Annotated in this window: 46 protein-coding genes, 2 pseudogenes and 1 other annotated feature (2 of these 49 running past the window's edge); of the genes and pseudogenes, 20 read left to right on the forward strand and 28 right to left on the reverse strand. The window is 65.2% G+C overall.

Annotated elements, in window-relative coordinates; genetic code table 11:
* Positions 1-3,474, forward strand: the end of a protein-coding gene (locus DFO45_RS21070) for an autotransporter domain-containing protein (RefSeq protein ID WP_245518216.1). It extends 4,008 nt beyond the left edge of the window; only the last 3,474 of its 7,482 coding nucleotides appear in the window; the start codon falls outside the window, past its left edge; it ends in the stop codon at positions 3,472-3,474.
* Between the two features lie 351 nt (positions 3,475-3,825).
* Here DFO45_RS21070 and ssb read toward each other — a convergent pair whose 3' ends face one another.
* Entirely contained in the window at positions 3,826-4,461 is a 636-nt protein-coding gene (ssb, locus tag DFO45_RS21075; RefSeq protein ID WP_133866402.1) for a single-stranded DNA-binding protein, read from the reverse strand.
* A gap of 509 nt (positions 4,462-4,970) precedes the next feature.
* Here ssb and uvrA point away from each other — a divergent pair.
* The 4 genes from uvrA (at position 4,971) to DFO45_RS21095 (ending at position 11,680) form a co-directional block, all read left to right on the forward strand.
* A complete protein-coding gene (gene uvrA / locus DFO45_RS21080; RefSeq protein WP_133866403.1) occupies positions 4,971-7,910 on the forward strand; it encodes an excinuclease ABC subunit UvrA in 2,940 nt (979 codons plus the stop codon).
* A gap of 801 nt (positions 7,911-8,711) precedes the next feature.
* Positions 8,712-8,876 (forward strand): DUF1127 domain-containing protein, encoded by a 165-nt coding sequence (locus tag DFO45_RS21085; RefSeq protein ID WP_012171412.1) that lies wholly within the window; start codon positions 8,712-8,714, stop codon positions 8,874-8,876.
* Positions 8,877-9,152: 276 nt separating this feature from the next.
* Positions 9,153-10,568 carry a methylenetetrahydrofolate--tRNA-(uracil(54)-C(5))-methyltransferase (FADH(2)-oxidizing) TrmFO gene (trmFO, locus tag DFO45_RS21090; protein WP_133866404.1) on the forward strand — a complete coding sequence of 472 codons (1,416 nt, stop codon included), beginning with the start codon at positions 9,153-9,155 and terminating at the stop codon, positions 10,566-10,568.
* Positions 10,569-10,576: 8 nt separating this feature from the next.
* Complete coding sequence (locus DFO45_RS21095; RefSeq protein WP_133866405.1) at positions 10,577-11,680, forward strand: serine/threonine protein kinase; 1,104 nt, start codon at positions 10,577-10,579, stop codon at positions 11,678-11,680.
* Positions 11,681-11,695: 15 nt separating this feature from the next.
* Here DFO45_RS21095 and DFO45_RS21100 read toward each other — a convergent pair whose 3' ends face one another.
* From DFO45_RS21100 to yajC, 5 genes are read right to left on the reverse strand one after another with little or no spacing between them, the layout of a single operon-like run.
* The gene (locus DFO45_RS21100) at positions 11,696-12,589 is read right to left on the reverse strand and encodes a phytoene/squalene synthase family protein (protein ID WP_133866406.1); all 894 of its coding nucleotides are present in this window, start codon (positions 12,587-12,589) and stop codon (positions 11,696-11,698) included.
* Between the two features lie 15 nt (positions 12,590-12,604).
* The gene (locus tag DFO45_RS21105; protein WP_133866407.1) at positions 12,605-12,985 is read right to left on the reverse strand and encodes an Mth938-like domain-containing protein; all 381 of its coding nucleotides are present in this window, start codon (positions 12,983-12,985) and stop codon (positions 12,605-12,607) included.
* A gap of 13 nt (positions 12,986-12,998) precedes the next feature.
* The gene (secF, locus tag DFO45_RS21110) at positions 12,999-13,964 is read right to left on the reverse strand and encodes a protein translocase subunit SecF (protein WP_133866408.1); all 966 of its coding nucleotides are present in this window, start codon (positions 13,962-13,964) and stop codon (positions 12,999-13,001) included.
* 13 nt (positions 13,965-13,977) lie between these two features.
* Positions 13,978-15,585 (reverse strand): protein translocase subunit SecD, encoded by a 1,608-nt coding sequence (secD, locus tag DFO45_RS21115; protein ID WP_012171418.1) that lies wholly within the window; start codon positions 15,583-15,585, stop codon positions 13,978-13,980.
* 34 nt (positions 15,586-15,619) lie between these two features.
* On the reverse strand, positions 15,620-15,964 hold the full coding sequence (gene yajC, locus DFO45_RS21120) for a preprotein translocase subunit YajC (protein WP_012171419.1): 345 nt from the start codon (positions 15,962-15,964) through the stop codon (positions 15,620-15,622).
* A gap of 203 nt (positions 15,965-16,167) precedes the next feature.
* Here yajC and cobS point away from each other — a divergent pair, with 203 nt between their 5' ends.
* Genes cobS through DFO45_RS21140 form a run of 4 tightly spaced genes read left to right on the forward strand, consistent with a single transcriptional unit; the run spans position 16,168 to position 18,863 of the window.
* Positions 16,168-16,962 carry an adenosylcobinamide-GDP ribazoletransferase gene (gene cobS, locus DFO45_RS21125; protein ID WP_133866409.1) on the forward strand — a complete coding sequence of 265 codons (795 nt, stop codon included), beginning with the start codon at positions 16,168-16,170 and terminating at the stop codon, positions 16,960-16,962.
* 9 nt (positions 16,963-16,971) lie between these two features.
* Positions 16,972-17,184, forward strand: coding sequence for a DUF1289 domain-containing protein (locus tag DFO45_RS21130; RefSeq protein ID WP_133866410.1), 213 nt, complete (start codon positions 16,972-16,974; stop codon positions 17,182-17,184).
* 3 nt (positions 17,185-17,187) lie between these two features.
* Positions 17,188-17,916: a TIGR02281 family clan AA aspartic protease gene (locus tag DFO45_RS21135; RefSeq protein ID WP_133866411.1), complete on the forward strand. Its 729-nt coding sequence runs from the start codon at positions 17,188-17,190 to the stop codon at positions 17,914-17,916.
* Positions 17,913-18,863, forward strand: coding sequence for a cation transporter (locus DFO45_RS21140; RefSeq protein WP_133866412.1), 951 nt, complete (start codon positions 17,913-17,915; stop codon positions 18,861-18,863). Before DFO45_RS21135 ends, DFO45_RS21140 begins: the two co-directional genes overlap by 4 nt.
* Here the strand turns inward: DFO45_RS21140 and DFO45_RS21145 are convergent.
* Together DFO45_RS21145 and DFO45_RS21150 are read right to left on the reverse strand one after the other, a co-directional pair.
* Positions 18,860-19,696, reverse strand: a complete 837-nt coding sequence (locus DFO45_RS21145; protein WP_133866413.1) for an aldo/keto reductase — start codon at positions 19,694-19,696, stop codon at positions 18,860-18,862. The two genes, DFO45_RS21140 and DFO45_RS21145, sit on opposite strands and share 4 nt — an antisense overlap.
* Positions 19,697-19,823: 127 nt before the next feature.
* The gene (locus DFO45_RS21150; protein ID WP_245518213.1) at positions 19,824-22,043 is read right to left on the reverse strand and encodes a fibronectin type III domain-containing protein; all 2,220 of its coding nucleotides are present in this window, start codon (positions 22,041-22,043) and stop codon (positions 19,824-19,826) included.
* Between the two features lie 172 nt (positions 22,044-22,215).
* On the opposite strand from DFO45_RS21150, the gene DFO45_RS21155 reads away from it, so the two are divergent.
* Positions 22,216-23,127, forward strand: coding sequence for a LysR family transcriptional regulator (locus tag DFO45_RS21155; RefSeq protein WP_166657204.1), 912 nt, complete (start codon positions 22,216-22,218; stop codon positions 23,125-23,127).
* A 68-nt stretch (positions 23,128-23,195) separates the two neighbouring features.
* Here the strand turns inward: DFO45_RS21155 and DFO45_RS21160 are convergent, their stop codons facing one another.
* The 3 genes from DFO45_RS21160 to DFO45_RS21170 form a co-directional block, all read right to left on the reverse strand.
* Complete coding sequence (locus DFO45_RS21160) at positions 23,196-24,533, reverse strand: DUF3100 domain-containing protein (protein WP_043879422.1); 1,338 nt, start codon at positions 24,531-24,533, stop codon at positions 23,196-23,198.
* Between the two features lie 133 nt (positions 24,534-24,666).
* On the reverse strand, positions 24,667-26,202 hold the full coding sequence (locus DFO45_RS21165; protein ID WP_133866415.1) for an aldehyde dehydrogenase family protein: 1,536 nt from the start codon (positions 26,200-26,202) through the stop codon (positions 24,667-24,669).
* Entirely contained in the window at positions 26,202-27,080 is an 879-nt protein-coding gene (locus DFO45_RS21170; RefSeq protein WP_133866416.1) for an NAD(P)-dependent oxidoreductase, read from the reverse strand. Before DFO45_RS21170 ends, DFO45_RS21165 begins: the two co-directional genes overlap by 1 nt.
* A gap of 108 nt (positions 27,081-27,188) precedes the next feature.
* Between DFO45_RS21170 and DFO45_RS21175 the strand changes: the two genes are divergently transcribed.
* Together DFO45_RS21175 and DFO45_RS25455 are read left to right on the forward strand one after the other, a co-directional pair.
* Entirely contained in the window at positions 27,189-28,112 is a 924-nt protein-coding gene (locus DFO45_RS21175; protein ID WP_133866417.1) for a LysR family transcriptional regulator, read from the forward strand.
* A gap of 327 nt (positions 28,113-28,439) precedes the next feature.
* On the forward strand, positions 28,440-28,571 hold the full coding sequence (locus tag DFO45_RS25455) for a hypothetical protein (protein WP_274532289.1): 132 nt from the start codon (positions 28,440-28,442) through the stop codon (positions 28,569-28,571).
* A 48-nt stretch (positions 28,572-28,619) separates the two neighbouring features.
* Here the strand turns inward: DFO45_RS25455 and DFO45_RS21180 are convergent, their stop codons facing one another.
* The 5 genes from DFO45_RS21180 to DFO45_RS21200 are packed head-to-tail and all read right to left on the reverse strand — an operon-like array spanning position 28,620 to position 33,155.
* Positions 28,620-29,633: an oligopeptide/dipeptide ABC transporter ATP-binding protein gene (locus DFO45_RS21180; protein WP_133866418.1), complete on the reverse strand. Its 1,014-nt coding sequence runs from the start codon at positions 29,631-29,633 to the stop codon at positions 28,620-28,622.
* Positions 29,630-30,601: an ABC transporter ATP-binding protein gene (locus tag DFO45_RS21185; RefSeq protein WP_133866419.1), complete on the reverse strand. Its 972-nt coding sequence runs from the start codon at positions 30,599-30,601 to the stop codon at positions 29,630-29,632. Before DFO45_RS21185 ends, DFO45_RS21180 begins: the two co-directional genes overlap by 4 nt.
* Complete coding sequence (locus DFO45_RS21190) at positions 30,598-31,476, reverse strand: ABC transporter permease (protein WP_133866420.1); 879 nt, start codon at positions 31,474-31,476, stop codon at positions 30,598-30,600. Before DFO45_RS21190 ends, DFO45_RS21185 begins: the two co-directional genes overlap by 4 nt.
* The gene (locus DFO45_RS21195; protein ID WP_012171434.1) at positions 31,476-32,447 is read right to left on the reverse strand and encodes an ABC transporter permease; all 972 of its coding nucleotides are present in this window, start codon (positions 32,445-32,447) and stop codon (positions 31,476-31,478) included. The genes DFO45_RS21190 and DFO45_RS21195 overlap by 1 nt, the downstream gene beginning before the upstream one ends.
* A 6-nt stretch (positions 32,448-32,453) precedes the next feature.
* Positions 32,454-33,155, reverse strand: a complete 702-nt coding sequence (locus DFO45_RS21200) for a creatininase family protein (protein WP_133866421.1) — start codon at positions 33,153-33,155, stop codon at positions 32,454-32,456.
* A gap of 173 nt (positions 33,156-33,328) precedes the next feature.
* On the opposite strand from DFO45_RS21200, the gene DFO45_RS21205 reads away from it, so the two are divergent.
* Together DFO45_RS21205 and DFO45_RS21210 are read left to right on the forward strand one after the other, a co-directional pair.
* Positions 33,329-33,871 (forward strand): MarR family winged helix-turn-helix transcriptional regulator, encoded by a 543-nt coding sequence (locus DFO45_RS21205; RefSeq protein WP_133866422.1) that lies wholly within the window; start codon positions 33,329-33,331, stop codon positions 33,869-33,871.
* Complete coding sequence (locus DFO45_RS21210; protein ID WP_133866423.1) at positions 33,868-35,460, forward strand: ABC transporter substrate-binding protein; 1,593 nt, start codon at positions 33,868-33,870, stop codon at positions 35,458-35,460. Before DFO45_RS21205 ends, DFO45_RS21210 begins: the two co-directional genes overlap by 4 nt.
* Before the next feature lie 80 nt (positions 35,461-35,540).
* On the opposite strand, the gene DFO45_RS21215 is transcribed toward DFO45_RS21210, so the two are convergent.
* The 4 genes from DFO45_RS21215 to DFO45_RS21230 form a co-directional block, all read right to left on the reverse strand.
* Positions 35,541-37,724, reverse strand: coding sequence for a M48 family metallopeptidase (locus DFO45_RS21215; RefSeq protein ID WP_133866424.1), 2,184 nt, complete (start codon positions 37,722-37,724; stop codon positions 35,541-35,543).
* Positions 37,725-38,397: 673 nt separating this feature from the next.
* Positions 38,398-39,846 (reverse strand): glycosyltransferase, encoded by a 1,449-nt coding sequence (locus tag DFO45_RS21220; protein WP_133866425.1) that lies wholly within the window; start codon positions 39,844-39,846, stop codon positions 38,398-38,400.
* Positions 39,831-42,215 carry a glycosyltransferase gene (locus tag DFO45_RS21225; RefSeq protein ID WP_133866426.1) on the reverse strand — a complete coding sequence of 795 codons (2,385 nt, stop codon included), beginning with the start codon at positions 42,213-42,215 and terminating at the stop codon, positions 39,831-39,833. Before DFO45_RS21225 ends, DFO45_RS21220 begins: the two co-directional genes overlap by 16 nt.
* A complete protein-coding gene (locus DFO45_RS21230) occupies positions 42,212-43,075 on the reverse strand; it encodes a tetratricopeptide repeat protein (protein WP_133866427.1) in 864 nt (287 codons plus the stop codon). The genes DFO45_RS21225 and DFO45_RS21230 overlap by 4 nt, the downstream gene beginning before the upstream one ends.
* A 721-nt stretch (positions 43,076-43,796) precedes the next feature.
* On the opposite strand from DFO45_RS21230, the gene DFO45_RS21235 reads away from it, so the two are divergent.
* Both DFO45_RS21235 and DFO45_RS21240 read left to right on the forward strand, forming a co-directional pair.
* Complete coding sequence (locus tag DFO45_RS21235) at positions 43,797-44,438, forward strand: FkbM family methyltransferase (RefSeq protein WP_166657205.1); 642 nt, start codon at positions 43,797-43,799, stop codon at positions 44,436-44,438.
* Between the two features lie 88 nt (positions 44,439-44,526).
* A pseudogene (locus DFO45_RS21240) lies at positions 44,527-44,731 on the forward strand (transposase); the annotation flags it as partial.
* Here DFO45_RS21240 and DFO45_RS21245 read toward each other — a convergent pair.
* The 6 genes and pseudogenes from DFO45_RS21245 to DFO45_RS21270 form a co-directional block, all read right to left on the reverse strand.
* Positions 44,730-45,140, reverse strand: a pseudogene (locus tag DFO45_RS21245) (IS3 family transposase); the annotation flags it as partial. The pseudogenes DFO45_RS21240 and DFO45_RS21245 overlap by 2 nt on opposite strands.
* Positions 44,894-45,009 (reverse strand) — a sequence feature (AL1L pseudoknot). (Overlaps the previous pseudogene by 116 nt.)
* An 80-nt stretch (positions 45,141-45,220) precedes the next feature.
* Complete coding sequence (locus DFO45_RS21250) at positions 45,221-45,730, reverse strand: acetone carboxylase subunit gamma (protein ID WP_133866429.1); 510 nt, start codon at positions 45,728-45,730, stop codon at positions 45,221-45,223.
* 84 nt (positions 45,731-45,814) lie between these two features.
* Entirely contained in the window at positions 45,815-48,145 is a 2,331-nt protein-coding gene (locus DFO45_RS21255; RefSeq protein WP_133866430.1) for a hydantoinase B/oxoprolinase family protein, read from the reverse strand.
* Between the two features lie 39 nt (positions 48,146-48,184).
* A complete protein-coding gene (locus DFO45_RS21260; RefSeq protein ID WP_133866431.1) occupies positions 48,185-50,338 on the reverse strand; it encodes a hydantoinase/oxoprolinase family protein in 2,154 nt (717 codons plus the stop codon).
* A gap of 209 nt (positions 50,339-50,547) precedes the next feature.
* Positions 50,548-52,491, reverse strand: coding sequence for a sigma-54-dependent Fis family transcriptional regulator (locus tag DFO45_RS21265; protein WP_133866432.1), 1,944 nt, complete (start codon positions 52,489-52,491; stop codon positions 50,548-50,550).
* A 202-nt stretch (positions 52,492-52,693) separates the two neighbouring features.
* Positions 52,694-53,011: a hypothetical protein gene (locus tag DFO45_RS21270; RefSeq protein ID WP_133866433.1), complete on the reverse strand. Its 318-nt coding sequence runs from the start codon at positions 53,009-53,011 to the stop codon at positions 52,694-52,696.
* Positions 53,012-53,495: 484 nt separating this feature from the next.
* On the opposite strand from DFO45_RS21270, the gene DFO45_RS21275 reads away from it, so the two are divergent.
* The 4 genes from DFO45_RS21275 to DFO45_RS21285 all read left to right on the forward strand — a co-directional run bounded on the left by DFO45_RS21275 (position 53,496) and on the right by DFO45_RS21285 (position 56,533).
* Complete coding sequence (locus tag DFO45_RS21275) at positions 53,496-55,190, forward strand: HAMP domain-containing methyl-accepting chemotaxis protein (RefSeq protein ID WP_166657206.1); 1,695 nt, start codon at positions 53,496-53,498, stop codon at positions 55,188-55,190.
* A 60-nt stretch (positions 55,191-55,250) separates the two neighbouring features.
* The gene (locus tag DFO45_RS21280) at positions 55,251-55,517 is read left to right on the forward strand and encodes a hypothetical protein (RefSeq protein ID WP_133866435.1); all 267 of its coding nucleotides are present in this window, start codon (positions 55,251-55,253) and stop codon (positions 55,515-55,517) included.
* Between the two features lie 11 nt (positions 55,518-55,528).
* On the forward strand, positions 55,529-55,690 hold the full coding sequence (locus DFO45_RS25005) for a hypothetical protein (protein ID WP_166657207.1): 162 nt from the start codon (positions 55,529-55,531) through the stop codon (positions 55,688-55,690).
* A gap of 480 nt (positions 55,691-56,170) precedes the next feature.
* Positions 56,171-56,533: a hypothetical protein gene (locus tag DFO45_RS21285; protein WP_133866436.1), complete on the forward strand. Its 363-nt coding sequence runs from the start codon at positions 56,171-56,173 to the stop codon at positions 56,531-56,533.
* 469 nt (positions 56,534-57,002) lie between these two features.
* Here DFO45_RS21285 and DFO45_RS21290 read toward each other — a convergent pair whose 3' ends face one another.
* Both DFO45_RS21290 and DFO45_RS21295 read right to left on the reverse strand, forming a co-directional pair.
* Complete coding sequence (locus DFO45_RS21290) at positions 57,003-57,338, reverse strand: IS110 family transposase (RefSeq protein ID WP_063112051.1); 336 nt, start codon at positions 57,336-57,338, stop codon at positions 57,003-57,005.
* A 223-nt stretch (positions 57,339-57,561) separates the two neighbouring features.
* Positions 57,562-57,671, reverse strand: the 3' end of a protein-coding gene (locus DFO45_RS21295) for an autotransporter outer membrane beta-barrel domain-containing protein (RefSeq protein ID WP_063112050.1). It continues 424 nt past the right edge of the window; only the last 110 of its 534 coding nucleotides appear in the window; its start codon lies off the right edge, out of view — the gene reads right to left on this strand; its stop codon occupies positions 57,562-57,564.

Below are 57,671 nucleotides of genomic sequence, written 5' to 3' on the forward strand. Positions count from 1 at the left end.
ACAGGCATGCAATTCGTAACATCTTCGTACGAGATCAGCGGTGACGCAATTACGCTGACTGGGTCCTCTCAGATCCCCATCCGGGTGGGTGACGGCACTGCAGCGGGCGCAGGAACAGTTGCTTTTATGAATGCCAAACTGACGGGAACCGGCGGCCTGAACAAGACAGACCTTGGCACCCTGGTTATTGGCGCATACAACGATTATACAGGTGGAACCACGATTTCCGCCGGCACCCTCTGGATCGGAAACGATGTATTTGGTCCTCCAGGAAATATTATCGGAGACATAGTTAACAACTCAAAATTGGTATTCGGAAATAATGGTACATATATTTCATCAAACAACATATCCGGAACAGGTTTAGTTGACGTATCTCGCGCAGGACTCAGAGGATTCTATAGACCAGTCATATTTACTGGAACAAATACATATACGGGTGGAACCATTGTCCCTTTCACTGGAATTCTCCAGATCGGCAACGGCGGCACGACAGGGTCCATCGTTGGTGACGTCGCCAATGACGGCGAACTCACCTTCGCCCGCTCTGATGCTGTTACGTTTTCTGGCATTGTTTCGGGCAGGGGAGACGTGTTCAAAAGCGGAACTGGAACGCTCACTCTCTCGGGATCCAATACGTATACCGGGCGGACTGAGGTACAGGCCGGCAGCCTTGTGGTCACCGGCAGTCTCGGGGGAACGCGGCAGGTCATCCTGAGCACCGGAGCGACGCTGTCCGGTAGCGGGAGTATCGGCGGCAGGGTCGAGGTGAATGGCGGCACGCTCGCGGGCACGCAGGCCGCCCCCCTCACTATGGGCGCCCTGCTTCTTGCGTCCCAATCGAATGTCAACGTCACGCTCGGCGCGGCCGGTGGCAGTGCGCCGTTCAATGTGCTGGGCAACCTGACGCTGGACGGCACCTTGAACGTGACGGCCGATGCCGGCTTCGGGGCCGGCAGCTATCGCATCTTCGGCTATGGCGGCACGCTTACCGACAATGGCCTCGACGTGTCGCGCGGCGGTGGCTTCGTCGGCGTCATCCAGACCTCCGTGGCGGGGCAGGTCAATCTGCTGGTGTCGGACATCGGGCAGACCATGCAGTTCTGGAACGGCACGACCACGACAGCGACCGGAACGGTGGTGGGCGGCAGCGGAACCTGGACGGCCGGGCCCCAGACCAACTGGACCAATGCCGCAGGCACCGCTCCTCAGCCCTGGAGCGCCGGGTTCGCCATCTTCCAGGGCGCGGCGGGCACAGTCCGCGTTGATACCAGCGCGGGCACCGTCGCAACCACCGGCATGCAGTTCGTCACCAACGGCTATCTGGTCACCGGCGATGCCCTGACCCTGTCCGGCACCGCCCAGGCGAGCATTCGCGTGGGCGACGGAAGCGCGGCGGGCGCCGGCACGGTTGCCACCATCGCCAGCGCCCTCACCGGCACGGGCGGCATCAACAAGAACGACCTCGGCAAGCTGATCCTGACGGGCACCAACACCTATACGGGCGGTACCACCGTCACCGCCGGAACCCTGGTGGGCAGCACCACCAGCCTCACCGGCAGCATCATCGACAATGCCGCCCTGGTCTTCAACCAGACCACCACGGGCACTTATTCCGGCACCATCTCCGGCACGGGCTCGCTGACGAAGACCGGCGCGGGCACGCTGATCCTGACGGGCACCAATACCTATACGGGCGGCACGCTCATCTCCGAGGGCACGCTCCAGATCGGCAATGGCGGCGCCAGCGGCTCCATCGTCGGCAACGTCGTCAACAACGCCACGCTTGTCTTCAACCGCTCCGGCACCTACGACTTCCCCGGCACCATCACCGGCTCGGGCGCGGTGATCATCACCGGCGGCTCCACGGTGAACTTCACCTCGGCCGCCGGCTACAACGGCAACATCGGCGTTGCGGATTCCAGCTTCGTCCTGTCGCCCAATGCCGTGTCCCGGTCGAGCTACACCATCGGCACCGGCGGCACGATCTCCGGCACCGGCACCATCGGCGGCCTCACGGTGGCCTCCGGCGGCACGGCGGCGCCGGGCTATTCGCCGGGCACCCTTACGGTCGCCGGCAACGTCACCTTCCTGCCGGGCTCGGTCTATAGCGTGGACGTGACGCCCTCCGGCGCCCACGATCTCATCACCGCCTCCGGCACTGCCAGCATCCTCGGCGGCACGGTGGCGGTGAATGCGACGGCGGGCGGCTACAGCCCGGTCACCACGCTCACCATCCTTCAGGCCTCGGGCGGGGTGAGCGGGACATTCGCCAGCGTCACCTCCAACCTCGCCTTCCTGACGCCGCTGCTGAGCTATGACGCCAACGACGTCTATCTGACGCTGCGGCGCAACGACATCAGCTTCGCCAGCCAGGCGCTCACCGCAAACCAGCGGGCCGTGGCGGGGGCTGCCGACGGGCTCGGCTGGAGCAACCCGGTCTATTACGCCCTCGCGAACCTGCCCGTCGGTGCGGCGCCCGCCGCCTTCGACAGCCTGTCGGGCGAGGCCTATGCCTCCTCAAGCACGGTCATGCTCCAGCAGTCGATCTATCTGCGGGATGCGGTGGGCGCGCGGCTCGGGCAGGCGCTCGCGCCGGCGACCGCGCCCGGCGGGCCTGAGACGGCGGCGCTGGCGCCGGGCCTGACCCCGACGCTCTGGATGCAGGGCTTCGGTGCCTGGGGCAATGCCTGGGGCAACGGCAATGCGGCGAGCGTCAGCAGCGACATCGCCGGCGTGTTCGGCGGCGCCGACGTGGCGCTGGGCGATCGGTGGCGCGTCGGCCTCATGGGCGGCTACAGCCGCACCACGCTCGATGCGAATGCCCGCAACAGCTCCGGCACCATCGACAATTACGACATCGGCCTCTATGCGGGCGCCCGCTATGGCGACCTCGGCCTGAAGGCCGGCGTCAGCTATACGTGGCACGATGCGGCCATGACCCGTAGCGTGGTGTTCAGCGGTTACAGCGGCCGCAACACCTCCGGTTATGACGCCGGCACGACGCAGGTGTTCGGCGAGGCGGGCTATACCTTCCGCATGAACGGCATGGCACTGGAGCCCTTCGCCGGCCTCGCTTACGTGCACCTCGCCACCAACGGCCTGACCGAGACCGGCTCGACGTCCGCCCTCTCGGTCAGCACCGGCGACATGGACACGGTGTTCTCGAGCCTCGGCCTGAGGGTGGGCAGCAGCCTGACGCTGGTGCCCGGCCTGACGGTGAGCCCGAGCCTCAGCCTTGCCTGGCTGCATGCCTTCGGCGATGTGGCTCCAGCCTCCACCACGGCCTTTGCGACCGGCTCACAGCCCTTCACGGTGACCGGCGTGCCGCTCGCCCGCGACAGCGCCCTCATCGGCGCCGGGCTCGACTATCGCATCAACGCCAATGCGGTGCTCTCCGCCACCTACAGCGGCCAGTTCGCCTCCGGCATCCAGGACAACGCCTTCAAGGGCATGCTGACGGTCAACTTCTGACCTCCATTTCCCGCCGGGCGCGCCATTGTGCGCCCGGCCTCCCGCATCCCCCGCCACCAGTTATTCCGGACAACGCCTCTGAATGCTTCGCCGACGAGGTGGACGCGCCGGACGGCGCCTCACGATCGAGCGTGACGCCGCGAACGGAGCCGCTTGCCCGTCGTAAAGACGCCGAAGCTGGCTGACTGATCCGATGGAAAGACCGGCAAAGAAAAAGGCGCTGCCCAGCAGCGCCTTTAGGTCTTGTCCAACAGGATAAGGCGCTTCAACACCCAACCCAGCGCGCGCTCACCTCATCGCTAGAGGCGGCCAAAGCATGCGTGGTCGGGGAGCCCTGCGCGCCGCTGTGCCTCAGAACGGGATTTCGTCGTCCATATCGTCGGCCGGGCGACCGCCACCCGAGCGGGCACCGCCGCCACCGCCGCCGCCTCCCGACCGGGCCGGGCCGCCGCCGAAGCCGCCGCCCCCACTGCCGGAATAACCGCCGCCGCCGCCGAAGCCGCCGCCCCCACCGCCGGAATAACCGCCACCGCCGCCGGAGACGCGCTCCATGGGACCGGAGGAACCGAAATCGGAACCGCCGCCATAGCCGCCGCTGCCGCCGCCGTAATCATCCCCGCCCTCGCTGCCGCCGCCGCGACCGTCGAGCAGGGTCAGTTCGCCGCGATAGGGGCGCAGCACCACCTCGGTGAAATAGCGCTCGCCGCCATTCTGGTCGGGCGCTTTGCGGGTCTCGAGCTGGCCTTCGATATAGACCTTCGAGCCCTTCTTCAGGAACCGCTCGGCTACGCCCACGAGGTTCTCGTTGAAGATGGCAACCGAATGCCACTCGGTGCGCTCGCGCCGCTCGCCGGACGCCTTGTCGCGCCAGGTCTCGGACGTGGCGATGCGCAGGTTGCACACCCGGCCGCCATTCTGGAAGGCGCGGATCTCCGGATCCCGGCCCAGATTGCCGACCAGGATCACCTTGTTGACGCTGCCGGCCATTCGGGTCTCCGTTCTCTTGTCTTCACGTCTGCTGATGAGGTCTGACACCGGAGGCCGCCGATCAGCGCCTGGGCGCACGGCCCTCAGACCTTGCTCGCACCGTAACGGTCCTGCCGGGCGAAGCGAGGGCGCGCGCCCGTTGTCCACCAAAATGGCCCAGGCAACCCCCAATGTTCCATTTATGTTCTAGCGCGTGCCCGATATTTCCACAAGCTACGGTTTCAAGCTTTTTTACTGGCCCGACCCGCACGTTCCTGTTACGTTCCCTGCTGCATCGCACGCCGCTTCCTATATGAGCCCCGTTGCAGGCACCCTGCCCGCCCCTCGATGGAGCGGGAACGACGGTGCCGGCGGCACGGCGATGCGGGCCGGAAGCCGAGAGGCGGATTGAACATCCGCGGTCGGTTCCCTGCCGTACAGACGCTGTTCTGAAGCTGCCACCGGCGACGGCTGGCCGCGATCCGTCCGTTCTCTGCGGGCCCCCGCCCGCCAGCCCAAGCTCGAGACTCATGAGCGACCGCAAGCCCTCCTCCCGCGCCGTCACTGCCCCCAAGGACCGACGCGATGCCCGGCTTCTTTCCGTGCGCGGCGCGCGCGAGCACAATCTCAAGAATGTGGATCTCGACATTCCGCGAGACAGCCTCGTGGTGTTCACGGGCCTCTCGGGCTCGGGCAAGTCCTCGCTTGCCTTCGACACCATCTATGCGGAAGGCCAACGGCGTTATGTGGAAAGCCTCTCGGCCTATGCGCGCCAGTTCCTGGAGATGATGCAGAAGCCGGACGTGGACCAGATCGACGGCCTCTCCCCCGCCATCTCCATCGAGCAGAAGACGACCTCGAAGAATCCCCGGTCCACCGTCGGCACGGTGACGGAGATCTACGATTACATGCGCCTGCTCTGGGCGCGCGCGGGCGTGCCTTATTCCCCCGCCACCGGCCTGCCCATCGAGAGCCAGACCGTCTCCCAGATGGTGGACCGGACCCTCGATCTGCCGGAAGGCTCGCGCCTCTACATCCTCGCCCCCGTGGTGCGCGGCCGGAAGGGCGAATACCGCAAGGAGATGGCGGAGTTCCTCAAGAAGGGCTTCCAGCGCGTGAAGGTGGACGGCGCCTTCCACGAGATCGCGGAAGCCCCCGCCCTCGACAAGAAGCTGAAGCACGACATTGACGTGGTGGTGGACCGCGTGGTGGTGCGCGCCGACATCGCCGCCCGCCTCGCCGACAGTTTCGAGACCGCGCTCGGCTTGGCGGACGGCATCGCCGTGCTGGAGTTTGCCGACCAGAAGGAAGCGGACGGCAGCCCGAAGCGCGTCATCTTCTCGGAAAAATTCGCCTGCCCGGTCTCCGGCTTCACGATCCCGGAAATCGAGCCGCGCCTGTTCTCCTTCAACAATCCCTTCGGTGCCTGCCCGGCGTGCGATGGTCTCGGCGTGGAGCAGACCATCGATCCGGACCTCGTGGTGCCGGACAAGAGCCGCACGCTCAAGCAGGGCGCCATCGCCCCCTGGGCCAAAAGCACCTCGCCTTATTACGGCCAGACGCTGGATGCGCTCGCCAAGCACTACAAATTCAAGCTCACCGTGCCCTTCTACGATCTGCCCAAGAAGGCGCAGGACGTGATCCTGTTCGGCTCGGGCGAGGAGGAGATCGCCTTCTCCTATGACGATGGCCTCAGAGCCTACGAGACGAAGAAGACCTTCGAGGGCATCGTGCGCAATCTCGACCGCCGCTGGCGGGAGACGGAGAGCGACTGGGCGCGCGAGGAAATCTCGAAATATTTCTCCACCGTGCCCTGCGCCACCTGCGCGGGCTATCGCCTGAAGCCCGAGGCGCTGGCGGTGAAGATCGCCGGCAACCATATCGGCCAGGTGGGCGAGATGTCCGTGCGAAGCGCCAGCGCATGGTTCGAGGATCTGCCCGGCACGCTCTCCGACAAGCAGAACGAGATTGCCGCCCGGATCCTGAAGGAGATTCGCGAGCGCCTGCGCTTTCTCATGGATGTGGGCCTCGAATATCTCACCCTCGGCCGCTCCTCCGGCACGCTTTCCGGCGGCGAGAGCCAGCGCATCCGCCTCGCCTCGCAGATCGGCTCGGGCCTCTCGGGCGTGCTCTATGTGCTGGACGAGCCCTCCATCGGCCTGCACCAGCGCGACAATGCGCGGCTGCTGGAGACGCTGAAGCGCCTGCGCGATCTCGGCAATACGGTGATCGTCGTGGAACATGACGAGGATGCCATCCTCGCCGCCGATTATGTGGTGGACGTGGGGCCGGGCGCCGGCATCCACGGCGGGCGCATCGTGGCGCAGGGCACGCCGCAGGAAATCCTGGCCGACCCCGCCTCCATCACCGGCAAGTATCTCACCGGCGAGCTCTCCGTGCCGCCGGCCCCGCGCCGCAAGCCCAATCCGCGCAAGATGCTGAAGCTCTCCGGCGCGCGCGGCAACAATCTGAAGAATGTCACGGCAGAAATCCCGCTCGGCCTGTTCACCTCCATCACCGGCGTCTCGGGCGGCGGCAAGTCCACGCTGCTCATCGACACGCTCTACAAGGCGGTGGCGCGGCGGCTGAACAATGCCCATGACGCCCCCGCCCCCTTCGACAAGCTGGAGGGGCTGGAGCATCTGGACAAGGTCATCGACATCGACCAGTCGCCCATCGGCCGCACGCCGCGCTCCAATCCGGCCACCTATACGGGTGCCTTCACGCCCATCCGCGAATGGTTCTCCGGCCTGCCGGAAGCCAAGGCGCGCGGCTATGGTCCGGGGCGTTTCTCCTTCAATGTGAAGGGCGGGCGCTGCGAAGCGTGCCAGGGCGACGGCGTCATCAAGATCGAGATGCACTTCCTGCCGGACGTCTACGTCACCTGCGACGTCTGCAAGGGCAAGCGCTACAATCGCGAGACGCTGGAAGTCACCTTCCGCGAGAAGTCCATCGCCGACGTGCTGGACATGACGGTGGATGAGGGCGCCGAATTCTTCAAGGCGGTGCCGAGCGTGCGCGACAAGCTGGAGACGCTGGCGCAGGTGGGCCTTGGCTATATCAAGGTCGGCCAGCAGGCCACCACGCTCTCGGGCGGCGAGGCGCAGCGGGTGAAGCTAGCCAAGGAGCTCTCCAAGCGCGCCACCGGCCGCACGCTCTATATCCTGGACGAGCCCACCACCGGCCTGCACTTCCATGATGTGGCCAAGCTGCTGGAGGTGCTGCACGAGTTGGTGGAGCAGGGCAATACGGTGGTGGTGATCGAGCACAATCTCGAAGTCATCAAGACCTCCGACTGGGTCATCGACCTCGGACCGGAAGGCGGCGACGGCGGCGGCGAGATTCTGGTGGCCGGTCCGCCGGACGTGGTGGCCAAGGAGAAGCGCTCCCATACCGGCACCTTCCTCGCGGAAGTGCTCGCCCGCCGCCCCATGGCGAAGACGCGCAAGAAGGCGACAGCGGCCGAATAACCCAACGGCGCCTCCCCGGGGGCGCCGTTTGCCCTCCTGCAAGCCTCCCACGCGGTGGTGCGCCCTCGCGGGTGTGGAATCTCCGAGGAGCGCGCAGCCGCTGGTGCGGCACGGATGGGAAAGCCAGAGGCGGGGCGATTCCGCTCCTTTCTTGGTGCGCGGCGGGCTTATGCCTCATCTCGAAGGCCGACGAGGCGTTGGATCGGGGCTGGCCGGCCCGAATCCCTGTCCACACCCGGACACAGGGCTCCGTCCCGCGTCGCGCGCATCATATGCATGCAAACAAAGCGACTGTGTCCGGGCGGGTTTCACCTTATGCATCTGGCGCAGGGATGCTTCCAGTTTGGTGGTGTTCCGCTATGGGTTGCGACGGTTTCGCGCGGCGGCGACACGGTTTTGCCGCAGGTGCGAACGCGCGGGAGCCTTTATGCTCCTTCACGCCTACTCGAGACGCCTGACATCAGGCCGTCACGATTTCCGGCGACGGGTTCTGGCCGGCCCTGACTCGGCGCCGGGCCTCTGGCCTGAAACAAAATCAAAGACTTATCCGATCCAAACTTGGACTGCCCGCTAATCAGGCACGCTCCCGATGAGGGCGGCCGCGTTTTGCGGCACCGCAAGATGTATCTGCTCACCACAGAGGCATTGGTAAACAGATTCACTCCATTTCTGCTTATATGCGGGGCATGCAATGCTGCAATGCATCACCACATCTTGGGCGCAGGCCTCGGCAGGCGTATCTAGCTCCCCAGAACACGACGCAAGACGCGGACCCCAAGGGTTCGCGCAAGGAGACTGAAAATGATCATCTGGGGTTTCATCGCTCGCCAGGTTCGCCGCTGGAACGCTTACAACCGCACCATCGCCGAACTCTCTCAGCTCGACGACCGTACGCTCGGCGACATCAACGTGTCCCGCAGCGAGATCCGCGCCATCGCCCGTAACGCCGCCCTCATGGTGGCCTGAGCGATCTCCACGGAACACCCTACCGGCGCAGATGCGTCGGCAGGTTGCGGTGAGCGTACCGAACGTGGCCCCTCCGGGGGCCATTTTCGTTTGTGGCGGCGCCATTGTGCCCGCCCCTCCCTTGAAGCGCGCGGCCGGATCGGGCACACAACGCGCCTTGGATTTCCGACGGGCGCCGCGCGAGCGCACTGACCGCCTGCCCGCAGGCCGGTCTGTGAACGCGCTCCAAGCCGGGCCTGACCCGCCCGCCCGTCCTGCCCGCTCAAGTGAGGATGCATGAGCCAGACGTCCCTCCAGCCGGTCCATGTGGTCGGCGGCGGCCTTGCCGGTTCCGAAGCGGCCTTCCAGCTCGCCGAACGCGGCGTGCCGGTGGTGCTGCACGAGATGCGCCCGGTGCGCGGCACGGAGGCCCATCACACGGACGGCCTTGCGGAACTCGTCTGCTCCAATTCCTTCCGCTCCGATGACGCCCAGACCAATGCGGTGGGCGTGCTGCACGCGGAGATGCGCCGCGCCGGCTCGCTCATCCTGCGCTGTGCCGATGCCAATCAGGTGCCCGCCGGCGGGGCGCTGGCGGTGGATCGCGACGGTTTCTCGCAGGCGGTCACCGCCGCTCTGGCGGAACACCCCCTGGTGGAGATTCGCCGCGAGGAAGTCACCGCCATCCCGCCGGAGGAGTGGGACAACGTCATCATCGCCACCGGCCCCCTCACCTCGCCCGCGCTCGCGCAGGCGGTGCTGGAGCTGACCGGCGAAAGCGCGCTCGCCTTCTTCGATGCCATCGCCCCGATCGTGCATCTGGACAGCATCGATTTGTCCAAGGCCTGGTTCCAGTCGCGCTATGACAAGGTGGGCCCCGGCGGCACGGGCGCGGATTACATCAACTGCCCGCTGGACAAGGATCAGTATGAGGCCTTCGTCGATGCGCTGCTGGCGTCCGAGAAGGTGCCGCTGCGCGATTTCGAGGCCAAGACGCCCTATTTCGACGGCTGCCTGCCCATCGAGGTGATGGCCGAGCGCGGCCGCGAGACGCTCCGCTTCGGGCCCCTGAAGCCCGTCGGCCTCACCAATCCGCACAATCCGGATGTGAAGCCCCACGCCGTCATCCAGCTCCGGCAGGATAACAAGCTGGGCACGCTCTATAATCTGGTCGGCTTCCAGACCAAGATGCGCCATGGCGAGCAGGTGCGCGTGTTCCGCACCATTCCCGGCCTTGAGAATGCGGAATTCGCCCGGCTCGGCGGCCTGCATCGCAACACCTATCTGAACTCGCCTCGCCTTCTTGACGGCACCCTGCGCCTGAAGGCCGCGCCCCGCCTGCGCTTCGCCGGCCAGATCACCGGCTGCGAGGGCTATGTGGAAAGCGCCGCCGTGGGCCTCATGGCCGGCCGCTTCGCGGCCGCAGAACGCCGGGGCGAAGCCCTCGTGCCGCCGCCCGCCACCACAGCCCATGGGGCGCTCCTCGCCCACATCACCGGCGGGCATATCGAGACGGTGGATGCCGGCCCGCGCTCCTTCCAGCCCATGAACGTCAATTTCGGCCTGTTTCCGCAGCTCGACGTGAGCCCCAAAGGCGCCGACGGCAAGCGCCTGCGCGGCTCGGAGAAGACGCTCGCCAAAAAGCGCCTGCTGGCGGAACGGGCACTTTCCGACATGAGCGCGTGGCTCGACACGCCCGCCGCGGCGGCGTAAGAGGCGCCATGCCGAGGCTGAAACGCTCCGTGCCGCCGGTCGAACACCAGGCGGACCCTTCCCGCTTCACCGTGGACACGGTGCTGAAGCGCGACGTGTTCTCCACCGTCGAGCGCGGCACCTGGACCGACCGCGCGGGAGTGGCCCACCCCGCCGTGCGCCGCCGCTGGAACGAGGTCTCTCCCTGGTTCGCGCTGCTCGCCGCGCGTCTCGCCGCCCATGAGGTGAATGCACTGGAAAAGGTGCAGTCCACCGGCGTCACCACGCCGCTGCTCGCCGTGGGCAAGCGCTTTCTGGTGCGCGGCTGGATCGAGGGCGTGCCGCTCCAGATCGCCCGGCCCACCGGCGATCTGCACTTCTTCACCTCCGCCCGCGAGGCCCTGCGCACGCTCCATCGCGCCGGCTATGTGCATAACGATCTCGCCAAGCAGCAGAACTGGCTGCGCGGGGCGGATGGCGAAGCCTGGCTGATGGATTTCCAACTGGCCATGCCCTTCAGCCGCCGCTCCAAGATCGGCCGCGTGCTCGCCTATGAGGACCTGCGCCACCTGCTGAAGCACAAGCGCACCTATTGCCCCGAGGCGCTCACCGCCCGCGAGCGCACCATGCTCGCCACCAAGAGCCTACCCACCCGCATCTGGATGGCCACCGGCAAGCGCGTCTATCGCTTCGTCACCCGCAACCTCATGTCCTATTCGGACACCGAGGGGCGCGGCCCGCGCGTCACGCAAGTGGCGCCCCGCATCGCGGACGCGCTGAAGGCCCATCCGGCAGTGGCCGATGTCCATATGGCCGATTTCCAGACGCTGGGTGGCAAGGTGGGCCTCTATGCCTTCGTAGAACCCAAGGCGCCCGTGACCGTCGAAGTCCTGCGCGAGCATCTGGCCCAGGCGCTGCCGGACCGACCGCACCTCGACCACCTCCAGATCGTCTCCCGCCTGCCCCGCGCAACGGATGGCACCGTGCGCGACGACCTGCTGCTGCTGGTCGCCCGCAACCAGATCGAGATGCTGGATGCGTTGGCGGGCGATGATGACACCCGCACGCTGGTGGCCGACATCGCGCGCGGCCGCCTCAATCTCACCGACCGCATCACCCGCCCGGCCGCCTGACGGACAAGCGCGCCCTCAGCGCGTGCGCGCGGAGGCCCGCCAGAGTGTCCACTGCCGGCGCAGGGCGGAGAGGCCGCCGACGCGGGCGAAGGGGTCGCGCAGACGCTCCAGCGCCTTCAGATCGCCCGGCACGAGCGCGAGGGTGAGAAAGGCGGGCGCCAGCGCGGGATCGAGCCCAACCAGCGCCTTTTCCGCCTCGGCCAGATGGCGCGCGGCCTGCGTGCGCAGATCGGCCAGCGTCGCGAGGATGCCAGGCGTCGGCTTGCGGGCCACCACCTCGTCGCGGCTGGAGCCATGGCGCTTCAGCACATCGAGCGGCAGGAAGCACTGCCCGCGCGCCGCATGCACCGGCAGGGCCCGCATCAGGCCCGTCAGCGCAATGGCGACCCCTCCGTGCCCGCAGGCATTGGCCAGAGCCGGACGCGGGCCGCCGCCGAGGATATGGGCGGAGAGCTGGAGCAGCGCCGAAGCGGTCTCGCCCGCATAGCCCTCCAGATCATTCATGCTCGGCATGGGGTCGTCATAGAGATCGAACACCCGCGCCTCGATGAGGTTCAGCAGCGCGCCGCGCGGCAGGCTGTAGCGGCCGATGGTGCCGAGCAGGGCGCTCGCCACCGGATGGCCGCCCACTTCGCCGCGTCCGTGGCCCTCGATCAGTTCGCGCCACCATTGCAGGCGCACCTCTCCGGGCAGGGCTTCGCGCACGACCTCGCGCACACGGGCGACTTCCACGTTGAAGGCATAGAGGGCGAACAGGTCCTGCCGCTTGTCTGCCGGGGCGAACAGCGCGGCGAGGAAGCGGTCGCGGTCCTGCGCCCGCACGAGATCGGTGCAATAGGCGTAGTCGCTCGCCGCCGCCGGCGTGGCGGCGAGGGCGGGCGGAACGCCGAAATCAGGCGGCAGGCTCATGAACGAGGCCCCCGGTCACAGGGCAACGAGCCCCGCCCCCACCAGCCGCCCTTCCCCGAGCAGCACATTGTAGGTGGCGGCGGCGGCAGAGGTCGGCATGAGTTCGAACCGCAGGCCCGCCTCGCGCAGCAGCGCCTTCAGCGGCTCCTTGAGGATCGCCGGGTCCTTGCCGGTGCCGAGGAACAGGAGCTCGAAGCGCTCCGCCTCGGCGAGGATGGGCGCGAGCGCCGCCGCGTCGATGTCGGCGAAGCGCTCCACCGTCCAGGGCCGGATTCCGCTCGGCAGAGCGAGGATCGACCCCGGATGGGACATGTTGTGGAAGTGGAAGAAGCGCGGGCCGTAGCCGTCGATCGGCACCTGCCGGGGCAGGAAGGGCGAACCGTCGGGATCGACCATGCCGCGCGCCTCCTCAGGCCTTGGCGGGACGCGAGGCGTCCTTGCTCTCCCCGCCCTCTTCCGCAGCCTCCTTGCCCACCACGGTGGACGAGCGCAGGCCGAGATGGATGAGGATGGGCGCGGCCACGAAGATGGTGGAATAGGTGCCGATGATGACGCCCACGGCCATGGCCAGCGAGAAGCCGCGCAGCACCTCGCCGCCGAAGATATAGAGCGCCATGGTGGCGAGGAAGGTGGTGAGCGAGACGATGATGGTACGCGAGAAGGTCGCGTTAACCGCGATGTCCAGCAGCTCGGGCAGCGGGATCTTCTTGTAGCGGCGCAGCATCTCGCGGATGCGGTCGTACACCACCACCGTATCGTTGAGCGAATAGCCCATGATGGTGAGGATGGCGGCGATCGACGTCAGGTCGAAATCGATCCCCAGCGCCGAATAGATCAGCAGCGTGACGAAGATGTCGTGCGCCGTGGTCACCAGAGCGCCGACGGCGAACTGCCACTCGAAGCGGAACCACAGATAGATCAGAACCACCACCGCGCCGAGCACCAGCGCGAGGATGGACTGGCGGACCAGCTCGGACGACACGCTCGGGCCGACGGTCTCCACGCGGCGGACGGTGAAGTCCTGGCCGAGCGCGGTACGCACCTTGTCCACGATGGCCTGCTGGCCGGCGTCGTCGGCGCCCACGCGCCCGACGCGGATCAGCACGTCGCGGGCCGAGCCGAATTCCTGGATCTGCACATCGCCGAGATCGCTGTCGGTGAGCTGCTCGCGCAGCACGCTGAGATCGGCGGCCTGCTGGGACGACTGGGCCTCGATAAGCGTGCCGCCCCGGAAGTCGATGCCGAGGTTGAAGCCCACGGTGACGAACATCGCCACCGCCAGAAGCGTCATCAGCGCGGAGAGCGGGAAGGTCACGCGGCGCAGCCGCATGAAGCCGATGTTGGTATGCGCCGGGAGGTAATTGATCAAAGGCATGGGCGGCGCACTCTCAGATGGGCAGCTTGGCCGGACGCCGCCACTTCACCCACAGCGCGATCATCAGGCGCGTCAGCGTGTAGGCGGTGAAGACGGTGGTCAGGAGGCCAAGGATATAGGTGACGGCGAAGCCGCGCACGGGGCCGGAGCCGCCAAGCAGGAACAGGATGACCGCCGTCGCGAGCGAGGTGAGGTTCGCGTCGAGGATGGTGCCCAGCGCGAAGGAGAAGCCCTTGTCGATGGCGGCGATGGCCGAACGGCCCTCGCGTGCCTCGTCGCGGATGCGCTCGAAGATCACCACGTTCGAGTCCACGGCCATGCCGATGGTCAGCACCACGCCCGCGATGCCCGGCAGGGTCAGCGTGGCGCCCAGCAGCGACTGGAGGGCGAACATCAGGGTGATGTGGATGGCGAGCGCGACCAGCGCGAAGGCGCCGAAGAGGCCGTACACCGCCAGCATGAACACCGTGACGAGAGCCGCGGCGACATAAGCGGCGGTCTTGCCGGCCTGGATCGAATCCTGGCCGAGACTCGGACCCACGGTACGCTCCTCCACCACCTTCAGCGGCGCCGGCAGCGCGCCGGCGCGCAGCAGGATGGCGAGGTCGTTGGCCTGCTGGACGGTGAAGTTGCCGGAAATCTGCCCCGAGCCGCCGAGGATGGGTTCGCGGATCACCGGCGCGGAGATCACCTGATTGTCCAGCACGATGGCGAAGGGCCGGCCCACCGCTTCCTGCGTGGTGGCGGCGAAGCGCTTGGCACCGTTGTTGTTGAAGCGGAAGGTGACGATGGGCTGGCGGGAGTTCTGGTCGAAGCCCGGCTGGGCATCGGTCAGGTCCTCACCGGACACACGCACCTGCTTCTCCACCAGATAGGGCGCGCCCTCGGCGGACTGGAGCACTTCGGATTCCGGCGGCGGACGGCCTTCCATCGCCTGCTGCGGCGACATGGACTGGTCCACCATGCGGAACGACAGCTTGGCGGTCTGGCCGAGCAGCGCCTTCAGGCGCTGGGGGTCCTGCAGACCGGGGACCTGCACCAGGATGCGGTCGGCGCCCTGGCGCTGGATAGTCGGCTCCACCGTGCCGAGCTGGTCGATACGGCGGCGGATGATCTCGATGGACTGGTCCACCGCGGAGCGCACGCGGGCATTGATGCCGGCTTCGGTGAGCGAGACGGTGATCTGGCCGTCGGCGCCGGAAGAGACGGTGATGTCGTTCTCGCCCGTATTCCCGCCGAGGAAGGCGTTCACCACCGGAGTCGCGAGCTTGCGCAGCTCGGTCAGGGCGTTCTGGGTGTCGTTAGGATCACGCAGGCGCAGCTGGATGGTGGTGTCGCGGATGGCGAGGCCGGTGTAGCCGATCTTGGCATCCCGCAGCACGCGGCGCACGTCGTCGCGGACCTGCTCCGCGCGCTCCTTGCGCACGGCAGCGGAATCCACTTCCAGCAGGATGTGACTGCCGCCCTGGAGGTCGAGGCCGAGCGTGACACGGCTGTTGGCGAGCCAGGACGGCAGGTGTTGGAGCACCGATGCCGGCAGCAGGTTGGGGACGGCGAACAGGATTCCGAACGCTGTGACCAGGAGGATCAGCGCCGTCTTCAGCCTGGAGAAGTGCAGCATCGTCTCTGTCTTGTTCTGGCGGGGGGCGGCGGCGTCAGGCCGCCGTCTCGTCCTTGGCCGGCTCGCCCTTGGAACGGACCACGGCAATCTGGGAGCGCAGCTGGCGCACCTTCACATTGTCGGCGATCTGCATCTCGATCTCGGCGTCATCGACCACCTTGACCACCTTGCCCACAAGGCCGCCGTTGGTGATGACCACGTCGCCGCGGCGCAGCGAGTTCACCATCTCTTGATGGGCCTTCGCCTTCTTCTGCTGCGGGCGCAGGATGAGGAAGTACATCACCACGAAAATCAGCACGAACGGCGCGAGCTGAATGAGCATGTCGGCCCCGCCGGCAGCCGGTGCGGCGCCTTGAGCGAAAGCGGGCGATATGAACATTGTGTCCTCGTTCTCTTCTGAAGGGAGGGATGGGTCCAATCCACGACGGACGCCCGTGCCGAAGCGGCGGGACTATACCGGCGGCGCCCGCGAATGCAAACGCGCCTGTGGGCGGCGTTTGATGCACTTGACCCGGTGCGGAAATAAGGCTCCCAAGATGGCGCCCGTTCCAAGGGGGAGCGGCGCCACGGAACGATGGACCCATGCGGCACAGCAGGATCTTGGCGGATGTCGGCGCGGCCCTGCGCTTCTACTCGCGCATTCCCGTTCCCGCCGGCGCCGCCGAGGACGCCTTCGCGCCGCCGGACCTGAAGCGCATCGCCTATGCGGTGCCGCTGGCCGGTGCCGTCATCGGCCTTGCCGGCGCAGCGATTCTCATCGGCGCGCACGCCCTCGGCCTGCCGAACCTCGTGGCGGCCATCCTCGCCGTGCTCACCTGCGTGCTGCTGACGGGCGCCCTGCACGAGGATGGGCTCGCCGACACGGCGGACGGCTTCGGCGGTGGCGCGAGCCGCCTGCGCCGCCTTGAAATCATGCGCGACAGCCGCATCGGCTCCTATGGCGCCTGCGCGCTCGTCTTCTCTCTGCTGCTGCGCGTCGCGCTGCTGGATGGCCTGCTCGCCCTCTCCCCAACCCGCGCCGCCCTCGCGCTCATTGCCGCCGCGAGCCTGTCGCGGGCGGCGGGGATGCTGCTGCTGGAATTCCTGCCGCCCGCACGCGCCGATGGGGCCTCGGCCGCCGCCGGCCAGCCCGGTGCGGACGCGGCGGTGCGCTCTGCCCTCGTGGGCGCGCTCCTCTCCACCCTGCTGATCGTGCCGAGCACCGGGGTCGGTGCCACGCTGATGGCGCTCGGGCTCTCCGTGCTCACTCTCTTCGCCATGACGCGGCTCTCCAACCGCCTGATCGGCGGCCAGACGGGGGATGTGGCCGGCGCGGTCCAGCAACTCTGTGAGATTGCCTTCCTCATGGGCGTGCTTATCTATGCAAGGCCGCACTGAAGCAGTCCCATGACCGAGAGCCAGAGCCCCATCGCCTCCCCCTGCATCAAGGTCTGCGTCGTCGATCCGCTCACCAGCGTGTGCGTGGGGTGCGGGCGCACGCTGCAGGAGATCGGCGGCTGGCTCGGCATGTCGGAGGAGCGCCGCGCCGCCGTCATGGCCGCGTTGCCCGCGCGCCTCGCCCGGCTCCAGCCGCGCAACCCAGACGCCATCCCGGACTGAGGCATGGGTCGCGACCGGCTGCTCTGGCTCCTCCTGGCCATCCTCCTCGGCGGCCTTCTCATCCTCGCGCTGAACCATGAGCAGGGCGAGGTCGCCGGTCTCTCGCTCGATCGGTTCGGCTCCCTCATCTATCTGGCGCCGCTGGGCCTCGTGGTGGGCGCCGGCATCCTGACCATGGCCCGCCGCAGCCTCGGCGAGACGCTGAGCGCCGTCGCCTTCTGGCTGATGCTCGTGGCGGTGCTGGCCGTCGGCTACACCTATCGCGATCCCCTCCAACGGGTGGCGGAGCGGGTCATCGGCCAGCTCGTGCCGGGCTATGTCATTGCGGTGCCCGGAGCCGCCAACGTGGTCGAGGTCGCCCGCGGGGCGGACGGCGACTTTGCCGTGCGCGTGGGGCTCAATGGCGCGACGGTGCCCATGCTGCTCGACACCGGCGCCTCGTCGGTGGTGCTGACCCAGGAGGCCGCACAGGCGGCGGGCATCCCCCTCGACCGGCTGAAATATGACGTTGCGGTGGACACCGCCAACGGCCGCACCCGCGCGGCAGCCGTGACGCTGGACCGCGTCAGCATTGGCAGTATCGTTGAATATAAGGTTCCGGCGCTTGTGGCTCCCGCCGGAATGCTGCGCACACCCCTCCTCGGGATGAGCTTCCTCTCCCGTCTGGAGGGCTTCGAGGTGCGCGGTGACAGGCTTGTGCTGCGGGGCCCGGGGGAGACGAAGACCAGATGAGCTCAAGCCCGCTCTCCCGCACGCCGAACGAGGCCGAGCGCCGCGAGGAGCGGGCGATCCTCATCGCCATCCTGCTCGATCTGAGCCTCGCGGTGCCCTACACGGTGACCGCGCTCATCATCGGTTCGCTGTCCATGCTGTCCGACGTGCTGCGCGGCTCGCTGCTGCTGGTGGTGGCCATCGTCTCCTGGCAGACCCTGCGCGAACTGCACCGGGGCAAGGTCGCCTCCTACGAATATGGCATTGGCAAGCTGGAACGTGGCATCGGCCTGCTGGTGGGCGCCCTGCTCATCTTCGCCGCGGGCTTCATCGCCTATCAGGCCCTCACCGCCGGCGGCGGCGAGCCGAAGACCGGCTTCTGGGCCGTCGCAGCCATCGTCATGGTGATCTACAATTTCATCGTGAACGTGGGGCCGATCATCCCGCTCTGGCGTGCCACCAAGGCCGGCGGTTCCATGATCGTGCAGGCGCAGCTCCGCGCCCATATCGCCAAGGCGGTCGCCTCCTTCCCGGTGGTGGTGTGCGTCATCATCGACGCCCTGTCGAGCGATCCCTATGTCGCCCGCATCGCCGACAGCATCGGCGGCATCATTGGGGCGGCCTTCATGACCTTGGTGGGCGCCCAGATGGTCCGCCAGGCCCTGCCCGATCTCCTCGACCGCTCGCTGGCCGAGCCGGTGCAGATGAAGGTGAACCGGGTTCTGGCGGCCTTCTTCGATGAGTATGACGCCCTGCTTGGAATCCGCACCCGCAGTTCCGGCAATGTCGCCCATGTGGAGATCACGGTGGGCTTCGACCCCGCCCGGACCATGGCGGAAGTGTCGGACGTGCTCGCCCGCATGGAAGCCCGCCTCAAGACCGAGATCCCGGACGTGGACGCGGTGCTGATCGCCCGTGCCCACAGCGAGGATGATGCGGCTCCCGCCCCGATGGCGGCGACCGCCTAAAGCATCTCCAGGCTGCGCTTGCGCTTGGGCGGCGGGAAATCGCCGTCGATATCGGCAAGGTCATCCGCATCCAGCACGAGATCCCGCGCCGCCACGTTCGCCTTCACGTGATCAAGGCTCGCCGCCTTCGGAATGGCGATCACGTCCGGCCGCCGCAGCACCCAGGCCAGCGCCACCTGAAACGGATCGACACCATGTTTCGACGCCACGCGGCCGAGCGCACCGCCCCGCGGCAGGCGGCCCTGCTCGATGGGGCTGTAGGCCATGGTGGGAATGCCGTGCTCCTGCTGGAACGGCAGAAGGTCGAACTCCGGCCCGCGCCGGGAGGGATTGTAGAGGATCTGGTTGACGGCGCAGGCGCGACCGCCCGCATCCAGCAGTTCCTCCATGTCGTCGGTATCGAGGTTGCTCACGCCCCAGTGGCGGATCTTGCCGGCCTTCTGGAGGGTCTCGAAGCCGGCGATGGTGTCCTCGAACGGATGGCTGCCGCGCCAGTGCAGCAGATAGAGGTCCAGTCGGTCGGTGCCGAGCCGGCGCAGGCTGCGCTCGCAGGCGGCGATGACGCCGGAGCGGCTGGCGTTGTGCGGATAGACCTTGCTGACGAGGAACACCTGCTCGCGGAAACCGTCCTTCAGCGCGGCGCCCACCAGTTCCTCGGTGCGGCCGTCACCATACATTTCGGCGGTGTCCACGAGCGTCAGGCCAAGCTCGATGCCGGCACGCAGCGCGGCGATCTCGTCGGGGCGGCGGGCGGGCTGCTCGCCCATGAACCAGGTGCCCTGCCCCAGCGCCGGCACGGTTTCCCCGCCCGGCAGCGTCACGGTCTTGGCCATTCTCGCCCTCCCTTAACTGGACGGCGGACGTTAAAGGCGTTCGCCTGAGAGCGGAACTCCGCCGGCGGCGAAAAAGACCTGTGCCGCCGCGAGAAAGACGCCCCGCGCGGACGCGGGGCGGTCCGGCTCAGATGTGGCCGAAGATGTGGCTGAACTCGTAGGCCGTCTGCTGGATCCCGCTGCCGAGGGGCGAGACGGTGCCGACCGTGCTGCCGTTGTCCCGTCCGACCGACCAGATGGACAGGCCGGAGATGTCTTCATTGCCCTGCGCATAATCCAGCAGCTGCTGGGCGTCGCTGAGCGTGAACACCTCGCTCTGCACATCGTTCATGCCGACCATCACCGTGACCCCGAGCTTGGCGTCGAGACCCAGCGTATGCATCTGGGCCAGCGTCGCCTGTGCGGCGGAGATGGCGTCGGTGCCCATGTCGCCACTGTCGACGGAAGCGCCGTAATCCATCGCCATGATGTTGACGGTGTCGATATGCACGCCGTCCGTCAGGGCCTGTTTCAGCAGGTTGAGACCATCGTTGGTGAGCCCCGTGGGCAGCACCGGCAGGGTGAAGGAGACCTTGAGGTCCGGATTGGCCGCCTCCAGCGCGACCAGGGCCTGATCGCGCAGGTGGTTGGCGGAGGTGTTGGCGATGGCGCCGCCCTCGATGTCGAAATCAATCTTGTTCACATGATAGGTGTCGAGCACCGACTGGTAAGCGGCGGTGAGCTTGGTGGCGCTGGAAAAGGTGAGCGCCGCCTCCTGACCATTGGCGCCGCCAAAGGAAATGGTGATGTCCCCGCCGATGGCCTGAACGGCGGCCACCTGCTCGTGGATCGACGAACCGCTGGGCAGTGTGTCGTTGGCCAGCGTACCGACGCCGCCCCAGCCCAGCGTGTCCGTGCCGGAGCTCAGCACGAAGGCGAGCGTGAAGTCGGTGACGCCGGACGCCTTGGCGATGGACAGGAGATCCTGGCTCGTCGACAGCGACATGTCGATGTAGGGCGAGTAGGTCTGCTTCAGCGTCGAGGTGTGGGCCGGATCGGTCGTCACGGAGATGGGGACCGCCGCCGGGGAGTGCCCGGCCTCGTCCACCGCCACCACGGTGAAGCTGTAAGCGGTGGACGCGCCGAGGCCCGTCACCTTGTAGGACGTGCCGCTGGTGGTGCCGATCAGCGTGCCGTTCTCGTAGATCTCATAGGCCGAGACGGTGCCAGCGCCGTTGATGACCGCCTTGTCCCAGACCAGCAGGGCCGAGGTGTCCGACACATTGGTGGCGAACAGGTCCGCCGGGGCGGACGGCACCACGGGCGTGGTGTCGAGATGACCGACCAGCGTCCACACCTGTCCCGATCCGTCGCCGCCGTTATGGGTGCTCGGATCGGTGCCCTGCGTCCACCAGTGCGCTTCATAGACATTGTTGCCGACCGCGGCATGGTCTCCGCCCTGATAGACCTTGGAGGCACTCCAGGCCTCCGCATAAAGGGCGGCATCACCCCCGGACGTTCCGCCGCCGGATGTGCCCCCTGTGCTGCCGCCGGTGCTACTGCCGCCCGTCGAGCCACCGCCCGTCGAGGTCGAGCCGCCGGCCGAGGAACTGCCGCCACCGCTGGTCGAGCCGCCCGTGGAGCCGCCCGACGTGCCTGAGCTGCCGCCGCTGTGGCCGGACAGCGCCGTCGTCCATTCCGCCAGCGCGGAGCCGTCCTTGGCCACGATGTTGGCGAGCGAGAGTTCGGAGAGCGTGACGCCGGTCAGCGTATAGGTCTGGCTGTTCGAGGGAATGGCTATGACCACGGAGCCATTCACCTCGGAGACGGTGAAATTGTCGGCGGAGAGCCAGCCGAAATCGAGCTTGTCCAGCGCGGTGTCGAAGTTCAACGCCGTGTGGGTGCCCCAAGCCCAGGAAATGGTGGTCACGGTGGCAAGACCATCGCCCACATGGCCGGTGCCACCGGACGATCCGCCCGACGTGCCGCCGTCCGTCGTGCCGGAGGCGGACGAGCCGCCGGTGCTGCCACCCGTGCTGGTGCCGCCGGACGTTGCGCCCCCGGACGTTGCGCCGCCCGAGGAACCGCCGGAGCCGGCCGAAGCCCCTCCCAGCGCCGTGGTCCACTCGGTGACCGCGCCGCTGTCGTTGGCGACGATGTTGGAGAGCGAGAGTTCCGACAGCGTGACGCCGGTCAGCGTGTAAGTCTGGTTGTTGGTGGGAATGGAGATCACCACCGACCCGTTCACCTCGGAGACGGTGAACTGGCCCGCTTGGAACCATCCGAAATCCAGGATGTCCGACGCGGGATCGAAGGCGATCACGCTGTTCGTGCCCCAGGACCAAGTGATCGTCGTGGTCTTAGCCATCGTCCACCCATCTTTGACGCATTACCCAGCGTCCGACCGCACGGACGCGAACGGTAGCTTGATGGGTGCTCGCGGGCGGTGTCCAATGCGTTTGTGGCAAGCCGCGATGAGCGGGCTGCATCGGACCCGGCCCGAACCGGCGGCGGGCGGCGGCAGAGGCAAGGGGCGGATCTTGATCGAACTGAAGCGGCTGCGGCAGGTGGTGGCACTTGCGGACAGCGGCAATTTCGCCCGGGCGGCACAAGCCCTCCACATGTCCCAGCCGGCGCTCAGCCGCAGCATTCAGAATCTGGAAAAGCAGCTCGGCGCCCCGCTGTTCGAGCGTCCCCCACGCGAGATTCGGCCCACCTCCCTCGGCGCGCTCATCGTCGAGGAGGGGCGCGAACTCCTGCGCCGCGCGGCGGCCCTCGATGCCGCGATTGCCGATCACCGTGGCCTCAGCCGGACGGTCGTGTTCGGCTCCGGGCTTTATTCCAATGTCACGCTCGTGCCCCGCGCCATCGCCGCTTTCGCCGCGCAGCAGCCGGACGTGCAGGTGAAGGTGATGGCCGGCGGCTGGCGGGACTGCCGCGACCTGCTCGAGCGCGGGGCCATGGACTTCTTCATCGGCGAGCGCACGGATGACGAGCACGCCGAGGCCTATCGCGAGCGGCCGCTGCGCGAGCGGCAGGGCTGTGTCGTGGTCCGCAAAGGCCACCCGCTGTGCGCCCTGCCCGCCTGCACGCTGGCAGATATCGCCCAATATCCCTTCGCGGGCGCTCGCCTGCCCGAGCGGATCGCCCGGCACTTTCCGCGCAAGGCGAAGCTCGGGCGACCCGATGCGGGCGGCAAGCTGCTGGTGCCGCGGTTCGAAGCCTATTCCTGGACCGCCATCAGCGCGATCGTGCAGGACAGCGACGCGGTGGCATTCGGGAGCGCGTCGCTGGTGGCGGAGAGTGGCGGCGCTCTCGTGTGCCTCGACGTCGTGCTGCCCTGGCTGCGCTATGTGGGCGCCGTGGTCTGGCGCGCGGAGCGCGGGCTCTCCTCCAGCGCCCAGAGCTTTGCCGACGTGGCCATCGAGATCGATGCAACGCTGCCGGACTGACCGCATGAAAACGGCCGGGACGCGCGAGGCGTCCCGGCCGCTCATGTCCCGTCTTGGGGAGGGGGAGATCAGACGGGATGCATGAAGAACTGGGCGATGATGGTCGCGCCCAGGAAGGTGCCCGCATTGGCCATCAGCGACACCAGGACGATGCGCCAGCCCAGACTCCTGAACACCGGCACGTCCTTGGCGATGGACAGGCCCGCGAAGGCCAGCATCGGCGCCGTCATGGCGAGGAAGTTGATCTTGCCGGTGAGGGCCGCCACATCCGCCGCGAACGGCATGGAGGGATAGGTGAGCGCCATGGCGACCACCGAGACCCACACCACCGCCGGCACCACGCGGCGCGTGAGCAGATAGATGCCGTGGCCAAGGATCACCGCGCCGATCATGATGCCGAGGCCGGCGATGGAGGCGGCGTCCGGGGCGGTCTTGTAGACGAGGTAATTGCCGATCAGCGACATGGCGCCGGCCACCACCCACACCACCAGCAGCTCGATGAAGTTCAGCTTCACCGCCGGCTCGTGGGAGACCTCGGTCGTCACCGTTTCCACCTTCACCTCGCGGCCACGGCCGAGGATGGGCTCCAGCTTGCCATAGGCCCATACGGTGAAGGGCAGCGACAGGAAGAGCGTGAAATAGGTGCCGATGGTGGTGGTGATGAGGTTGGAGGCGGCGGCGAACGCGGCCACTTCCTTGGCCACCTCGGGCGACTGCTGGGCGGCGATGGCGCCGGAAGCGGCGGCCATCATGCTGCCCGAGCCGACGCCCGCGCCCATGGCGAGGGCCTGCGGGTGGAAGATGCCGAGGCTGGTGATGAGGCTGGCGAAGATGGCGATGAAGACCGCGCCGAAGATGGTGCCGGTCATGTATTCCGCCAGCACGCCGCGCCCTTCGGGGCTCGCCATGCCGTACTTCTCGCCGATGATGGCAAGGCTCGGCTCGCGGCCCACCGAGAAGGTGGCGCCGATGGCCTCGCGCTTGATGCCCAGCAGCAGCGCCACGGGCAGGCCGAACACCATGGTGCCGAAGAAGTGGCCGAACTCCTGGAAGACGAGCGCCCAGCCGGCAGAGAGGATCTTGGGCAGGTTGCCGCCCACGAGCACGCCGAGCTTGGCGACGAACAGCAGCAGCGCGGGCTGGAGCACGGCGGCGGAGAGGGCCTGAAGGTCGTTCGTCACCTTCAGCGGGCCGGGCAGCGCCTTGGAGGCCATGCCCCAGGCGGCGGCAATCAGCAGCGCCCACAAGAGGGGCAGCAGGACAACCTTGTAGGCCCCGCCCATGGGCACGTTGACGATGCCGATGAGTTCGGCCGCCAGCACGCAGATGGTGGCGAAGACGAAGATCTTGATAAGCTTTCCGGCGCCCGCTGCCGGCACCGCCACGGCGGTCTGTGTGGCTTGCATGGTCAAATCCCCTCTATCCTTTTCTTGATCATTGGGTGGGGCCGCTCCTGTCGGTCTGGCGACGCACGAAAGCGACCGGCCTGCTGTCACAAGCCGATCGCACGTGCCGCTGTGTTAGGGAGCGGCGGGCATATCACTCCCGAAGGCCGCTCGCATAGCCGAACGCAACGGCAGGTTCCGCCGCCGTCTCGACCCAGACGCTCTTCACCTGTGTATATTCGTAGAGCGCCTCGACGCCGCTGGAGCGGCCGTGCCCCGAATGGTTGAAGCCACCAAAGGGCGAGGCGACGTTGATGGTCTTGTAGGAGTTGATCCAGAAGGTGCCGGCCTTCACCGCCGCCGCCACCCGGTGGGCGCGGCCCACATCCTTGGTCCACACCGCGCCGGCAAGGCCGAAGTCGCTGTCATTGGCGATGGCGATGGCCTCCGCCTCGGTGTCGAACGGGATCGCCACGACCACCGGGCCGAACACTTCCTTGCGGGCGATGCCCATGGTGTTGGTGACGTTCTTCAGCACCGTCGGGGCGACGAAATAGCCGCCTTCCTTCGCAGCGCCGGTCTCGCCGGTGACGATCTCGGCGCCCTCACCCGCCCCTTCGCGGATCAGCGAGAGGACGTGATTGTACTGCTTGGCATTGTTGATGGGGCCGATCTCGCTCTCGGTGGAGGCCGGATCGCCCACCTTGATCTTGGCCGCGCCCTTGGCGACGAGATCGACGAATTTCTCATAGACCGAGCGCTGCACCAGCAGGCGCGAGCCGGCGACGCAGCTCTGCCCCGCGCCGGAGAAGATGGCGGCCTGAGCCCCCACGGCGGCGCGCTCGAGATCCGCATCCTCGAACACGATGTTCGCAGACTTGCCGCCCAGTTCGAGCACGCAGGGCAAAAGCAGGCGGGCGGCGGATTCGGCGATGAGCCGGCCGGTGGGCACCGAGCCCACGAACACCACCTTCTTCACGGCCGGCTGCGCCATGGCCGCCTGACCGGTGGTGTGGCCGAAGCCCGCCAGCACATTCACCACGCCCTTCGGCAGCCCCGCCTTCTCCGCCAAGAGGCCGAGGGCGAGCGAGGTGAGCGGGGTGAGTTCGGACGGCTTCAGCAGAACCGCATTGCCCATGGAGATGGCGGGGGCGATCTGCCAGCCGGCGGTGAAGATGGGCGCGTTCCAGGGGGTGATCTGGAGCACGACGCCCATGGCCTCGCGGCGGGTGTAGTTGAGATGGGAGGTCGGGACCGGGATCACCTCGCCGTGGAACTTGTCTGCCCAGCCGGCATAATATTCGAACATCTCGGCCACCTTGGCGACCTCGACGCGGGTATCGCGGATGGGCTTGCCGGCCATCAGCATTTCGATCTGCGCCAGCGCCTCGACATTGGCGAGCACTTCGCGGGCGATGGCCTGCATCACCCGGCCACGACCGGCGGCGGTGAGCTTCGACCAGGCGGCCTGCCCTTCCGTTGCGGCGGCCGCGGCCTTGGCGGCGACAGCGGCGCCGGCGTCGGGATAAGAGAAGAGCGGCTTCCCCGTGGCGGGGTCCAGCACTTCCACCAGCGGGCCATCGCCCACCAGCATCCCACCGCCCACGAAGGAGCCGATGGTCTTGAGGCCGGGCCAGAACGGAGCGAGCGCCTGTTGCAGGCGCGGATCAATGAAAGCGGTCACGGGCATCAGCTCTTCTTGCCGGGGAAAACGGTCTTGACGATGCGGTTGAAGTCCTCGCCGTCGGGAATGGTGGAGGCGCTGTCCGCCCAGATGCCGGCGGTGCCGGCGAACATGGGCAGCTCAAGGCCGAGGCTCGCCAGAAGGTCGGTGCCGAGTTTCACGTCCTTGCGCATCAGCTTCATGGTGAAGCCGGAATTGAAGGCACCGTTGAGGATCCACGTGCCGGCATTCACCTGGCTGACGCCGGAGCGGCCGGAGCCGGCATTGATGCCCTCCAGCATGCGGGCCGGATCGACGCCCGCCTCCTGCGCGAGGCGCAGGGCCTCGCCACAGGTGAGCAGGTGGGCGGCGCAGAGCAGGTTGTTGATGATCTTGGTGACGTGACCGGCGCCCACGGGTCCCACATGCACGCGGGTCGCGCTCATGGCCTCCAGCACCGGCATGGCGCGGGCGACGTCCGCGTCCGCGCCGCCGATCACCATGGTCATGGTGCCGGTGATGGCGCCCTTGGGGCCGCCGCTCACGGGGGCGTCGATCATCGCCATGCCGGCGGCTTCGAGCTGGGCCGCCAGCTTGCGGGTGGTGTCGGGATGGGAGGTGGAGGTGTCCACCACCAGCAGCCCCGCCTTGCCGGAGGCGAGAATGCCGCCGGGGCCGGCCACCACCTCGTCCACGATGGCAGCGGTGGGCAGCGAGAGCACCAGCACGTCGGCGCGGGCGCAAAGGGCGGCGATATCCGCCAGTGTCTCGACGCCTTCCGCCGCGAGCGCCGCGCTGGTGGCTTCCACCGCGTCGAAACCGACCACATTCACCCTGGCCCGCTTCAGCGAGAGCGCCATGCCGCGCCCCATATTGCCGAGACCGATCACACCAACGTTCGCCACGCGCGTCTCCTCGAAACTTGCCCAGAAAAGCTACGCGGCTGTTTTGAGAGCAGACAGGAGATGGCCGGTTCCGTATTGTTGACTCCAAGGCAACGCTTGGACCCGACCGTGACATCCCCGCTCGACGATCATCGCCTGCGCTACCTCTATGAGGCCATCCGCCTTGGCTCCGTGCGGGCAGCGGCGGACCATCTGGCGGTCAATGCCTCCGTCGTCTCACGCCAGATCGCGCATCTGGAGAAGGATCTCGGCCTTCTGCTCATCGAGCGGCTGGGGCGCGGCGTGCGCGCGACAGAGGCGGGCGAACTGCTGGCCCAGCGTTTCCGCCAGTGGACCGCCGACCGGGAGGACACGCTCGCCAAGCTGAACGAGCTTCAGGGCCTGAAGCGCGGCCACCTCGACATCATCTCAGGCGAGGGGTTCGTCAGCGACCTGATCGCCGGCCCCCTCACCCGCTTCTGGGAGCGTCATCCCAACCTCACCATGTCGGTGGAGGTGGCGAGCACCAATGACGTGATCCGGGGTGTCGCCGAGGATCGCTACCATATCGGGCTCGTCTACAACGCCCCGCCCGACCCGCGCCTGCGGACAGCGGCATCGAGCCGCCAGCCCATCTGCCTTGTGGTGTCACCGGACCATCCCCTCGCCCGGCAAGGAGCTCCGGTGCCCCTTCGCGCGGTGACGGAACTGCCCGTGGGGCTGATGCACGCGCGCTATGGCACGCGGCAGATCGTGGCCATGGCGGAGATGGCGGAGAAAGTCACGCTGGCCCCGGTTCTCACCACCGGCTCCATCTATGTGCTGCGGGAATTCGTGAAGAGCGGCCGGGGCGTCACGCTGCTGCCGGCCTTCGCCATCGCCTCCGACATGGCGGCGGGGGAACTCGTGGCGCTGCCCATGGAGAATCCGCTGCTGCTGTCGGTGGAGGCCCGACTCATCACCCGTCTCGGCCGCCAGTTGCCGAGCGCCGCCGCCCAGTTGCTCCGCGTGCTGATCGGGCAGCTCAAGGCCTTCCATGCCGCAGGCACATAGCTACCTCCGCCGAAAAGCGGATTATTCCTCCATACTGGAATGAAGGGGGATAGCTGACCATAGGTGACCGCCATTCTGGAGATGAATGGCGTTGCTTGGAATGGTTCTGAACGCCATGGTTAATCCGCTTCCTTGCGTGAAGCTTGGGTGGCGGAATCAGAGGCGGCGAAAGCCTCCCGCCATCCCCAATCGAGCAGCCGTCGGATGGACCGACGCGGACCTGCGTGTCCGCGCGCGCCCCCGGCTGGCCGCGCGAAACGAGCAATCGCCGCCCGTGTGCACCGAAAGCACGGAAAGGACGGGCGCCGGACAGTGGGAGATGGACAGATGGCAAAGCAGAAGAACGTCAGCACCCACAAGCAGCATGGCGCTGGCGGCGCGATGGAAGGCTTTCTCTACATCCTGTTCTTCGGCGCGCTGACACTTCTCTTCGTGAGCCAGTACCTGCTGCGGCACTGACCCATCATCCGGCAGGCGCCTGCGCGCGCCGCCGCGGCCGACCAGCCCCTATCCGCGTTGATCGATCCGCGCGAAGTGGCACGCCGCCGTGCGCTGCGGCGCGACCGGCCGCAGCAGCGGCCGCTCGGTCCGGCAGCGGGCCTCGGCGCGCGGACAGCGGCCATGGAAATGGCACCCGGGCGGGGGCGCGAGCGGCGAGGGCAATTCCCCGGCGATGGGCCGGAAAGTGACGTCCGTCCCCTCCTCCGTCACCAGCTTCGGCACGCTGTCCAGCAGAGCCTGGGTATAGGGATGACGGGGATCGGCATAGACCTGATCGGTCGGCCCCTCCTCCACGATCCGACCCAGATACATGATCGCCACCCGGTCGCAGAGATGGCGCACCACGCTGAGATCGTGGGAGATGAACAGCAGCGTGAGATCGAGTTCCCGCCGCAGCTTCAGGAAGAGATTGATGATCTGCGCCTGGATCGACACGTCCAGCGAGGCCACCGGCTCGTCGCAGACCAGCACGTCCGGCTGCATGGCGAGCGCCCGCGCGATGGCGATGCGCTGGCGCTGGCCGCCGGAGAACTGGTGCGGATAGCGGTCCGCATAATCGGGATCGAGCCCCACGCGCGTCAGCCAGCCCCGCACATGGGCTCGCGCTTCCGCCCGCGGCACGAGCCCGTGATGCACCGGCCCCTCGCTGAGTGTATCGCCGATGCGCATGCGCGGATCGAGAGAGGCGAAGGGGTCCTGGAAGACCATCTGCACCCGCGTCGTCGTCTTGCGCGGCGTGGCGCCGCCCGACATCACCGGCTGGCCGGCAATCGCCACCGTGCCGTCGCTGGGCGGCAGGATGCCGGCGATCATGCGTCCGAGCGTGGTCTTCCCGCAGCCGGATTCCCCGACCAGCCCCAGCGCCTCGCCCTTGGTGACGGCGAGATCGACACCATCGACCGCATGCACGCTGCGGGGCGCGGCCTTGCCCCCCAGTGCGCCGATGAGGCGGCTGGTGAGCGGGATATTCGGGCTGAAGCGACGGCTGAGGGCCGATGCGGCGAGAAAGGGCGGGCTCATGCGGCGGCCCCGAGCGGGAAGTGGCAGCGGAAGCTGCGTCCGCCCTGCGCCACTTCCGGCGGCTCGCTCGCACATTCGGGCTGGGCCTTGAAGCAGCGGGGCGCGAAGGGACAGCCCGGCGGCAGGCGGTCGAGCGCCGGAGTGGTCCCCGGAATGGAGGCGAGATCGGCACCTGCCTCGGCCATGGCCGGCAGGGAATCGAGCAGGCCGCGCGTATAGGGATGACGCGGGTCGCGCAGCACGGCTCCCGTCGGCCCGCTCTCCACGATCCGGCCCGCGTACATGACGGCGATCCGATCCGCCATGGCGGAAATCGTCGCGAGATCATGGCTGATCCAGATGAGAGCCGTGCCGCTGTCCCGCGCCAGCGTCTTCATCTCGGCGAGGATCTGCGCCTGAATGGAGACATCGAGGGCCGTCGTCGGCTCGTCCGCGATGATGAGGTCCGGCTGGTGCAGCAGCGCAATGGCGATGGCGATGCGCTGGCGCATGCCGCCGGAGAACTGGTGCGGGTAGGCGTCCAACCGCCGGGCCGGATCGGGGATGCCGACGCGCGCCAGCGCGGCCACCGACCGCGCACGCGCCTCCCGGCCCGAGCCCCCCGCATGCGCCTCCAGCGCAAGGCGCATCTGCGCGCCGACGGTCAGGACCGGATTGAGCGTCATGCTCGGGTCCTGGAAGACCATGGAGATGCGCTTACCCCGAATGGCCCGCAGGTCAGAGGCTGGCAGGCCCACGAGATCCCGCCCCTCGAGCAGCACCGCACCTCCCGCTATGCGCCCCGGCGGATCGATGAGACCGATGAGCGAGAAGCCGGTGACGCTTTTGCCGGAGCCCGACTCTCCGACAAGCCCGAGGATTTCGCCCCGCCGGACAAAGAACGAGACGTCGTTCACCGCCTTCACGAGGCCGGTACGGGTGGGAAACTGGGTGGAGAGGCCGCGCACCTCCAGCAAGGGGGCGTTCATCGCTTCAGCCTCGGATTGAGCTGGTCGCGGATCTGGTCGCCCACGAGATTGACCGAGAAGATGAGGACGATGAGCGCTACGCCCGGATAGATGGAAATCCAGTAGCGGCCGGACAGCATGTAGGGAAAGCCGTTGGCGATCAGCATGCCGAGCGAGGGCTCCGTGGGCGGCAGGCCGACCCCGAGGAAGGAGAGCGTCGCCTCCAGCGAAATGGCGCTCGCGACCTGAACGGTCGCAACGACGATGAGGGGCGGCAGCGCATTGGGCAGGATATGGCGGAACACCACGCGCCAGGCGGGCAGAGGCGTAGAGAGCGCGGCCTCCACATAGTCCTTGCTGCGCTCGGCGGATGCCGCGCCATGGGCGGTGCGGGCGAAATAGGCGTATTGGGCAGCCACCAGCGCCATCACCAGTTGCGCCTTGCCCTGCCCCAGCAGCGCCGCCAGCACGAAGGCGAGCAGGATGGCCGGAAAGGACAGTTGAAGGTCCACGAGGCGCATGATGAAGGCCTCGGTGCGTCCGCCCACATAGGCCGCCATGGTGCCGACGCCAGCCCCCAGCACGAGACCGATGGCACCCGCCACCAGTCCCATCTCGATGGAGATTCGCAGTCCATAGAGGATGGCGGAGAAGAGGTCGCGGCCCTGCGCATCCGTGCCGAGCCAATGCACATAGCCGCCGGTGCCCACGAAGCCCGGCGCACGGCGCGCATCGCGCAGGCTGAGCGAAGCGAGGTCATAGGGGTCCTGCGGCGTGATGAGCGGGGCCAGCACCGCCAGCACCAGCAGCGTCACCACGATGGCGAGGCCGAGCACCGCCGAGCGGTTCTCGCGGAACTCGGCGAAGAAGCGGGCGAGCGGCGCGGCGCGATCCATCAGGCGCGACCTTTCCGCAGGCGCGGGTCGAGCGCGGCATAGGAGAGGTCCACCACCAGATTGATGCCGATGAAGAACAGGGCCACCAGCATGAGATAGGCGACCATCACCGGACGATCGAGCGAGGTGATGGAGTCGATGATCAGCTTGCCCAGCCCCGGCCAGGAGAAGATCGTCTCCGTCACCACCGCGAAGGCGAGCGTCGAGCCGAATTCCAGCCCGAAGACGGTGACGATGGGAATGGCGATCAGCCGCAGCACGTGCCGCAGCAGGATGGTGCGTTCCGAGAGGCCGGCAGCGCGGGCGAATTTCACCGTGTCGGTCAGCATCACCTCCCGCGTGCCGGAACGGGCAAGGCGGATCATGAGCGCGAACTTGAACAGCGCGAGATTGATGGCCGGGAGCAACATGTGCTGGAGGCCGTCCAGCGTGAGAAAGCTCCATTCGACGCCGAACAGGCTGGCCGTCGCCCCTCGCCCGCCCGCCGGCAGCCAGCCGAGTTGGACCGCGAAAGCGAAAATGAGCACCAGCCCGACCCAGAAGGTGGGCACGGAAAAGCCGATGATGGAAGCGGCCATGAGCAGCTTCGCGGCGGGGCTGTTCGGCCGGTAGCCCGCATACATGCCGAGGGGAACGCCGAGCAGCGTCGCGCCGAGGACGGCTGCCAGAGTCAGTTCCAGTGTCGCGGGCAAGCGCGAGAGAATAAGCTGTCCGACCGGCATGTTGTAGACGAAGGACTGGCCGAAATCCCCGTGCAGGGCCCGCCCGAGGAAGTGGAGATACTGCTGCCAGAGCGGCAGGTCGAAGCCGTATTTGGCGATGGTGGCGGCGCGGATATCCTGCGTCGCCTCGGGCGAGATGAGCAGATCGATGGGATTGCCGATGGCAAACACGCCGGCGAACACCAGCGCCGACATGACCAGCACCACAAGGGCGGCCTGAATGAGCCTCTGGATGGCAAAGCCCAGCATGGTGCCTCAGAGCCATCCGTCCGTGAGGAGCGCACGCGTCTCCTCCACCGCCACCGTCCAGAGCGCCTCCATGTCGACATCGGGGCGCTGATAGAGGCCGTGGTAGTTGCCATCCCCCAGCAGGGCGCGCTTGTCGGCCGCACCGCCCTGCGCGAGGCGGTCGAAGTCGATGCGCGGTTTGGCTTCCTCGGGCAGCGTGACGCCCTCAAGCCGCGTCCAGGGGAAATTCTCCATCCATGAGGCGTGGGACGCCGCGGGGTCGATCTCCATCACCTTCGCCCAGGTCTTCGGCGCCCGCCACCAGTCGTGAAAGCGCACCCGCGCCCCCTCGTGGCCGTTCAGCCATTCGGAAATCTGGGCCGTGACCGGTGTATTCCCGCCATGCCCGTTGACGATGAGGATGCGCCGGAAACCCGTGCGGTAGAGGCTGTCCAGAATGTCGGACACTACGGACAGATAGGTCGAGAGCCGCAGCGAGACGGTGCCGGGGAAGGCAGTGAAGCCGGACGCAAGGCCGTAGGGCAGAACCGGGAAGACCGGCACATCAAGGGGCCCCGCCGCCTCCAGCGCAACCCGCTCGGCAAGGATCATGTCGGTGGCGAGACTTAAGTAAGCGTGCTGCTCGACGCTGCCGATGGGCAGGACGCAGCGATCGTCGGCGCGGACCCGCGCCTCCATCTGCATCCAGTTCATGCCGGCAACGTGCATCAGTCCCCCGCAAGCACGGCCATGCCGCCCTGCAAAACCACAGTTTGCAGTCGCGAAAATGGTTTCGTTTGAAACTTGTTAAGCAGATTGACAGGGCTCAAAACCTTCTGTCAAGTTTCACGATGAACCAACTTGAGAAGGGCCGGCCACGCCGGTCCGAGGGCGGGGAGAGGATGCACGCGCCGCAACTGCCGCCGAGCGCGGCGGAGGAGGATCTGCCGGCGGATGTTGATCCGCTGATTGCCATCAAGCTGTGGCGCAATCCCTGCTGGTTTTCCTTCCGCATCAACTACCTGTCCATGAACTTCAACGTTCCGGTCTATGGCTGGACGGAGAAAACCTTCGGCCTGCCGCGGCCGGAATTCGTGGTGCTCTATGCGCTCGGCCTGAAGGGCGGGGTGGCGGCGAAGGACATCTGCTCCTCCAGCGGCTTCCCCAAGCCCACCATCAGCCGGGCCATCCAGAGCCTGCTGAAGCGCAAGCTCATCCGGCGCGACACCGACCCCAAGGATCACCGCAGCTACGTGCTGAACATCACCGACGACGGCCAGCGCATCTTCGATGCCAGCATGCCGGTGATGCTGGAGCGCGAGCGGGTGATGCTGGCGCGGCTCAGCCCCGGCGAGCGCGCGATGTTGTTCGAGATCCTCGCCAAGATGGTGGTGGATTCTCCCGAGTGGCCCCAGACAATCGAAACAGAGGATACCCTGCCGTGACGCTCGCCTCGACGTTCCGAACCCTGTCACTTGCCGCCCTCCTCGCCACCACGGCATCGGGCGCCCTGTTCGCGCAGACGCTGACCATCGGCGTGCGTTCCGGGCCCGCGTCCATGGACCCGCACTTCACCTCCACCGGCGTGCAGGCGGAGGCGGCCAAGCATGTCTTCGATACGCTGGTGAAGTCCGGCGACAATCTCCAGCTCGAACCCGGCCTTGCCGAAAGCTGGACCGCCGTCGACGATACCACCTGGGAATTCAAGCTGCGCAAGGGCGTGAAATTCCATGACGGCTCCGACTTCACGGCCGAGGACGTGAAGTTCTCCATCGAGCGCATCCCCAACGTCACCGGCCCCAACCCCACCACGGTCTATGTGCGGCGCGTGAAGGCGGTGGAGATCGTCGATCCGCTCACCATCCGCATCAAGACCGACGGGCCGGCGCCCACCCTGCCGAACGATTTCGTGCGCCTGTTCGTGGTCTCCCATACCGCCGCCAAGGACTTCTCCACCAAGGACACGGCGGGCGACGGCTTCAATTCCGGCAAGGCCACCATCGGCACCGGCCCCTACAAGTTCGTCTCCTGGACGCCGAAGGAGGAACTCGTCCTCACCCGCTTCGACGGCTATTGGGGCGGCAAGGAGCCGTGGGAGAAGGTGGTCCGCAAGGAAATCCCGAACGATGCCGCCCGCGTGGCCCAGCTCAAGGCCGGCCAGCTCGACCTCATCTCCCGCGTGCCGCCGGCCGACGTGCCGACGCTGGAGAAGGACGCCAAGCTGAAGGTGGACAAGGCGGACAGCGTCTATGTCTTCCTCGTGGAGTTCGATTTCCGCGACAAGCCGGCCCTCGTCACCGCCAAGGACGGCTCGCCGCTGCCGAAGAACCCCTTCCTCGACCCCAAGGTGCGCGAGGCCTTCGATCTCGCCATCGACCGCGAGGCGCTGGCGGAAATCGCCATGGAGGGCCTCGGCAAGCCGGCCTCCCAGCTCGTCACCGACACCATCTTCGGCTTCAACAAGACGCTCAAGGTCACCAAGGCGGACCCGAAGAAAGCCAAGCAACTGCTCGCGGAAGCCGGCTATCCCAACGGCTTCAAGGTGGCGCTCACCTTCACCACCGACCGCCTCCAGAGCGACGGGGCGGTGGGCACCAGCATCGTGCAGATGCTTGCCGCCGCCGGCATCGACGCGCAGGCGAACGGGCAGCCGAGCACGGTCTTCTTCCCCGCCCGGACACGTGGCGACTATGGCCTCTCCATGTGGGGCTGGGGCACGCTGACGGGCGAGGCCAACTACACGCTCGCCGGCCTGATGCATACCAACACGCCGGAAACCAAGCTCGGCGGCTTCAACGTGCGCGGCTATTCCAACCCGGCGCTGGACAAGCTGATCGAGCAGGCGGCGGTGGAGATGGACGTGCCCAAGCGCCGCACACAGCTTGAGGACGCCGCCACGCTGGTGGCCAAGGACCGCCCCACCCTGCCCATCGCGTCCATCGTCAGCGCCTGGGCCATGCAGAAGGCCAAGGTGACCTTCACCCCCCGCGTGGACGAGGACACACTGGCGATGAACGTGAAGCCCGCCAAGTAAGCTCGGATCGCTGAAACCAAAGGGGGGGAGGCGCGCCCGCGCCTCCCCCTTCTTTTCATATCAACGTCTGGCGATGCGGCTTACGCGCTCAGCCGCGCGTCTTCCGCCAGAATGCGGCGGGCATGGGCGGCCCGGATGTAGTCCTCGATGAGATCCGCCATTCCACGCGCCTTGAGCTTGCGCGGGGGCACCGCCTTGATGGTGATGAGCCGCTGCTTCGGCTTCACCTTGATGCGGCGCGCGCCTCGTACCTTGGCTGGAAACGGGGCGTCCGGACCGATCGCCAGATTGATGACTAGGGCGCCACGGTCATTCGCGTATCCGGTGCCGCTGATGTCGGTCCACACGATGGGGCGGTCGAGGCCCGGGTGGACCAGCGCATCCCGTTCCAGGATCAGGCAGGGCTTCCGGCTGCGCAGCAGGAGCGGGATGCCGAACAGCATGAAGATCAGCCCCATCCCGCCGGCGAGCCCGGCCAGGAGCTGCGTCTCGGAGACAGAGAAGCCCGGCACGCGCCCCATGACGGCGACGGCGGCCGCAGCTGCGACGAACAGCCCGCCGAAGACGAAGAGGAAGATCGCACCGGGCCGCGTGTTCTCATGGAGCGGCACCGGCTCGGCCTGCACCTCGTCGGCCAGCGCCTGAAGGGCCTCGCGCTGGGCCTGCATGTTCTGGCGCACGGTGCCCACGAAGCGCGCGCTGGCGGTCCGCGCGATGCCGGCTGGGTCAGCGAAATAGGCGGACAGGCGAGAAAGGGCACCCGGCGCGGGCGGCGCCACGGCCTCGGCGAGTGCGGCCGGCGTCACCTCCCGCCCGAGGGCAGCGATGCGCTGCACGGTGGGCGGATGGGTGTCCGTGGGGTGCGGCTGGCGCTTGTCGAGGTGAGGGCTCGGGTCCTCGGCCCCCCGGTCTGCCACATGGTCCACGGTGAAGGCCACCAGATCCGCCGGGGCGTTGTCGGGATCTTCGTGGGCCGCCTCGAGCACCTCATTGATGCGAGGCTCCACCGCCAGCGTGCGCAGCAGCGCGCGGGCGCCCGCCTCGTTCGAGGTGACACGCGCACCCGCCGCGTCGGCCTCGAACTCGCGCTTGCGACTCCAGTGCAGGACCGCGCCGTCGAACTGGTTGAGCACGAACACACCGAGCTGGAAGGCCGGATAGGTGAAGGGCGAGATCTTGCCGTCGCCGGTCATACCGGCCAGCGCCACCGCCTCCAGCGAGCGGGAGACCCCGGCATAGAGCGGCACGAAGCGGAGGCTGTATTGCGTATCGCCGCCGGAAAAATGAGCCAGTTCGTGGCCGATGATGGTGGCCACCTCGTCCTCCCGCAGCAAAGCGAGATAAGGCAAGGGCAGATAGAGCGTGTTGCCCGAGAGCCGCGTATCGTCCGGCCGCAGCACCTTCGGCCCGGAAGACACGAAGAAGCCGCCGGCGAGACCCACCACCACATTGTCCGGCTTCAGCGCGCCGAGGCGCCCGGCCAGATCGTCCACGAGCCCCCACAGGCCCGGCGCTTCCGCGCGGCTGACCGTGTGGCCGATGATCGGCATGGGATCGGGGTCGAAGACCTGCACCGCGCGCCGCAGCCTGACGAAGGTCTTGAAGGCGGTCCAGGCAGCGACGCCGGCGATCGCGACGCCCAGTGCAAACAGCTTGGCGCCGTTTCCGTCGCTCAGGCCCCACTCCCGCCCGCCCCCATGCACAAAGGGCAGCGCCTCAAAGACAACCACCGCGATCAACGCGAGCGCCCCCAGCACCACCTGCACGAGCAGCAGCGGGCGCAGCATGCGGCGGGCGAACGAGAAGCCGGCGACCAGCATGTCGCGCGACGCACGCCCCGCCCGGCCCAGCAGAACAGCCGTGAGAATGGCCAGCACGGAGAGCGCGGCGACCGCCGCGGCGCTCACCATCGCCACCATCGGCAGGGGTTGCCGCACCTCCTCAAGGAGGACGCCTTCGTCCAGATAGTCGAGCGTCTTGCGGGCCTCGGAGATGGCCAGCGGACCCACGAAGGTCTGCCCGCCGCGCATGAAGCGGATGCTGTAATCGATGCCGGCGCCCGGCTTCTGTCGAGCTTCCAGTTGCTGGAGCATGCCGGCCATCCGATCCCGCCGATCCTGCGCCTGCGCAAGCGCGTCCGAAACCCGCCCGTGCTCCCAGTATCCGAGGCCGATGAGAGCCGCCGGCAGCAGGATGGTGGCCGCGAACAGGATGAGCAGCGCCCGCATGCGGGCCGTCGGTGTCGGAATGGGCTGATTGTCCATGGGACGGGGCTCCGGGCGAATTCAGCAAGCAGATACGGGCACCATGTCGTTTTCTGCATCAGGCATGGAGACTACGCAAGATGACGCTACGCTTATCCATCCCAACACATGTCTCGAAGCGAGAAAATCCCAATATAAACACATGTTCATCTATCAGGAACACAGCCATCGAACGAGCAAACACCATCTCCGGCACCATGATACTCTCACTAAAGAGGCCCAACGGAGCTTTGACTGTGCCGTGGACGCTCGAAGAACGCCCATGGCTACACGGGGTTCCAGCCTCGCCCGAGAATTTGGGGCAGATGGTGGGGGATCTGGAGTGAGTGGGGCGACTGCTGGACGGGAGCAGGAGTTCCGCGCCACGCTGCGCGCCCACTTGCCCTTGACGCTTCAAACCCTGAGCGCCGGCCGCATGGAACTGATCCGTCTGCACCGCGGCGGCGAGATCGATGAAGCGACACTGCAGGCTCTCGAATGGGAGCTTGACCTTACGGCACTCACAACCCGCTCAAACCTGAAATAGTGGCGCAGCTTCGGTTCGCAGCATTGATGGTGTCCATCTGACAGGCGCTTCAAGTCTCCGAAGGATGATCTTAACAACCACTAGATGTATTCGTACAATAGTCACCCAAAACGTTGGCGGCGATAAAATCCTCTCCGGCCGCCGCAGCTAGGCGGCCGCCTGTTCCTGCGACCATTCGATATACGCGGCCACCGACGCAGAGCTTTGAAGATCGAAGGCGCTGCGTACTTCTCTGTCAAAAAACCACTTCAGGCGCTGTTCGGCGCCGAGATGCGCAGCGGCTGGCGGCACCGGGAGATGCGCCGCGTAGGCGCTAAACTGCGGACCGCCGAGGAGACCGGGGCGCGCCTCGGAGCGGCCGAACTCGACGGAAATGACCCATGCGATAAAATCGCGCCGCCGGTCCTCCCCGTCGAGAGAATGAGCCCGGAGATCCGGCGCGAGTTGGATGGCCGCTCGGACCAATTCCTCGGCCTGTGGAATGCCGAACCAGTCACCGCTGATATCGGCATGTTCACCAATCGGCTCAAGAAGCCTACGGCGTGTATTTGAGAGTGCCGTAAGGAGCGATGCAGCGACGTGCCGACTTTCACAATGGTCGTTGAACCGCTGAAGGGCAGCACGTTTCGCGGAGGCCATGCCGAAGGCATCCATGACCAGCGTATGAGCCATATTGGCCAGCTTATCTGGTGACCCCGCCAGAAAGGCAGCTTCACCAGCCAGATCTGCAGCGGTGGGAGACGAGAGCGCAACGACGGGCAGACCGAACGCCAGGGCACGCGTGACCGCTTCCGGCGTCGTCCCCTGCGCGGCCAGGAACAGGTCACAGCCCCTATAGAGTGACGCAAGGGCATCCGGCAGCGGATCGAGGTGGTGGGTGAATGACCCGGCGAGTTGAAGGCCGCCCGCCAAGCCACCCAGATGACGCAAATATTGGTCGTCCCCGCCGGCATCGCCGACAATGTGGAGATGCGCTCCGGCCAGCGCCGTTCGGTTGAAGCCGCTGAAGGTGCGCAGGGCCTGCTCGATGCCGGCGTCTGCCGCGAGGGGCGAAACGATAAGGATATTAAGCCAGTGCTCGGTCAGCGCGGAGCTGGCCTGACTCTCAGTTGGCGCCCTAAATAGGCTATCAGTCTCTATAAACTGGGGAACGCGAGCGCAGGGCATACGAAGTGTCCGCTCGGCTTCTTCAAGAATGAGGCCCGCAGGCAGCCATGCCTCTATCACCCTTCTATCCCTCAGCCGCGCCAGAGCAGCCCGGGTTTCTCGCTGACGCCTGGCCGCGCGAACCGACGATTTCGGATCGATCTCGTGCTGTGCGAGGGTGTGTGGACGGAGAACAATCTCGCATTTCAGTCTCTGGAGAATGCGCTCGGCAGCCTCATCCGGCCCGTTGAAGTGATAAATCAGCAGATCACCGGCAGACATCAGGAGCGGCGCATCTGCCAAATCGTAGACGGAGGCATGGCTGCCCGCGCGCGTCGCATCGGTAAAGAGCACCACATCTTCGCCCGATTCTCTTAAACGGAGCACCATCGACAAAGCGTCATGCCCGGTCATACCGGTGATGCTGGCGCTCATCACGCCGATGCGCATTGCTCAATCTCCCGGCTCAAGGCGTCGCCATAGCCGAGGGAGGCGGCGACCTTCCCGGCGAAAACGGCGATCGAGTTACGCTCACGCATGAAACCCATAACTGCGGCCTGCCGGAGCAGTGTCTGGTCACGCTGCTCCATGGCGATATCGATCTTCCGGGTAAAATCGGCTTGGTCACGCTCATTGCACAGGAGAAGCATTTCGAAACCGTCCGGCAGCACTTCCGTTATGGTCGGCAACCGCGTCGATACGACCGGGCAACCGTATGCGAGAGCTTCGAGCACCTGCGGGGGGAAGTTCCCTTCCACCGACGACGTAAGACAGAGCGCAACGGCGTGCCGATATAGCCACGCCAGGACGTCATCCCCGACGCGCCTCATGAACACGATGTGCTGTTCCAGCCCGAGGTCGTCGCAGATCTCCTGCACCCCCGGCACCGACCGAAGATCGCCCGTGAGTACCGCGATCATATCGGGATTTTTGACACGCATCTCCGCGAGCACGCGGAGGAAAAAGCCGATATTCTTGTTCGGCCGCACCGCGGTGGGATAGAATAGATAAGGGCGCCCGCCGATCTCGGCCTTGAGCTGGGTCTCGCGGTCACGTGACAGCTGTTCAACGCCGCGCTCGCCGAGCAGGGGAAGCGGCGCAACGATCACTTTGTCTGCCTCGGACGGGCGCACGAAGCCGGCCGCGGGCAGGTAGCTGCGCGTGAAGTCAGAATTTGTCAGGATATTCGCGGCCTTTTTAGCGATCGCGACGCCGACTTCCTTGTTCTCGATATCCTTCTCGCGGGAAATATCGAAAATGGCTTCCGGCATCAGATATGGAAAATAGTCCGGAAGGTAGAGCGTTATCCGCTTTTTCAGGAAAAGGCTTTCCGGAAACAGATAATAGTGGGGAACAAGTACGCTCTTTATATCCTCGCGGCCATTGATATGATTGACGACGATCATTTTTCCTATGGACTGAATCACCTCCTCATTGATGGCGGTTGCAGGAATGGGGATCAGCTCGACTCTACCGGAGGCGACGTAATCCCTGAAAAAGTCGTACATGACGCTGACGGAGGTTTCGGTGCATGTGATCGCACACCTGAGATCAGTGGTAGCCTGGAGCGCAGACACCACCGCTTCGATCACGCGCGGGATTCCCTCGAAGGCGGACGGCTTGCCCCCGGCGTAGCCGACCAAACCGTCGATGTGCATCAGCAACGCAACGGTATCGGACCCAGCACCACTCTGCGGGGCCAATGGGGAGCGGACAGGTATCGATCGGTGATCGAACACAAGACACGGGGCATGCGCAGGTTCCCGATCAATGAGAGCTCTGAACAGACGCTCGAACTTGGGCCTGACAATCTCCCGGTCATAGCGCTGGCGCACAGGCTCTTGCGATTCAATCACTTCTGCCGCGAATGTTGCATCGCTGTTCAGCAGCAGTTTGATCTTGCGCTCCGCGTCGATCTGATTGCGGATCAGGCCGGGCGTCTTGTCAGGGTAGAAGCGGTGCAGCAGCGAGCCCGGAGCGAAAAGCACCGGCACACCAATCTGCATGCTCTCTATCGGGGCCAGATAGCAGACCGGATCACGGAAATTATAGAAGAAACCCGCAGAATCCCGAAGGCGCCCCAGGAAGTCCTGCCTCCGCAGCGCGCCGACAAAACGCGTATCATCTGGTGTCGACCGCTGTGGCCCATAAATCCTGAAGACGCGATGCGGGAAGGCAGAATTAAAGCGCCGATACTCAGAGCTATAATAGGCATTCTCGACGTTCGGAATGCTGGTCGCAATTGTACCATTGTGGGAGGCTCCACCCCACGTTCCGGTAAAATCGAACACATCATCGGGGATCTGATAGGGCACGACGCCAGCACAGAGATCACGGAACCATGGGCGCTCAAACTCCGTCGTTTCTGCGGCGAATGGCACGATATGAAAATCGCCATGCACCATAATCTTTTCCCACGTTCCGCTCTTCATGATATACTCGGAAAGTGAGTATGGCTGCCCATATATGCGGTAGATAATTCGTTTCTTGAACACATCGACAATCGAACGCAGCCAGTCAGCGTTGATTGTGACGATCACGCAGTCAAAATATTGATTCAGATAATCCCCAATGTGCGACGGAATGCTCGAATAGAAAAAATTATGCGCTAGAAGCTCTGCAAATACGTCGTCTGGAAGTGTTGTCGGCTGGTCGAAATCGATCGCCCGGTCTGCGGACTGATCATAAACATCCGAAATGTAGGCCGGGCTGAAAACCTCATATCCCATGTCTCGAAGCTGCGGCAGCTCGGTGGTGCGAAGCACTTTGTGCATGCCGAGCCAAAATATCCGTTTTGGCACGTCAGAGCCCTTCGTCATGAAACCATCTGGACGACCTGCATCGCGAAGCTACCAGATCGGCGCTTTGACACGACGCGCAGGTCCACCCCCTCAAATCTGTCAAGCATCTCTCGATAAAGCGCAAAACGCGCCTCGGACTCGGCCAGGAAACGCAAGGCGTGCATATCGTGGGAACCAAGAAGTATGGCGCGCGCATAGCAGTCGCCGGCCTTGGCTCGCTCTCCGATGCTCTTGTAAAGATGCCCCATCTGGATGAGGAGGTCAGCGTCGTCCTGCTGTAATTTAAAAGCCTGGACATAGGCGCGCTCAGCCGCCTCCGGATCCCCGCTCTCCTTCCGCATGTGCCCCAGCTGAACCCAATGCGGGAAAGAGCGCGGATCGATGGCCAGTCCATCTTCGTAGAAGAGCGCGGCTGACTCGAAGTCTCCCCGGTCGCGCAACTCATCGGCCCTGGCGAAGCCGTCCGCTGCTGACGTCAGTGGAGCGGACGCCTGCCGTCTGGTGCGAGCATCTGCATACTGGAGGGCATGGACATCGCGGGAACCAAGTTCGGCCGCCCTCCGGTAGTGTTCCGCCGCAGCTCCAGACTGACCGCGGAGGGAAAACAAATGGCCGATCTGAACATGAAGATCAGCGTCCTCTTGTCGCAACCTCATAGCCTGTCTGTATGAAGCTTCGGCGGCGACCAGATCACCGGCTTCCTTTCGAGCATGACCGCATTGAACCCACGCAGCGAAAGCGTCCGGCGTAATGAGAAGCCCCTGAGCATAAAAATCGGCCGCGGCATCCCACCTTCGCTCATCACGCGCGGTATCGGCAAGTCGGAAAAGAGCCCGCGCCCGGAGGCGCTTCGATATCTGAGATATAAAGCCCATCATCAGCCCCCCATGCGATCACCGCGCGATCGGGCATCCTTCTCAACGAGACGCAGGGAAAACTACGCCCCGCACCTCAGGAGATAAAATTTCTCAACAATAGACCTCGATCCGTATTTAGCTCTTAATCTCCCATGAAGCTTTGACAAAATGGATTATACCGCCACAGGCCAATTGACAATTTTTTAAGAAAATTTCTAGCTATCTATATAATAGATTGAACTTATTATAATGATGAATGAATGTTAATCAGGATAGAAAACTATTTTGATCTCCATATACGAGCTCATCCATTTTGCCACAATGCGCATTAAGATCGACCCTACCGTCACACAATTCACGACTTAGCAAAAATCAGAGCAGCCAACGTCGAAATTTCTATATTGAAAGGCCTTACTGGAAAGCTCCACCACCGCCACCTGATGGTAGCCATGGCACGCGCGAGATTACCGAGCCCTCCCAGCCAATCCACCCGCCTAACAAGCGGCAATCAGCATCCAAGGAAGTCGCGAGCGACCCATTCAGGCATTCCGCGCATTCTAATACGAAAATATGCATACATACACTAACGGAGGATACATTGGACTTAAAAATAATTGAATACCGCGACCATTTTTTAAAAATATATGGGCGCACTGGAGATCTTTACTTCAATGATATCGATACCGGAATTCAGACGAATAATTTTTTATTATACATCATTGACAATCACTTGAATGACCAAATGTACGGTCTCGACATCGGAGCAAATATCGGATTGACCACAGCAATTCTCGGAAAATCGTTTCCCGGAAGCTCCTTCCTCTCTTTCGAGCCCGATCCGCAGACATTCGGCTTCCTTCAGGAAACTATCGTCGCAAATAATCTTTCGAACTGCACCCCATACCAACTTGCGCTGGGAGATCGCGCCGGTGAATTGACATTTATGTCTGACCCGAACGACTCCAGCGGGAATCGCCTCGCACCATCGGGCACAGCCTTGGGAGGGGGCAATCGAACCGTGAAGGTCGATCGGCTCGACGATTTTCTGAGCCAGGAAGGATTTCCCAGGGTAGACTTTATTAAGCTGGATGTAGAAGGCTATGAAATAGAGGTTTTGCGAGGGGCGACCAAAACACTACACACTTTCCGACCGAGCGTATACCTGGAATTCAACTCGTTTACGTTAATCACTTTCGGCAATCATAACCCCCGCGAACTCCTGGATTACCTACGCCAGAATTTCCCATATGTGTATCGCTTCAAGGAAGGAGCACCACTGCCTATACAGAACAACCAAGATGAAATGGACTTCATCCACACAAATCTAGTTCACCACGGATGTGTGGACGATCTATATTGTACGCACACCCCCATTATGGCATAGAAATGATGTTGCTTTACATGCAGATGGCCTCCACGTGAAAAACGGTCCTCCGTGAAGTAGGCTTCTTGAGCCTTTGGAAGATGGCCCGATGGCGCAGAAGAAGCACAAGCCGGAAGAGATCGTCGCGAAGCTTCGGAAGGTCGACGTCTTGGTGTCGCGGGGACGGCCGGTAGCGGAGGCGATCCGGGCCATCAGTGTGACGGCGTTCACCTACTATCGCTGGCGCAAGGAGCTCGGCGGGCTGAAGCGACCAGGTGAAGCGGCTGAAGGATCTGGGGAAGGAGAACGAACGAAGCCCTCCCGCCGCAACTGTCGCCAAACCTGCGCACGCCATAGACGGCGAAGTTCTCGGCGAAGACGCGGGTGACCTCGGGCTTCAGCTCCTGGTCCCGCCGCACCCTGACCGACATCCGCCCCGGATCGCGCCGCTGGGCCAGCCGCTCGCGGTGGGTGGACAGGAGATCGGCAAGACCCTGCAGATCGGCTCGACCCCGTATGCCTCTCGGTGATCGTCGATAAAGGCGATCATCGCTTGAACGGGCGGTCGAGCTCCGCCTGAGCGAAATAGGCCGACGTCTTGCGCAGGATCTCGTTGGCCTGGCGCAGTTCGCCGTTCTCCCGCTCCGGCGCCTTCATCTTCTCGGCAACGTCGCTGGGCACGCCCACCCGCTTGCCCGCGTCGACCTCGGTCTTCCTGACCCAAAGCGCGCGCGGGAGCCGGTCGCAAAGACCGTTTGCCGCGCGCGCCTGATACCGTCCGATCCGGGGCGCCCTGAGACCCCTCAGGCCGCCTCTACCCGCTCCGGCACCGGCAGGCCGAGCCAGTCCTTGTAGAAGGTGTCGATGTCCGGCTCGAAGTCGCGGATCACGGGATACCAGGGGGTGGGCGCCTCCACATCGTGCAGGGTGGCGCATTTCGGGCAGTAATATTCCCGCAGCACCTGCCAGGAGGAGGTGGGCGTCATCAGGCGCGGATAGATCTCCTCCATCTTCTCCGGCGTGTCGCGCACGTTGACGCAGGCGAACAGCTTCCAATTCTCCCGCCAGTCGCAGAAGTCGTGGCCGCATTCGCAGCGGATCTTCCACTGCTTTGTCTCCTTGATCTGGACCATGTAGAGCTTGGGGCCCAGCGGCAGGATGATCTTGTCGTCCCAGCTCACCCGCTCCTGAAGGATCTCCAGATAGAGCGAGAAGCGCTCCGGGTCCTTCGGGGTGGAGAGCATCTGGTGCAGCGTGTCGTGGTCAATCTTGCCGTCCACCAGGTCGGCGATCTTGGCGCGTGTATAGGCCATGGGTGTCCTCCGGTTTCTTGATGGTTGGGACGGAGGGCACCGACCGGGGTGTGCAATGAGGCCCCGGCCGATGCCCGGTCTTGCCTATTGCTCGACGAACTGCACCGTCTTCACGTCCGGCAGTTCGGAGACATCCATGTGGTAGTGCGAGCCATAGTGCGGGATGCCGATCTCTTCCTCCGGCAGCGTCCAGTCGTCCGGCAGGTCCCAGAAGGTACGGAAGTCCGCGAAGAACTTCGGCCCCAGCTTGAAGGAGGAGGCGAACATCTGCTTGACGTGGTCGCCGGCCTCCTTGGCCAGGATCTTCTCCCGCTCGCCCTTCATCCACTCGCGCGTCGGCACCGCCTTGGCGAGCCGCTCTCGGCGGATGTCCGTGCGCCGGGCGTCGGTGCCCGCCGCATCCAGCGTGAAGGCGCCGTCCGCCGCCTTCGCCGCCACCACGCCATAGACCTGCGCGGCGAAGCGCTCGACCAGGTAGCCGCCGTTGAGGTCGTCCACCACGCTCTGCGGCTCGCGGTCGAGCGGATCGCCGAAGCCGGGGCCGCCGCGCATGTAGTTGAGGTAGAGGTCGTAATCCTTGAACATCTCCTCGGTGGTGATCGCCTGCTTGTCGCGCTTGATCTTGGCGTCGGGCATCAGTGCGTCCCACACGGGGTTCTGCGGGTCAGTGTCGCCGCCGAGCGGGATGGGCGCGCCGGAGGCGATCAGCTCCTTCAGTCCGGTGTCGTGGGCGGCGAAGCGATAGCCGGAGGCGGCAGGATAGCCGCCCATCAGCCCCCAGTCGGAAGACATGTGGCCGTTGCCCATGAAGAACATGGTCCAGTCCTTGGCGTTCCAGACCATGCGCAGGCTCTCGAAGCCGCAGCCGCCGCGATACTTGCCGGCGCCGCCGGAATTGGCCTTGATCTGCCGCCCGAGATAGACGAGCGGCTCGGCCAGCTCCCAGATCTCCATGTCGCCCATGTCGCCTTCCGGGTTCCAGATGGCGGCGGCATGGGAGAGGCCGTCGTGCACGGCGGTCGCCCCGGTGCCGTTGGCGGCGCATTCGAACGAGTTCACCGCATGGATCTCGTCATACTGGTTGAAGCCGCCGCCTTGAAGCCAATTGGAGGTGTTGGCGTTGCCCGCATTCACCTCCTCCAGATAGCCGCGCCCGTAATAGGAGCGCGACAGGCCGCGCCACAGCGCGGTCCAGGACGAGACCAGGAAGTGCCAGGCGTAGGAGAAGGCGACGCGGCGGTCGTCCGGGTTCATCCAGGTGCCCTTGGGCAGGCGGAACTCGGTGCCGTAGGCCGCCCCGTCATTGATCATCTCGGACGGGATCAGCGTCTGGGTCATCATCACCCAGATGCCGGAGGTGAAGCTCACCTGATGGGCGTTGTAGGTGTGCCAGCCCCAGCGGCTGGCGCCCTCGAAGTCGAGCCGCCAGGTGCCGTCGCCGCGGATGGTGATCTCCGAAGGCGAATGCATGATGGTGTCGAGCTTGGCGAAGTCGGACGGCACCCGCACGTCCTCATGGGCGTAGGGCACATCGACGAAGCCCACCTGCCGGTAGGTGCCGGGAATGGTCATGGCCTTGATGCGGTTCTGCAACCCCTGCCGGCCGTGCTCCACCGCCTCATAGGCGAACTTCCAATAGGCCTCGATGCCCTCTTCGGCCACCACCTCTTCCACCAGTTTGCGGATCATGTGGCAGCCGGCGATGCGGGTGCGCTCGTCCAGCATCCAGTAGCGCGTGGTGCGCACCATGCGCTGGCTTTCGTGCAGCCAGTCGCGGAACAAGGTGTCGTTGGCGCCCACCTTGCGGCAGGTGATCTGGTAGCCGTCGCCGAAGCGCTGCACCTGCCCCGTGGACATGGAGCCCGGCCCGACCGAGCCGGTGTCGATGACGTGGGTGACGCCGCCCACCCAGCCGATCAGTTCGCCCTCCCAGAAGATGGGCACGATGGTATGGATGTCGCAGGGATGCACGTTGCCGATGAGGCAGTCGTTGTTGCAGAATAGGTCCTTGTCGTTGATGCCGGGATTACTCTCCCAGTCGTTCTCGATCATGTATTTGATCGCCGCCCCCATGGTCCCCACATGGATGATGATGCCGGTGGAGGTGAGGATGCTATCGCCCGCCGCATTGTAAAGGGTGAAACACAGTTCGCCCTCCTGCTCGACGATGGGCGAGGCGGCGATCTTCTTGGCGGTCTCGCGTGCATCCACCACGCCGGCGCGCAGGCGGGAGAACAGCTTGTTGTAGTGGATCGGCTGGGTGTCGCGCAGTTCCAGCGTCTCCAAGCCCGCATAATGCTTGGTGCGGCGGGTCGCCTCCATCAGGCGGTCGCGATGCTCTTTCAGGGTTTCGCCGCCGCGCACGATGCCGCGCGTGGCGCCTTGGGCGCCCTGGGGCCGGACGTTGATATTCATCTTGACGTTTCCTTGAATGGGTGTCGGTGAGGGCGGCGCTCAGACTTCCTTGAGGTGGAAGAGGCGGTGGCCGTCGAGGAAGGTTTCGAAGCCGTCCGGGACCACGAAGGTGGTGGCGTCGGATTCGATGATGGCGGGGCCGGCGACGCGGTTGCCGGGGCGCAGGCTTTCCATCCGGTAGAGCTGCGCATCCACCCAGCGCTTCTTGCGGTAGAACTTCCGGGTCCCGAGGAAGGCGTCGGCGGGCGGGGCCTCGCCCTCCAAGGGCTCCTTGGGGATCTTCGGCTTCTGGATCGGCACCGAGCCGCGCATGATGGCGCCGGTGACCGAATAGCCTAATTCCGGCGAGCGGGCGGAGGCGGCATAGACTCGGCCATAGGTGGCGTTGAACGCCTCCACCAGCTTGGCCCAGTCCTGCGCGGTGTCGGCGGAGGGCAGCGGGGATTCGATTTCCAGATCGTTGAGCTGGCCGCGATACTGCATGCGGTAGCCGGGCTGAAGCGTCACCTGGTCAGCCTCGTAGCCGTTCAGCTTGAACTCCTCCAGCACGTTGCGGGTCAGTTCGTCCCACGCGCCCTGGAGGGTCCTCGCCGCCTTCTCGGACAAGTCGTCCGGCGCGTCGGGGGCGAGATTGATGTCCAGCGACTTGTCGTAGCGATATTCGAAATCCGCCGCCGCGCAGCCGAAGGCGGAGAAGCCGGCTGCCCAGGCCGGCACGATGACGTCCTCGAAGCCGAGCCCTTCCGTATAGCCATAGGTGTGCACCGGGCCGGCGCCGCCATAGGAGAAGCAGACGAAGCTTTGCGGGCTATAGCCCTTGGCCGAGATCATCGAGCGCAGATAGTCGCGCAGGTCGCTGTCCAAGAGCTCGATCACGCCCGCCGCCGCATCCTCCACCGAGAGGCCGAGCGGATCGGCCACCTGGGCCTTGATGGCGTCCACCGAGCGCTGGCGGTCCAGCTTCACCGCACCGCCGAGGAAGTTGTCCGGGTTGAGATAGCCCAGCACCATGTGGCAGTCGGAGATGGTCACGGTCTCGATGCCGCTCTCCTTCCAGCACACGCCGACCCGATAGCCGGCAGAATCCGGCCCCAGCTTGATGGCCTTGGTGTAGGGATCGAGCCGGATGAAGGAGCCGGCGCCAGCGCCCACGCTGTCCATGGCCACCAGCGGCAGCGAGAGGACGAGGCGGGCCATGTCCGGGTCGTTCTTGATGGTCAGCTCACCTTGGGTGATGAGCGCCACGTCGAACGAGGTGCCGCCGATGTCCGAGCAGGCGATATTGTTGTAGCCCAGCACTTCGCCGAGATATTTGGCGCCGATGACGCCGCCGATGGGGCCGGAGACGATGGTGCGGGCCAGTTCCTTCGCCTTCCAGGAGATGGTGCCGCCATGGGTGGCCATCACCCGGAAGTCGAACTTGGTGCCATGCTCCTTGAAGGCGTCGGAGATCTTCTTCAGCGTCTGCCGCGAGGGCTCGGCGGCATAGCCCTCCAGGATGGTGGTGTTGGTGCGGTGGGTCTCCTTGCGCACCGGATAATAATCAGCCGAGGCGAAGACCGGGATCGCCTTGCCGCTCTTGGCGATTTCCTCAAGGACGATGTCGCGCACCCGGCGCTCGTGAGCCGGGTTCTTGTAGGAATGCAGGAGGCTGATGACGATGCCTTCCACATCCGCCGCGATCAGGTCGCGGGCGGCGGCGCGGGCGGTCTCCTCGCGCAGCGGGATCACCACCTTGCCGAACATGTCGGTGCGCTCGGCCACGCCGCGGGTGAGGTTGCGCGGCACCAAAGGCGGGTCGTAGCGGTGGGTATTGAGGTGGATGCGGTCCTCATAGGCATAGCCGAGGTAGCATTGGATCGCCCGCCCCATGCGGTGGAAGTCTTCGAGGCCGCTGTTGACAATGAGGCCGCATTTCAGCCCCTTGCGCTGCACCACGCGGTTCAGCATGGCGGTGCCGGAATAGACTCCCGTTTGCAGGTGCTTCAGCCCGTCGGCCAGCGACAGGCCCCAACTGCCGAGGCCGTCCTCGCTGGAGGCAATGAGGCCGAGGGCCTCATTCTGCGGTGTGCTTTGCGCCTTGCCGACGACGAAATCGCCGTCGGAATCGACGAAGAACGTATCGGTCATGGTGCCGCCGGCATCGATGCCGAGTACTTGGACGCTTCTGACGTGCCGTGCCTGGATGTTCACGCGTGTCCTCCTGTCCGAGCCGGCTTCTGTTGAGCCGGGCTATCGGGAGAGGGGCATAAGGCGTGCCAGTTATTCGGCAGATGGTCAGTTCAAGTCTTGCAATACCTTACCGCGCCTGCACAGATTTCGCTTTGCGTCTGCGAATGTCCGAATATCGAACTGTGCCTGAGCCGAACGTCCAGAGGACGGACACCGGGCCGGAGCGGATGTCAATTCTTGAGCACACGCCCATCACCATACTCGGCGAGGCGCACATAGAGGGTCGAGCGGGCAATGCCGAGGCGTCGCGCAGCTTCGGTGAGGTTGCCGCCACACGCAGTCACCTGGGCCAGAATGGCAGCGCGTTCAGCCGCCTTGAGATCCGCGCCAGGCGGTGGGGGAGAACCCTCACTGCCGTTGTTGAGCGGGCGGGAGACAGGCGCTGGAGAGCGAGACGGTGCTGCGAGCACCTCGGGCGGCAGGTCGCTTTCGTTCAGCCGATCGCCCTCCGCCAATGCCACCAGGGTATCCACCACGTTGCGCAGTTCGCGGATGTTGCCCGGCCAGCTATAGGCCTGCATCCGGTCCAGTGCCGCAGCGGAGAAGACAAGCGAACTGCGTCCCAGCCGGCTGGCGGCCGCTGCGGCGAATGTCTGCGCCAGAGTGACAATATCCGCCCCCCGCTCGCGCAGGGGGGGAATGCGCAGCCGCGCGGCGGCGATGCGATAATAAAGATCGCGGCGGAAACGCCCGGCCTCCACCTCCGCCAGCAGGTCGCGATTGGTCATGGCCAGGATGCGGATATTGACCCGGCGGCCCTCGTGCTCGCCGACGCGATAGACCACGCCATCCTCGAGCACCCGCAGCAGATAGGATTGCAGGTCGAGAGGCATTTCGCCGATTTCGTCCAGGCACAGGATGCCGCCGTCCGCTTTCTCGATCTTGCCGGCGCGGCCATGTTCGTCGGCACCCGTGAACGCGCCCTTGGCATAGCCGAACAGTTCGCTGGCGATCAGTTCCCGGGCCATGCCGCCACAGTTCACCGGCACGAAAGGTCCGTCCGGATCCGGGCTAGCGCCCTTGATGGCACGGGCAAACAACTCCTTGCCGACGCCGGTCTCCCCCTCAATGAGGATAGGCAACCGATTGGCCGCCAGCCGCCGCGCCCGCTCGCGCGCCGCGTGCAGTGCCGGGTCATTGCCGAGGATCCGCTCAAACGCGAGCCCGTCTTCTCCCGCCGGACGGGGCACCGCCGCCGGTGATGCCGACCGACGCCGCGCCGTATGCAGAACGATGAGGCAGCCGACCACCGCATCATCGCGCTTCACCACCTCCAGGCTGGCATTGGGGAAACGGCGCCGGCAATTGGCCTCCCAGGCCTCTTGGGAGGCGGCGCCGATCATCTGGCGGATGTCGCCCGCCAGGCCACTGCCGGTCGACCCGGCCTTGTGCGCGGCATGCACCAGCATGCCGCGCCGATCCACCACCAGGATGTCTTCGCTCAACCAAATGGAACGCTTCGACACGAAATGCCGCAACAGCACCTCGTGCTCCATCTTCGCGGCGCGGCCGAGCGAGGCCTCGATCTCCTGGCCGATGGCCACCGCCAGCGACAGGCTTTGCGGATTGAACGATGCCGCCGGCCCCGAGATATCCACCACGCCGAGAAGTTCGCCATCCAGGGGATGGCGCACCGGCGTGGCGGCGCAGGTCCAGCGCTGCACCTCCTCGCAAAAATGCTCAGCCCCGCAGATCTCCACCGAACGCCCATCCGCCAGGGCGGTGCCGATGGCATTGGTGCCGATGGTGGCTTCATCCCACCGCCCGCCGGTTTCCAGATGATTGCGCCGGCCCTTGTCCATGACCCGCTGATCGCCTGCGGTCTCGACAATGAAACCGCTGGCATCGGCCAGGATCATCATGGAGGCGGCATCTGCCAGGAAGCGGGTCGAGCGATCCAACGCAGGACGGGCGGCGCCCACAAGGCTGGCATTCTGCGAGCGCCGCCGGAAGATCTCCGGCTCGTCCGCCAATGGCGCCTCGGTGCGCCCTGCGCCGACGCCAAGCGTGCGGGAGCGCTGCCAGGACGCCAGCAAAGAAGCCGAAACGCCCACGGGTGGGCGGCCATCGGTCAGGAATGTTTCCCAAGCCAAACGGATGTCCCGCTGGTCCATGTCGCGTCCTTCCTACGGGGGCGGCAAGGGGAAGCCCTGGCGTCCGACCCAGCGGAAGCGTGGACATGGCCTGACGGTCACCCGGGACGCGCGCGTCTGCCTCAGGGGCTCACCCGCCAGCGCGGCGGATCATGTCCACCGCTGCCAACACCTCCAGCTGCATTTCCTCGCGGTGGGCTTCTGCGGCCCATCCAACGCACAGTTAATGCGCTATCTGCGTGGATCGCAAGCAGGCTGCTTGCGCGGCGATGCGCGGACGCCCTGCCGCGCCGGCCTGATCGCCGCCCACGGCCGTCTCCGGCGGCCGCTCGATATGGCCCTGTTCGACGGCCAGCTCTGTCAGCGCCTCGATCACGTCGACCTCGATCTCCGGCAGGGACAAGGCCTCGGCATCCGGCGAAAGGGCCTCAGTCTTAAGGCGCCCAAGCATGCCCTCGGGCAGGCGGTCGTCGAGCGCGACGGCGACGTAGGCGAAGGAGTGCACCAGAGCGTGCCGCGTCTCGGCGTCGACGCCTGCCACAATGGCGGCGCCAAAGGGCTCAGTGGTGGTGAAGAGGGCGACGTGCGTCGTCGTCTCCAGCTTTGCTCGCTTCGGCTCATGATGATCTCGCTGTGTGAAGAGGCGTCTAGCGCTGCCACAACAATATCATAACACCTTAAAACTGCGAATAAGCCACTGCAATTACGCGTTTTTAGAAACGGGACGGCGCTCCGAAAACGGGTGTTCGGGAAAATGTGGTCGCTCGACCAGAAGAGGTCTGCGCAATGAGCGCAGCCGGAACGCTGTGGGGACCTCTGGAAATGCTCCCATTCTGGATCCTTACGTAAGGTAATTAAGGTTCAGGAAAATCAATGAGTTGGGTCATAGCTAAGGCTTGCGTTCCCCAAAAAGCCATGAAACTCAAGCTGAAGCGGTACCCTTAAACCGTGTAAAGGCAGCTTGAAGCAAGCCTCGCTTCCGCTAATCGGTCCGGATGCGGATCAAACGTATGCGGGGAGCGGCTATGTATAAGAATATATCCATTTCGTGGAAGATATCGGTTCTTCTGCTGATGCTCGGACTTGTCAGTTTGGCAGGCTCCTTATTTTCATCCCACAGCATCACAAAGATAGACGGGACCTATTCGGACCTTCTCGATGGACCGGCGCGCGCGGTCGTGAACATCGCCAGGGCCAATCGCTCCATGATCGAAGAAATTGCGTCGACTTATAAGACCATCGCTGCGACCAACGAGGAAGAGGTCGCGGTGGGGAAGCGGACGCAAGCTACGAACTTCAAAAATTTCGAAGATCGGATTACCAAGGCTGCGGGCGAATATCCTGCCATTGCGTCCTCGCTGGACGAGTTCAAGAGAGAGCACGCCCGCATTCTCAGCACCGACTGCGCTGAAACGTTGCGTGCGGCGAACGGGCCGAAAAGCGATGAAGCCGATGCCCTCGCGATCAAGCAGATGATGACTATCTGCGAGCCCGCCATCCGGCGCCTTGCCGAGAAGATGGTGGCGTTCAATACGAAGCTGGATGAGCAGATCCAGTCGACCAGTAATGCCCTCAGCACCGAATCCGCGTTCACGGCAAAAGCGACACCGGGCAGCATCGGGTTCGCGACTGTGCTCGTTCTGGCGCTGGCCATTTTCCTGGTGCGTGGCGGCATCGTCGCGCCGATCCAGCAGATGATGGCCATCATGAAGAATCTGGGCGAGGGTAAGCTCGACCAGGTGGTTCCGGGTACCGAGCGCAAGGATGAGATCGGCGGAATGGCTGGCTCTCTTGAGATCCTGCGTGGTCAGCTGTCGGAGGCGGAAGTCGTTCGCCAAGCGCAGGCGGCCCGCGAGGCCGAGGAGCGGCGCCTGCTCGACCGGCGCAGCAAGCTTGCCCAGGACTTCGTCTCCCGTATGAAGGAGCTGTCCTCGGCCTTTGCCGCCTCCTCCGATCAGGTGGCTGGCTCGGCGCGCAATCTTTCGGCGACGGCAGAGCAGACCTCCCGCCAGGCGCAGGCTGTCGCCGAGGCGTCCGAGGAAGCTGCCGTCAATGTCCAGACGGTCGCGTCCTCGTCGGAGGAACTCGCCGCATCGGTGCGGGAGATCACCGCGCAGGTCAGCCATTCGGCGAAGGTGGCTGATGTCGCCTTCAACGAGGCGGAGACATCGAACTCCCGCATTGCCGAACTGGCCACGTCCGCGACGGCCATTGGCGACGTCATCAATCTCATCAAAGGTATTGCGGACCAGACCAATCTGCTGGCGCTCAATGCGACAATCGAGTCCGCCCGCGCCGGAGAGGCTGGCAAGGGCTTTGCTGTGGTGGCTTCCGAAGTGAAGCAGCTTGCTTCGCAGACAGGTCGCGCAACGGATGAGATTGCGGCGAAGATCTCGGAGATCCAGCAGTCCACTCAGGGCACGGTCAGTTCCATGGCGGAGATCATCCGCGTGATCTCGGACATGAAGCAGATCTCCTCCTCCATCGCCGGTGCCGTCGAGCAGCAGGGCGCCGCAACGAACGAGATCGCACAGAACTGCCAGCGGGCTGCCAACGGCACGCAACAGGTGACCCAGAATATCACCGGGGTCGGCCAGGCCGCCGAGATGACGGGCTCTGCTTCCACGGAACTGCTCGCATTGTCTGAAGGGCTCTCCGGTCAGGCAGCTGATCTGAAGGAGGTCGTGGAAGCCTTCGTTCGCGATCTGAACGCCGCGTGACGCTTGACATCCCCGGCGGCTGCGCCACCGGGGATGTTCTCAAAAAATGGGAGGACAAAAATGGCGCCGCCGGCTTCCAGCGTAATCGCGAATGATCAGCTTCAATTGAGGCGGATGCTCAAGCACGGCACGCCGCTGTCGGAGCAGGAGCGTGAGGCGGCATTGACGAAAATAGCAGCCGCAGCCGAACGGCTTCAGGAGCTTGCCGGCGCCCTGAACCGCGACCTGTCCCTTGATCTTTGCGTCGGGCCGTTCATCGAGGTTGCGCAGTCCTATTCCGACACAGCCAACAAAATTGCCGAAGGCTGCCGCGACCGCGAGGCCTGAACGGTGATGTGTTGAGGCATCGTTCAGCAAAAGATGACGGCCTCGACGCCATGGAGCGCCTGCTGGCCGATGCACCCAAAGTGCTTTCAGCCTCTGGTCTCGACGACCGGGCGGCCACCTGGGGCGTGCACGCCGCCCGCCTCTGTGCCGAAGACGGGGAGGTGATCCGCTAAATCGGCATCGCCGAAGCCGACTTCCGCGTCGCCAGCGGCCCGCCAGTCGTATGACCTTTTATTCCGGAGACCGCTGCCGTGACTGGTCTCACCACACCCGCATCCCGGCGGAGAAGGCAGGTGCCAACTCCTGCAGCCATCGGGCCCCCCTCGTTCCTTAGCGATACGCCCGACTATGGCAGGTATCCGCCACCGACGGTCAACGGCGGGCATTCGGCTATCCTGGAACGGTCGTTTCCTGCGAGGGCTGGTTATCCTCCGGCATGGCGAAGTTTGACCTGAAGCCACTTGAAACACCTGTTGATGGTATTCTGGGGCAGAAAATGAATAGCAGGCAAACTATCTAATGACGCAACGCAAGGCGTCATGGTGAGGCTCGCGCAAATCTCGATGGCATCAGGCATCACGCGGTGCCATGCGAAGATGTGGATTGGTGAGATGCTTATAGGCCGGCCAGCCCTATCTAAGATGGGCTTATCTTTGCTGCCGCTGCTCCTGACCGTCAGCACCGCGCACGACGACATCCTCCACGCCCAGAATCTCCCGCGGGAGAACGTGCATGTTGAAGTCGCTCTCCAAGACGTGTGTCACGCCCTCAAGCCCGAACTGAGTACCGGTTTGCTTCGGTACGGCATAGCTAAGCCTCCGCTGTGCCCCAGCCGAACTGCAGTCATCATCCACGAGCCAGAAAAGAACCAGTTCGTGCTACGAGATTCGGTAAAGGCTAAGGCAGATGGCGCCGAGCGGATCGTCTCGTTTTCGGTCGAGGCACGCTACCAGATCGACACTCTCGGCCGCCCGGTGTGGACCGAAATCGAGTTCCGCAGCGAAGGCGCCCACTGACTTTGCCACGAATGTGGCCAGACCCGTTCAGGCGGTGCCGCGAGGCGTGAGATCCGATCCTGCGCGCGGTGACATTCGATTTGCGCGCGACATCACACGACCAAGATTCACGGCGCACGTGTGCAAAGCCTCGCGCGCGCGAGAAAACAGGCCATCTCAGAATGTGGGGGGCGACGATCGTCGTTTGAAATAAAATCGTTTATTTTCAATGATTTATAGGAGTGAGTGGCGGGCCGCGTCCGATAGTGATGATCACTACGTTTTCGCTATAGCACTATGAAATCGCTCGCCGCCCCATGTTGCGCGCGAGATCGAACGAATTGCGCAGCGTGTGGCTTTGATTGTATGGGGACCACCTCAAGTCGGACGACGCGAAATTCAACATGACTTTCGTATTTTCGATATGGCATTTCGCGTTCGCGGTTGCTGGCGTGCGAGGGTACGTGCTTTCCCATGCAGCCATGACTTTTCAAACCGCGACGCAATGCATGTTCGGACGCAGCGCGGCTTCGGCGATCGCGGCCGCGTCAGCGGCATCATTCTTCTGCCGCTTCACAAAGGGCTTCACGTAGATCGGCGGAACCAGCCGCACGTGGCGTCCAAGGCCTTGAGCGACGCGGCCCCAATAATGGCTCGTTGCGCAGGCCTCCATCGCCACGATGCAAGGCGGCTGCGCGCTCAACAGTTGGATCAGCTTCGCGCGGGACACCGTCCGGTTGAACAGAACCGCCCCGCCCCGATCCGTGCCGCAGACCTGGAAACTCCGCTTGGCCAGGTCGATCGCAAGGACATGAACATCTGGCATGTGCCCCTCCCTTGAAAGCGCCACCACGGCGCTGCCCGGACACAATACGAGCCCGCAGGAGGGGGCATCCACCCCATCAGTTCACGCCCTCCAGGCTCGGAACATCCCCTGTAACCTTACGTAAAAAAGGTGAGCCAGGACACCCACTTACCCATACATGTTATCGGCAGTGATGAGGACGGCATCCGATGCAGGATGCCGTCCTCTTTGTCTGGGGGATGGCTCAGAAATTGACCCGCAGATTGCCCTTGAGCGTGTTGCTCTGCGCATCGGAGCCGAGCACGCCGTCATAGGCGAAGCCGGCGCTGACCGCGTCGTTGAAGGCATAGCTGA

The organism is Azorhizobium sp. AG788 (assembly GCF_004364705.1).
Taxonomy (GTDB): Bacteria; Pseudomonadota; Alphaproteobacteria; order Rhizobiales; family Xanthobacteraceae; genus Azorhizobium; species Azorhizobium caulinodans.

Bases quoted from the DNA above. Each gene is read 5' to 3' on its own strand.
- DFO45_RS21200 (WP_133866421.1), bottom strand. From the start codon at position 33,155: ATGCACGTTGCCGGCATGAACTGGATGCAGATGGAGGCGCGGGTCCGC.
- secD (WP_012171418.1), bottom strand. From the start codon at position 15,585: ATGCTGCACTTCTCCAGGCTGAAGACGGCGCTGATCCTCCTGGTCACA.
- yajC (WP_012171419.1), bottom strand. From the start codon at position 15,964: ATGTTCATATCGCCCGCTTTCGCTCAAGGCGCCGCACCGGCTGCCGGC.
- DFO45_RS21265 (WP_133866432.1), bottom strand. From the start codon at position 52,491: ATGGACCAGCGGGACATCCGTTTGGCTTGGGAAACATTCCTGACCGAT.
- DFO45_RS25455 (WP_274532289.1), top strand. From the start codon at position 28,440: ATGGCAAAGCAGAAGAACGTCAGCACCCACAAGCAGCATGGCGCTGGC.
- DFO45_RS21180 (WP_133866418.1), bottom strand. From the start codon at position 29,633: ATGAGCCCGCCCTTTCTCGCCGCATCGGCCCTCAGCCGTCGCTTCAGC.
- DFO45_RS21190 (WP_133866420.1), bottom strand. From the start codon at position 31,476: ATGGATCGCGCCGCGCCGCTCGCCCGCTTCTTCGCCGAGTTCCGCGAG.
- DFO45_RS21230 (WP_133866427.1), bottom strand. From the start codon at position 43,075: ATGATGGGCTTTATATCTCAGATATCGAAGCGCCTCCGGGCGCGGGCT.
- DFO45_RS21225 (WP_133866426.1), bottom strand. From the start codon at position 42,215: ATGACGAAGGGCTCTGACGTGCCAAAACGGATATTTTGGCTCGGCATG.
- DFO45_RS21105 (WP_133866407.1), bottom strand. From the start codon at position 12,985: ATGGTCGATCCCGACGGTTCGCCCTTCCTGCCCCGGCAGGTGCCGATC.
- DFO45_RS21235 (WP_166657205.1), top strand. From the start codon at position 43,797: ATGTACGGTCTCGACATCGGAGCAAATATCGGATTGACCACAGCAATT.
- DFO45_RS21275 (WP_166657206.1), top strand. From the start codon at position 53,496: ATGTATAAGAATATATCCATTTCGTGGAAGATATCGGTTCTTCTGCTG.
- DFO45_RS21085 (WP_012171412.1), top strand. From the start codon at position 8,712: ATGATCATCTGGGGTTTCATCGCTCGCCAGGTTCGCCGCTGGAACGCT.
- DFO45_RS21160 (WP_043879422.1), bottom strand. From the start codon at position 24,533: ATGCAAGCCACACAGACCGCCGTGGCGGTGCCGGCAGCGGGCGCCGGA.
- DFO45_RS21165 (WP_133866415.1), bottom strand. From the start codon at position 26,202: ATGCCCGTGACCGCTTTCATTGATCCGCGCCTGCAACAGGCGCTCGCT.
- DFO45_RS21130 (WP_133866410.1), top strand. From the start codon at position 16,972: ATGACCGAGAGCCAGAGCCCCATCGCCTCCCCCTGCATCAAGGTCTGC.
- DFO45_RS21205 (WP_133866422.1), top strand. From the start codon at position 33,329: ATGCACGCGCCGCAACTGCCGCCGAGCGCGGCGGAGGAGGATCTGCCG.
- uvrA (WP_133866403.1), top strand. From the start codon at position 4,971: ATGAGCGACCGCAAGCCCTCCTCCCGCGCCGTCACTGCCCCCAAGGAC.
- DFO45_RS21185 (WP_133866419.1), bottom strand. From the start codon at position 30,601: ATGAACGCCCCCTTGCTGGAGGTGCGCGGCCTCTCCACCCAGTTTCCC.
- DFO45_RS21255 (WP_133866430.1), bottom strand. From the start codon at position 48,145: ATGAATATCAACGTCCGGCCCCAGGGCGCCCAAGGCGCCACGCGCGGC.
- trmFO (WP_133866404.1), top strand. From the start codon at position 9,153: ATGAGCCAGACGTCCCTCCAGCCGGTCCATGTGGTCGGCGGCGGCCTT.
- secF (WP_133866408.1), bottom strand. From the start codon at position 13,964: ATGCCTTTGATCAATTACCTCCCGGCGCATACCAACATCGGCTTCATG.
- DFO45_RS21140 (WP_133866412.1), top strand. From the start codon at position 17,913: ATGAGCTCAAGCCCGCTCTCCCGCACGCCGAACGAGGCCGAGCGCCGC.
- DFO45_RS21280 (WP_133866435.1), top strand. From the start codon at position 55,251: ATGGCGCCGCCGGCTTCCAGCGTAATCGCGAATGATCAGCTTCAATTG.
- DFO45_RS21195 (WP_012171434.1), bottom strand. From the start codon at position 32,447: ATGCTGGGCTTTGCCATCCAGAGGCTCATTCAGGCCGCCCTTGTGGTG.
- DFO45_RS21220 (WP_133866425.1), bottom strand. From the start codon at position 39,846: ATGCGCATCGGCGTGATGAGCGCCAGCATCACCGGTATGACCGGGCAT.
- DFO45_RS21145 (WP_133866413.1), bottom strand. From the start codon at position 19,696: ATGGCCAAGACCGTGACGCTGCCGGGCGGGGAAACCGTGCCGGCGCTG.
- DFO45_RS21135 (WP_133866411.1), top strand. From the start codon at position 17,188: ATGGGTCGCGACCGGCTGCTCTGGCTCCTCCTGGCCATCCTCCTCGGC.
- DFO45_RS21150 (WP_245518213.1), bottom strand. From the start codon at position 22,043: ATGGCTAAGACCACGACGATCACTTGGTCCTGGGGCACGAACAGCGTG.
- DFO45_RS21215 (WP_133866424.1), bottom strand. From the start codon at position 37,724: ATGGACAATCAGCCCATTCCGACACCGACGGCCCGCATGCGGGCGCTG.
- DFO45_RS21250 (WP_133866429.1), bottom strand. From the start codon at position 45,730: ATGGCCTATACACGCGCCAAGATCGCCGACCTGGTGGACGGCAAGATT.
- cobS (WP_133866409.1), top strand. From the start codon at position 16,168: ATGCGGCACAGCAGGATCTTGGCGGATGTCGGCGCGGCCCTGCGCTTC.
- DFO45_RS21095 (WP_133866405.1), top strand. From the start codon at position 10,577: ATGCCGAGGCTGAAACGCTCCGTGCCGCCGGTCGAACACCAGGCGGAC.
- ssb (WP_133866402.1), bottom strand. From the start codon at position 4,461: ATGGCCGGCAGCGTCAACAAGGTGATCCTGGTCGGCAATCTGGGCCGG.
- DFO45_RS21100 (WP_133866406.1), bottom strand. From the start codon at position 12,589: ATGAGCCTGCCGCCTGATTTCGGCGTTCCGCCCGCCCTCGCCGCCACG.
- DFO45_RS21290 (WP_063112051.1), bottom strand. From the start codon at position 57,338: ATGCCAGATGTTCATGTCCTTGCGATCGACCTGGCCAAGCGGAGTTTC.